General features: G+C 38.7%; 53 protein-coding genes (1 of these 53 running past the window's edge). 37 read left to right on the top strand and 16 right to left on the bottom strand.

What is annotated here, in order from left to right; all coding sequences use genetic code 11:
- On the top strand, nucleotides 1–906 hold the 3' portion of the coding sequence (gene galU, locus J3U37_RS10145; RefSeq protein WP_220218227.1) for a UTP--glucose-1-phosphate uridylyltransferase GalU. It extends 9 nt beyond the left edge of the window; the window shows 906 of its 915 coding nt (coding positions 10–915); its start codon lies off the left edge, out of view; the stop codon is at nucleotides 904–906.
- Nucleotides 907–987: 81 nt separating this feature from the next.
- Here galU and J3U37_RS10140 read toward each other — a convergent pair whose 3' ends face one another.
- The 5 genes from J3U37_RS10140 to orn form a co-directional block, all read right to left on the bottom strand.
- Nucleotides 988–2406, bottom strand: a complete 1419-nt coding sequence (locus J3U37_RS10140; RefSeq protein ID WP_267374713.1) for a cation:dicarboxylate symporter family transporter — start codon at nucleotides 2404–2406, stop codon at nucleotides 988–990.
- 186 nt (nucleotides 2407–2592) lie between these two features.
- Nucleotides 2593–3924, bottom strand: coding sequence for a CoA-disulfide reductase (locus J3U37_RS10135; RefSeq protein WP_267374711.1), 1332 nt, complete (start codon nucleotides 3922–3924; stop codon nucleotides 2593–2595).
- A 184-nt stretch (nucleotides 3925–4108) separates the two neighbouring features.
- On the bottom strand, nucleotides 4109–5095 hold the full coding sequence (gene hemH, locus J3U37_RS10130; RefSeq protein WP_267374709.1) for a ferrochelatase: 987 nt from the start codon (nucleotides 5093–5095) through the stop codon (nucleotides 4109–4111).
- Nucleotides 5096–5110: 15 nt separating this feature from the next.
- Nucleotides 5111–6376 carry a lipid IV(A) 3-deoxy-D-manno-octulosonic acid transferase gene (gene waaA, locus J3U37_RS10125; RefSeq protein ID WP_267374707.1) on the bottom strand — a complete coding sequence of 422 codons (1266 nt, stop codon included), beginning with the start codon at nucleotides 6374–6376 and terminating at the stop codon, nucleotides 5111–5113.
- A 5-nt stretch (nucleotides 6377–6381) separates the two neighbouring features.
- On the bottom strand, nucleotides 6382–6945 hold the full coding sequence (gene orn, locus J3U37_RS10120) for an oligoribonuclease (RefSeq protein ID WP_267374705.1): 564 nt from the start codon (nucleotides 6943–6945) through the stop codon (nucleotides 6382–6384).
- An 80-nt stretch (nucleotides 6946–7025) separates the two neighbouring features.
- Between orn and rsgA the strand changes: the two genes are divergently transcribed.
- Nucleotides 7026–8054: a small ribosomal subunit biogenesis GTPase RsgA gene (rsgA, locus tag J3U37_RS10115; RefSeq protein WP_416380007.1), complete on the top strand. Its 1029-nt coding sequence runs from the start codon at nucleotides 7026–7028 to the stop codon at nucleotides 8052–8054.
- 139 nt (nucleotides 8055–8193) lie between these two features.
- Here rsgA and J3U37_RS10110 read toward each other — a convergent pair whose 3' ends face one another.
- Together J3U37_RS10110 and dauA are read right to left on the bottom strand one after the other, a co-directional pair.
- Nucleotides 8194–8742: an HdeD family acid-resistance protein gene (locus tag J3U37_RS10110; RefSeq protein WP_220218220.1), complete on the bottom strand. Its 549-nt coding sequence runs from the start codon at nucleotides 8740–8742 to the stop codon at nucleotides 8194–8196.
- A 190-nt stretch (nucleotides 8743–8932) separates the two neighbouring features.
- Nucleotides 8933–10606, bottom strand: coding sequence for a C4-dicarboxylic acid transporter DauA (dauA, locus tag J3U37_RS10105; RefSeq protein WP_267336365.1), 1674 nt, complete (start codon nucleotides 10604–10606; stop codon nucleotides 8933–8935).
- A gap of 358 nt (nucleotides 10607–10964) precedes the next feature.
- Between dauA and J3U37_RS10100 the strand changes: the two genes are divergently transcribed.
- Nucleotides 10965–12344, top strand: a complete 1380-nt coding sequence (locus J3U37_RS10100; protein ID WP_267374702.1) for a histidine-type phosphatase — start codon at nucleotides 10965–10967, stop codon at nucleotides 12342–12344.
- Nucleotides 12345–12496: 152 nt separating this feature from the next.
- On the opposite strand, the gene dtd is transcribed toward J3U37_RS10100, so the two are convergent.
- The 4 genes from dtd to rpsT form a co-directional block, all read right to left on the bottom strand.
- Nucleotides 12497–12931 carry a D-aminoacyl-tRNA deacylase gene (gene dtd / locus J3U37_RS10095; RefSeq protein ID WP_220218217.1) on the bottom strand — a complete coding sequence of 145 codons (435 nt, stop codon included), beginning with the start codon at nucleotides 12929–12931 and terminating at the stop codon, nucleotides 12497–12499.
- 8 nt (nucleotides 12932–12939) lie between these two features.
- A complete protein-coding gene (locus tag J3U37_RS10090) occupies nucleotides 12940–13782 on the bottom strand; it encodes a virulence factor BrkB family protein (protein ID WP_220218216.1) in 843 nt (280 codons plus the stop codon).
- An 11-nt stretch (nucleotides 13783–13793) separates the two neighbouring features.
- Complete coding sequence (locus J3U37_RS10085; protein WP_267328795.1) at nucleotides 13794–14408, bottom strand: SPOR domain-containing protein; 615 nt, start codon at nucleotides 14406–14408, stop codon at nucleotides 13794–13796.
- A 122-nt stretch (nucleotides 14409–14530) separates the two neighbouring features.
- Complete coding sequence (rpsT, locus tag J3U37_RS10080; RefSeq protein ID WP_220218214.1) at nucleotides 14531–14794, bottom strand: 30S ribosomal protein S20; 264 nt, start codon at nucleotides 14792–14794, stop codon at nucleotides 14531–14533.
- Between the two features lie 227 nt (nucleotides 14795–15021).
- On the opposite strand from rpsT, the gene pgk reads away from it, so the two are divergent.
- From pgk to J3U37_RS09915, 33 genes are all read left to right on the top strand, one after another.
- Complete coding sequence (gene pgk / locus J3U37_RS10075) at nucleotides 15022–16185, top strand: phosphoglycerate kinase (RefSeq protein WP_267328796.1); 1164 nt, start codon at nucleotides 15022–15024, stop codon at nucleotides 16183–16185.
- A 73-nt stretch (nucleotides 16186–16258) separates the two neighbouring features.
- The gene (gene fbaA / locus J3U37_RS10070) at nucleotides 16259–17338 is read left to right on the top strand and encodes a class II fructose-bisphosphate aldolase (protein WP_220218212.1); all 1080 of its coding nucleotides are present in this window, start codon (nucleotides 16259–16261) and stop codon (nucleotides 17336–17338) included.
- A gap of 191 nt (nucleotides 17339–17529) precedes the next feature.
- Nucleotides 17530–17958 carry a 50S ribosomal protein L11 gene (gene rplK, locus J3U37_RS10065; protein WP_034884321.1) on the top strand — a complete coding sequence of 143 codons (429 nt, stop codon included), beginning with the start codon at nucleotides 17530–17532 and terminating at the stop codon, nucleotides 17956–17958.
- A gap of 3 nt (nucleotides 17959–17961) precedes the next feature.
- Entirely contained in the window at nucleotides 17962–18663 is a 702-nt protein-coding gene (rplA, locus tag J3U37_RS10060; protein WP_065635706.1) for a 50S ribosomal protein L1, read from the top strand.
- Nucleotides 18664–18894: 231 nt separating this feature from the next.
- Nucleotides 18895–19392, top strand: coding sequence for a 50S ribosomal protein L10 (gene rplJ, locus J3U37_RS10055; RefSeq protein ID WP_220218211.1), 498 nt, complete (start codon nucleotides 18895–18897; stop codon nucleotides 19390–19392).
- Nucleotides 19393–19450: 58 nt separating this feature from the next.
- Complete coding sequence (rplL, locus tag J3U37_RS10050) at nucleotides 19451–19819, top strand: 50S ribosomal protein L7/L12 (protein ID WP_034901671.1); 369 nt, start codon at nucleotides 19451–19453, stop codon at nucleotides 19817–19819.
- A gap of 248 nt (nucleotides 19820–20067) precedes the next feature.
- The gene (gene rpoB / locus J3U37_RS10045; RefSeq protein ID WP_220218210.1) at nucleotides 20068–24096 is read left to right on the top strand and encodes a DNA-directed RNA polymerase subunit beta; all 4029 of its coding nucleotides are present in this window, start codon (nucleotides 20068–20070) and stop codon (nucleotides 24094–24096) included.
- A 90-nt stretch (nucleotides 24097–24186) separates the two neighbouring features.
- Nucleotides 24187–28404 (top strand): DNA-directed RNA polymerase subunit beta', encoded by a 4218-nt coding sequence (rpoC, locus tag J3U37_RS10040; RefSeq protein WP_267374700.1) that lies wholly within the window; start codon nucleotides 24187–24189, stop codon nucleotides 28402–28404.
- Between the two features lie 81 nt (nucleotides 28405–28485).
- A complete protein-coding gene (locus J3U37_RS10035; protein WP_267374697.1) occupies nucleotides 28486–28797 on the top strand; it encodes an antibiotic biosynthesis monooxygenase family protein in 312 nt (103 codons plus the stop codon).
- A gap of 438 nt (nucleotides 28798–29235) precedes the next feature.
- Nucleotides 29236–29832 (top strand): LemA family protein, encoded by a 597-nt coding sequence (locus tag J3U37_RS10030; protein WP_267374695.1) that lies wholly within the window; start codon nucleotides 29236–29238, stop codon nucleotides 29830–29832.
- A 386-nt stretch (nucleotides 29833–30218) separates the two neighbouring features.
- A complete protein-coding gene (locus tag J3U37_RS10025; RefSeq protein ID WP_267336370.1) occupies nucleotides 30219–31211 on the top strand; it encodes a TPM domain-containing protein in 993 nt (330 codons plus the stop codon).
- Nucleotides 31212–31399: 188 nt separating this feature from the next.
- Nucleotides 31400–32302 carry a TPM domain-containing protein gene (locus J3U37_RS10020; protein ID WP_267374693.1) on the top strand — a complete coding sequence of 301 codons (903 nt, stop codon included), beginning with the start codon at nucleotides 31400–31402 and terminating at the stop codon, nucleotides 32300–32302.
- A gap of 412 nt (nucleotides 32303–32714) precedes the next feature.
- Nucleotides 32715–33062 carry a PRD domain-containing protein gene (locus J3U37_RS10015; protein WP_220218203.1) on the top strand — a complete coding sequence of 116 codons (348 nt, stop codon included), beginning with the start codon at nucleotides 32715–32717 and terminating at the stop codon, nucleotides 33060–33062.
- Between the two features lie 25 nt (nucleotides 33063–33087).
- Nucleotides 33088–33456: a glycine-rich SFCGS family protein gene (locus tag J3U37_RS10010; protein ID WP_220218202.1), complete on the top strand. Its 369-nt coding sequence runs from the start codon at nucleotides 33088–33090 to the stop codon at nucleotides 33454–33456.
- Nucleotides 33457–33470: 14 nt separating this feature from the next.
- The gene (locus J3U37_RS10005) at nucleotides 33471–33767 is read left to right on the top strand and encodes a DUF4312 family protein (protein WP_267374690.1); all 297 of its coding nucleotides are present in this window, start codon (nucleotides 33471–33473) and stop codon (nucleotides 33765–33767) included.
- A 16-nt stretch (nucleotides 33768–33783) separates the two neighbouring features.
- Complete coding sequence (locus J3U37_RS10000) at nucleotides 33784–34536, top strand: DUF4311 domain-containing protein (protein ID WP_267374688.1); 753 nt, start codon at nucleotides 33784–33786, stop codon at nucleotides 34534–34536.
- 14 nt (nucleotides 34537–34550) lie between these two features.
- On the top strand, nucleotides 34551–35204 hold the full coding sequence (locus J3U37_RS09995; RefSeq protein WP_267374686.1) for a DUF4310 family protein: 654 nt from the start codon (nucleotides 34551–34553) through the stop codon (nucleotides 35202–35204).
- A 51-nt stretch (nucleotides 35205–35255) separates the two neighbouring features.
- Entirely contained in the window at nucleotides 35256–36410 is a 1155-nt protein-coding gene (locus J3U37_RS09990) for an amidohydrolase/deacetylase family metallohydrolase (RefSeq protein ID WP_267374683.1), read from the top strand.
- Complete coding sequence (locus J3U37_RS09985; protein ID WP_267374681.1) at nucleotides 36388–37527, top strand: DgaE family pyridoxal phosphate-dependent ammonia lyase; 1140 nt, start codon at nucleotides 36388–36390, stop codon at nucleotides 37525–37527. The genes J3U37_RS09990 and J3U37_RS09985 overlap by 23 nt, the downstream gene beginning before the upstream one ends.
- Entirely contained in the window at nucleotides 37527–38267 is a 741-nt protein-coding gene (gene dagF / locus J3U37_RS09980) for a 2-dehydro-3-deoxy-phosphogluconate aldolase (RefSeq protein WP_267328804.1), read from the top strand. The genes J3U37_RS09985 and dagF overlap by 1 nt, the downstream gene beginning before the upstream one ends.
- A 15-nt stretch (nucleotides 38268–38282) precedes the next feature.
- The gene (locus tag J3U37_RS09975; protein WP_416380006.1) at nucleotides 38283–40190 is read left to right on the top strand and encodes a BglG family transcription antiterminator; all 1908 of its coding nucleotides are present in this window, start codon (nucleotides 38283–38285) and stop codon (nucleotides 40188–40190) included.
- Nucleotides 40191–40425: 235 nt separating this feature from the next.
- Nucleotides 40426–40935 carry a 23S rRNA accumulation protein YceD gene (yceD, locus tag J3U37_RS09970; RefSeq protein WP_220218194.1) on the top strand — a complete coding sequence of 170 codons (510 nt, stop codon included), beginning with the start codon at nucleotides 40426–40428 and terminating at the stop codon, nucleotides 40933–40935.
- A gap of 4 nt (nucleotides 40936–40939) precedes the next feature.
- The gene (gene rpmF / locus J3U37_RS09965) at nucleotides 40940–41107 is read left to right on the top strand and encodes a 50S ribosomal protein L32 (protein ID WP_025316508.1); all 168 of its coding nucleotides are present in this window, start codon (nucleotides 40940–40942) and stop codon (nucleotides 41105–41107) included.
- A 33-nt stretch (nucleotides 41108–41140) separates the two neighbouring features.
- On the top strand, nucleotides 41141–42187 hold the full coding sequence (gene plsX, locus J3U37_RS09960; protein ID WP_267328807.1) for a phosphate acyltransferase PlsX: 1047 nt from the start codon (nucleotides 41141–41143) through the stop codon (nucleotides 42185–42187).
- Nucleotides 42188–42191: 4 nt separating this feature from the next.
- Nucleotides 42192–43145 carry a beta-ketoacyl-ACP synthase III gene (locus J3U37_RS09955; protein WP_220218193.1) on the top strand — a complete coding sequence of 318 codons (954 nt, stop codon included), beginning with the start codon at nucleotides 42192–42194 and terminating at the stop codon, nucleotides 43143–43145.
- A 35-nt stretch (nucleotides 43146–43180) separates the two neighbouring features.
- The gene (gene fabD / locus J3U37_RS09950; RefSeq protein WP_267374675.1) at nucleotides 43181–44116 is read left to right on the top strand and encodes an ACP S-malonyltransferase; all 936 of its coding nucleotides are present in this window, start codon (nucleotides 43181–43183) and stop codon (nucleotides 44114–44116) included.
- Between the two features lie 18 nt (nucleotides 44117–44134).
- Nucleotides 44135–44869: a 3-oxoacyl-ACP reductase FabG gene (gene fabG, locus J3U37_RS09945; protein WP_220218191.1), complete on the top strand. Its 735-nt coding sequence runs from the start codon at nucleotides 44135–44137 to the stop codon at nucleotides 44867–44869.
- Between the two features lie 149 nt (nucleotides 44870–45018).
- A complete protein-coding gene (acpP, locus tag J3U37_RS09940) occupies nucleotides 45019–45252 on the top strand; it encodes an acyl carrier protein (protein ID WP_220218190.1) in 234 nt (77 codons plus the stop codon).
- A gap of 157 nt (nucleotides 45253–45409) precedes the next feature.
- A complete protein-coding gene (gene fabF, locus J3U37_RS09935; protein WP_255556148.1) occupies nucleotides 45410–46654 on the top strand; it encodes a beta-ketoacyl-ACP synthase II in 1245 nt (414 codons plus the stop codon).
- A 244-nt stretch (nucleotides 46655–46898) separates the two neighbouring features.
- Nucleotides 46899–47990, top strand: a complete 1092-nt coding sequence (locus J3U37_RS09930; protein ID WP_267374672.1) for a glycerol dehydrogenase — start codon at nucleotides 46899–46901, stop codon at nucleotides 47988–47990.
- 174 nt (nucleotides 47991–48164) lie between these two features.
- On the top strand, nucleotides 48165–51644 hold the full coding sequence (gene dnaE / locus J3U37_RS09925) for a DNA polymerase III subunit alpha (protein WP_267374670.1): 3480 nt from the start codon (nucleotides 48165–48167) through the stop codon (nucleotides 51642–51644).
- A 248-nt stretch (nucleotides 51645–51892) separates the two neighbouring features.
- Nucleotides 51893–52852 (top strand): acetyl-CoA carboxylase carboxyl transferase subunit alpha, encoded by a 960-nt coding sequence (accA, locus tag J3U37_RS09920; protein ID WP_267374668.1) that lies wholly within the window; start codon nucleotides 51893–51895, stop codon nucleotides 52850–52852.
- A gap of 21 nt (nucleotides 52853–52873) precedes the next feature.
- A complete protein-coding gene (locus J3U37_RS09915) occupies nucleotides 52874–53242 on the top strand; it encodes a diacylglycerol kinase (protein ID WP_255556147.1) in 369 nt (122 codons plus the stop codon).
- 132 nt (nucleotides 53243–53374) lie between these two features.
- On the opposite strand, the gene J3U37_RS09910 is transcribed toward J3U37_RS09915, so the two are convergent.
- The 4 genes from J3U37_RS09910 to metK are packed head-to-tail and all read right to left on the bottom strand — an operon-like array spanning nucleotide 53375 to nucleotide 56481.
- Nucleotides 53375–54217 (bottom strand): 23S rRNA (adenine(2030)-N(6))-methyltransferase RlmJ, encoded by an 843-nt coding sequence (locus tag J3U37_RS09910; protein ID WP_220218186.1) that lies wholly within the window; start codon nucleotides 54215–54217, stop codon nucleotides 53375–53377.
- Nucleotides 54211–54828, bottom strand: a complete 618-nt coding sequence (locus J3U37_RS09905) for a hypothetical protein (protein ID WP_220218185.1) — start codon at nucleotides 54826–54828, stop codon at nucleotides 54211–54213. The genes J3U37_RS09910 and J3U37_RS09905 overlap by 7 nt, the downstream gene beginning before the upstream one ends.
- Before the next feature lie 14 nt (nucleotides 54829–54842).
- The gene (locus J3U37_RS09900; RefSeq protein ID WP_267328813.1) at nucleotides 54843–55346 is read right to left on the bottom strand and encodes a SprT family zinc-dependent metalloprotease; all 504 of its coding nucleotides are present in this window, start codon (nucleotides 55344–55346) and stop codon (nucleotides 54843–54845) included.
- Nucleotides 55330–56481 carry a methionine adenosyltransferase gene (gene metK, locus J3U37_RS09895; protein WP_220218183.1) on the bottom strand — a complete coding sequence of 384 codons (1152 nt, stop codon included), beginning with the start codon at nucleotides 56479–56481 and terminating at the stop codon, nucleotides 55330–55332. The genes J3U37_RS09900 and metK overlap by 17 nt, the downstream gene beginning before the upstream one ends.
- A gap of 181 nt (nucleotides 56482–56662) precedes the next feature.
- On the opposite strand from metK, the gene murI reads away from it, so the two are divergent.
- Nucleotides 56663–57487 (top strand): glutamate racemase, encoded by an 825-nt coding sequence (gene murI, locus J3U37_RS09890; protein ID WP_267374666.1) that lies wholly within the window; start codon nucleotides 56663–56665, stop codon nucleotides 57485–57487.
- On the opposite strand, the gene J3U37_RS09885 is transcribed toward murI, so the two are convergent.
- A partial coding sequence (locus J3U37_RS09885; protein ID WP_267374664.1) for a hypothetical protein occupies nucleotides 57484–57671 on the bottom strand: 188 nt, incomplete at its 5' end. The two genes, murI and J3U37_RS09885, sit on opposite strands and share 4 nt — an antisense overlap.

The following is a 57671-nucleotide window of genomic DNA, read 5'->3' as shown; positions in this document are numbered from 1 at the left end:
AACTTTGAATCTTCTTTAAATGGAAAAGTGAAAAAAGCAGTTGTTCCGGTTGCCGGTTTAGGTACGCGAATGTTACCTGCAACCAAGGCAATTCCAAAAGAGATGTTGCCGGTGGTTGATAAGCCTCTTATTCAGTATGTCGTAAAAGAGTGTATTGCTGCTGGTATTACCGAAATTATTTTTGTTACCCACTCTTCTAAAAACTCGATTGAAAACCATTTTGATACCAGTTTTGAATTAGAAGCGATGCTAGAAGCTCGGGTTAAACGTCAATTATTGCAAGAGGTGCAAAGCATTCTACCTAAACATGTGACCATTGCCAGTGTTCGCCAAGGTTTAGCTAAAGGGCTGGGGCATGCGGTAATGTGTGCGTATCCTTTAGTTGGTAATGAGCCATTTGCCGTGGTTTTACCCGATGTGATTATTGATGAGTATGACAGTGATCTTGCCACCGATAATTTAGCGGCGATGATCAAAAACTATCATGAAACAAAGCACAGTCAAATTATGGTTGAGCCGGTACCTAAAGAGTTGGTTTCATCTTACGGTATTGTTGATTGTCGTGGTGAAGCGCTATCTGCCGGTAATGTTACCCAAATGTATAGTGTGGTTGAAAAACCTTCAATTGAAGAAGCGCCTTCCAATCAATCTGTTGTTGGACGCTATGTTTTATCTGAAAAAATTTGGCCGTTGCTTGCGAAAACGCCATTAGGTGCAGGCGGAGAAATTCAATTAACTGACGCTATCGCAATGTTACTTGAAGAAGAGCCGGTTGATGCTTATTGCATTAAAGGTCGTAGTCACGATTGTGGTAATAAATTAGGTTATGTCCAAACATTTGTGCAATACGCAATGCGTCATAAAAGTTTAGGCGATGATGTGAAAGCTTGGTTAAAAACGCTTTAATCCCCTAATACGACTGTTGTTACGATCGTAACAACCAAAAAAGGACGCAATGTGGCGTCCTTTTTTGTGGCTTACGTTTAATTAGGCGGAATTATCATTGTCCAGTATGACATTAGGATCGTTAAACACGTCCATATCCATTGTTCCCACCTCACGGTCGGTTGCCACAGCCGCTGTCATGGCGCCCGATACGTTGGCTAAAGTCCGTGCCATATCAATAATTGGATCAACAGCCAGTACCATACCGATAAGTGCAAAGTGCTGCGCCATACCCATGCCGGATAAAACCACTGTTGCAGCAACTGTTGCTGTGCCTGGAATGCCGGCAATACCAATTGAGCCAATGACAACGACAATCACTAACATGATGTAAAATTGAAAATTGGTGTCGATTCCTACCATATGCGCCACCATGACCGCCAGTAGCGCCGGGAAAAATCCGGCACAACCGTTCATCCCCATAGTACTGCCAAGCGAGCCAACTAAGTTAGCTGTACCGCTATTTACGCCCATTCGCACGGTTAACGTTGAGATTGTCATCGGTAAAGTGCCAACCGATGAGCGACTGGTAAAAGCTAACAGCCATGTGCCCAATGCCTTTTTAATAAACATAACAGGTGAGATACCGTGTAGCATCACAATGGCAATATGCACAATAAGCATAATGAGCATTGCAATATAGACCGCTGCGACAAAGCTTGAGACTTCAATAATGGCAGGAATACCATTTGAAATAATCGTACGTGCCAGCAATGCAACAACTGCATAAGGCATGTATTTGATGATTGTCATGGCAATTGACATGACGATTTTATATAGTGCCTCGATAAAGGTTTTAAATAGTGCAATAGGTTGAGGATTTTTCTTTTCCATGCGATTAGCTGCCAGCCCCATCAGTGCTGAAAAGATAACTAATCCAACAATATTTTCTTTAACCATTGATGCAATAATATTGCTAGGAATAAGATTAACAAAAGTATCAATGATGCTGGTATATTGTTTAGCTTCAGCATGATGTACCGATGTTGAGCTCATTTCACCCAGTTCAAATAAGTTGGCTAAAATAATGCCGACAATACAAGCGATAGCGGTGGTGAAGAGTAACCAAAAAATTCCACGGAAGGCAATTTGTGGCAGGTTTTTTTTGCCGGAAAAATCAATAATCACTTTGACAATTGAGACAAAAATGAGCGGAATAACCAACATGCGAATAAAGGCGATAAAAGCCCGCCCAAACAGACCGTACCAATTGGCGATTTCTTGCATCCATGTCTTCGGGGTTGTTGGGAATCCCGCCATAGCTTGAATGCCTAAGCCAAGCACAGCGCCAAGGATTAACCCCACTAACATGCGGATTGAAAAACTGACTTTTTTATTTTGTAATGGTTTTAACACCGCAAAAAAACAGATGAGTAGTAACCCTATACCAATTAACGTTTGATAGTAGGTAATCGATAGGAATTTTTCGAAAAAAACTCCATGAAAAATGGCTTCTGACATAATACCTCCGCCGTTTAGTGATAAATTTAATTATCTAATAATCCTATTTAATAATCAGTCTATTTGTTGGAATGACATGTAGACTAATTGAGCGAAACTATCTGGTTAAGATAGCGGCATGTTCATAACTTGTCTTAAAATCGAAAAGGGGGATAAACTCAATTTGCTGTTTATCGGTAACCTTCTCTATTTTGCGATCGAACCTGCAATATTTAAAATGTCCCATGGTCTGGAAAATGGGGGGGCATATAAAAAGTCCATCATGGATAATTCATCGATTTTCATTTTTGCCCAAATAGCGCAAGCCAGCACATTAACCCTTAATGCAGCGCCATGGCCGCCGGCAATTTGTCCGCCTAAAATCACTCGGGTATCGGCGTGATAAATCAATTTAGCCACAATCGTGGTTTGTCCGGCGACATAATTACTGTGGTTTTTATCTTTAACCATAACCGTTTTATAGGGAATTTTTGCTTTTATCGCTTCATTTTCGCTCAGACCTGTTCGCCCGGCTTCACTATCAAATACTCTGAGCGCTGAGGTGCCTAACGTGCCCGGGAATTGGGCATTTCCGCCGGCTAAGTTCTCCCCAACGACTTTGCCCAGTTTATTGGCGCTGGTTGCTAAAGGGATATAGACGGTTGATTGGCTGACTCGATGCTCGATTGCGGCGCAATCGCCTGCTGCATAAATATTGGCTATGTTTGTTCGCCCGAAACTGTCGGTAATAATGGCGCCATTGCCCAGCATATTCATGCCAAGGTGCTGATAAATGTGGCTATTTGGCTTAACTCCGGTGGCGATAATGACCAGATCAGCTCGATATTGTCCTTTATCGGTTATGACACCGGTGACAGCGTGTTCACCTTCAAAGCCTTGTACTCGCTCTTGCAAATGTAAATCGCAGTGCTGTTTGATATTGTCTTGAATAATTGCCGTCATTTCGCTATCAAATGCATCGACTAATACTCTGTCATCGAGTTGGATCAGTTTGACTTTTTTCTTTAAAGCGACCAACGATTCGGCAATCTCAAGCCCGATATAGCCAGCACCAACCACAATCACATTTGTAACGTTAGGGTTAGATAGCGCTTGTTTAATGGCTTGACCGTCGTGAAGATCACGTAGAGTAAAGATATTTTTTAGATGACCATTTGAAAAATTTGGCATAATTGGACTTGCGCCAACGGCAAGTAGTAGTTGATCGTAATTGTCATCAAAACTATGACCGGTGCTAAGATCTTTCACCGTCACTTTTTTAGCTTGGGCATCAATAGCAATCACTTCATGGCGAGTTTTGATTTCAATACCGTCTTTTTCGAACTGTTCAGGTGTGCGGGAAATCATTTCGTTGTCATCGTTAAAATGCTCGCCAATAAAGTAAGGCAATCCACAAGCTCCAAACGATACAATATCAGACTTTTCATAAATACGAATTGTTGCATTTTGAGCCATCCGTTTGGCTTTTGCCGCAGCACTTGCTCCGGCAGCTTGAGCGCCAATAATGATTATTTTCATCTATTATTCTCCTTAGTGCTCAGATAGAATCTTATCTATCATCCTATCATAGGTTATAACCTATGGTTAACTTTGATGAAGATTTGGTATCTTTATTAGTCAATTTAAGCTGTCTGTTTCACGCTAAGCTAATAATAACTGACTATTAAATAGTTTGAATTGATGTTGATAGTAACCGATTTTGTCAAGAAGTTTCAGAAACATTATATGTTTTAGTATAATTAATTAAATCTTTGATTAAATCTACCTGTAATTGTTCGTCATTAAGTGCCGGAATATAATGAAATTGCTTACCGCCGGCATCGAAAAACAGTTGCCGATTTTCTTGATCGATTTCATAAATCGTTTCAAGACAATCAACCGAAAATCCCGGGCTGATAACATGCACATTATGTATCTGTTTTTTTGCCATTTCTTGCAACATATCGCAGGTTTTAGGTTTGACCCATTTTCCTTTACCAAATTTCGATTGATAAGCCATATGTATCGGTACAGTGATACCCTTTGCTTGACATTTTTCAATAAGGAGTAACGTGGTCAGTTCACACCGCTCTATATAATCATCCTGACGTTGGCGGATATATCGCTCCGGAATGCCGTGATAAGAAAGTAAAAGCGCTTGTGGCTGACCATGCTCATTGAAAGCCTGTTTTATTTGTAGATATAGGGCTTGGATATAACTTGGATGATCGGCATAATCACGAATATAGTGGATTTTTTGTTTGCTTTTTTCGCTCGCCACAATCTGTCTTAATTTATCTAAAACCGCCAATGTGGTGGTTGTGGAATATTGTGGAAACAGCGGCAATACAGTAATTTTTTTACACGCCTTAAGTTTATTGAATGCGGATTGAATATCTGGTTGACCATACGTCATGGCAAGCTCGCACTGCACATCAGTTAATTGCGATTGTAGTTTGTCGCACAGTAAGCGGCTGTAATGCAGTAAAGGTGATGAGCCGTCGATCCAAATTTTTTGATAATGGTTGATGATATACGGCACTCGTTTAGGTAACACGATATATTTTAGTAGTGGATACCAAAAAAAGGCCGGTAGATCCACCACATGCCGATCCAATAAAAACTCAGTTAAATACTGTTTTATTGCATCCGGTGTTGCGGCGCTAGGGGTGCCTAAATTAACTAGTAATAAACCATGCTTTTTATTCACAAGCAATCCTTATATTTAGCTAAGATATCGGTTAATAATGGCAAGAAGCCGATCTAATGCTCCTTGATTTTGTTTTAAGACTTGATACGCATTTTCGCCAATCTGTTTACGTTTAGTTGGGTGATTTAACAGATCATCTACGGTTAAATAGAGTTCATCTACTGAGTTATGGCAAACAAGCAGTCCATTGGCTGCCTTTAGTTGTTCACAAATAACCTTAAAATTGAAAAAGTGCTCGCCAATAATAATCGGTATATGATGCAAAGCCGGCTCTAACGGATTATGACCGCCGTGCTCAATTAAACTGCCACCGATTAAGGCGATATCTGCAACACCATAAAGCTCCAGTAATTCACCCATGGTATCACCTAATATCACTTGCGTTTGATCGTTTGGCGTTTGATCAGCGCTACGCTTAATATAGCGCAATCGGTTATCGATAATCAATTTTTCTACTGTTTTAAAACGCTCCGGGTGGCGAGGCACTAAAATTAATAACAGATTCGGGTGGTTTTGGACTAAGCGTTTAAATGCCGATAAAATAATTTCATCTTCACCGCTGTGGGTGCTGGCTGCTATCAATACCGGCCGATTTAATTGCCATTGTTGTTTCAACTCAGCAATGCGCTGATGTTGTTTAGCGGTTAAATCAATATCAAATTTTATACTACCGGTAATGGCTAAGTGATCTGCCGGTAAACCTAACCGGATAAATCGTTCGCCGTCTTGCTGATTTTGTGCAGCAACCACACTGATTTTACGCAGTAGGTGGCTGATAGCTGAGCCAAGTTTACTGTACCGTTTTGCCGAACGCTCAGAGAGTCGGGCATTAGCGACAATTAAAGGAATATGCCGTTTATAACACTGGTTGATAAAATTTGGCCATAGTTCTGTCTCCATAATTATCACCAGCTTTGGTTGAACAGTGTTTAAAAAACGACGAAGCGCACAAGGTAGGTCATAAGGTAAATAAACATGATTAACGCTATCTTTGAGCAGTGATTTTACCCGTTCGGAGCCGGTTGGTGTCATTGTGGTGACAGTAATAGGTAAATGTGGATATTGCTGTTTTAACGCGTTAATTAGTGGCACAGCCGCAATGGTTTCGCCCACTGATACGGCATGCACTAAAATGCCACCGGCTTTGACTTTATTTTGACAAAAGCCATAGCGCTCAAGCCAACGTTGACGATAAGCCGGTGCTTTTCGGCTACGCCAAAGAAGCCTTAACCATACCAACGGCTGAATAAGATAGAGTAAAACAGTGTATAAAATTTGCATAGCAATTAATGAGATAAGTTAAAAAAATGTTGGCGATAATAAACTAGCTCAGCAATGGAATCACGAATATCATCGAGCGCTTGATGTGAACTCTTTTTGCTGATGCCTTTTAAAATTTCCGGTTTCCAACGTTTTGCTAATTCTTTCACCGTGCTGACATCTAAATAACGATAGTGAAAATAGCGCTCTAAATCGGGCATGTAGTTGAATAAAAATCGGCGGTCTTGACCAATGGTATTACCGCAAATCGGTGAGCAATTTTCCGGTACCCACTGTTTTAAAAATGCCAGTGTTTGAAGCTCAGCTTGTTGTTCATTAATTTTACTTTGACGCACTCGATCAATAAGTCCCGAGTTTCCATGCGTATTTTTATTCCAATCATCCATTAATGCTAATTGTTCATCTGATTGATGAACAGCAATTACCGGCCCTTCTGCAAGAATGTTGAGGTTTGTGTCGGTAACGATAGTGGCAATTTCGATAATGCGATCAACCGCCGGATTAAGTCCGGTCATTTCAAGGTCAATCCAGATAAGATTATTACTATTTGCTTGTGATGGTTTAGTCATAATTTGCGTCAGAAATTTTCTTTTTAGTGCTCATTAGTGTAGCATAACTGTCAATCTCTGTTTTAGCAAAATTAATGACTGTGGCAAAAATCCAACTATCAAAAAATCAGAAACGGCGAGTGGCAGCTAAGCACCAACAACGTTTAGCAACAAAGCAAGATGAGAACTTGTCCAACTTTTCATCGCCTTACGAAGGTGTGGTGGTGAGTCGATATGGTAAATCTGCTGACGTTGAAAACGATGCCGGGCTTATCTACCGTTGCAGTATTCGGCGTACATTACCTTCACTGGTGACCGGCGATAGAGTTTTGTGGCGTGAAAGCCTCGAGCCTAATACCAATGGCATCATCGAGGCGGTACATCCTCGCCATTCGGAGCTGGTTCGTCCGGATTTTTATGACGGCGTTAAACCGGTTGCCGCCAATGTCGATCAAATTGTTATTATTTCAGCAGTATTACCCGAGTTATCATTAAATATTATTGACAGATACTTAGTTGCTTGTGAAGCAACCGACATTCGCCCGATTATCGTGCTAAACAAGATCGACTTGCTCAATACCGATGAGCGAGCAGCTGTTGAAAAACAGTTAGCTATTTATAGTAAAATTGGCTATCAAGTGCTGTATGTATCTTGCCAAAATCAACAGGGTATTACACCTTTACAAGCCGCTTTGCAAGGTAAAATCTCAATTTTAGTTGGGCAATCAGGGGTGGGAAAATCGAGTATTATTAATCGATTGTTACCACATCAAACGCAATCGGCCATGACAGGTGATGTATCACAACTATCCGGACTAGGGCAACATACCACTACAGCAACCCGACTTTATCATCTACCTAATGGCGGTGATATTATTGATTCACCCGGTATACGTGAATTTGGTTTGTGGCATTTGGAGCCGGAACAAGTGATAGCCGGTTTTATTGAATTTGGTGACTATTTAGGGGGCTGTCAGTTCCGTGATTGTAATCACTTAAATACGCCCGGTTGTTTACTGCAACAAGCCGTCGCTGAAGGGAAAATTGCTTCATCAAGATTAGATAATTATCATCGCATTTTACAATCGATGAAAGAAGTCAAAGCAAAAACCAATAAAAGCTATAAATAGCTAGCTATAAATCAGCGATTGTTGCGCTAGCCAGAGTTTGACCGTCTGGTGATTAAAGCGGTGAGGGGGAATGGCTATCATGAACTGTTGCCCACAAACTACCAGTGATAAATGGTGGGCAACAAGTTAATCTACTCTCTTATGGGCGTTTTTTCAGAGCAATACCAATAGCCACATATGCCCAACCTTGAAATATTAAGTCTATCCCTAAGAACATGCCTAACACCCAAAGACTATCATATGGCCAACCGACGATAATCATCACGCCTAAAATTAGTGTAATGATACCTGAGGTTAATACCCAACCCCAACTTGGTAAGTGGCGGTTATTCATGGCAGCAAATATTTGGGTAAAACCACTCATAATTAATAAGATTGAGATAACTAACGTTAATGCAGAAGATACTGCCACCGGTTGGAAATAAGACATTACACCAATAAAGATGTATAAAATCCCCATTATTGCCCATAGCGCAGATTGTCCGAAACCTTTAACCGTAAAAGCATGGACTGCTTGGGCAATACCGGCAATTAAAATTAAAGTTCCAATAAAATAGACGGAAAAAACGGTTGCAATAAACTGGTAGCCTAAGGCTAAGGCACCTAATATCATTAAAATTATACCAATAACAATAAACCAGCCTGATTTTTGTTTAAGCTCTTCAATACTATTTGTGTTTGATATCATGTTAATTTCCTATTTTATAATTGATTTATGGTTGTTAATAACAGTATTTTTCATTTCATATTTAACGTTGTTACGCCTTGAATCTGAATTGAAAAATACTAATTGATAACGTAAAGACACGATAAATAGCAAGATTAAGTGCATTTAAATTGTACAAAAATCACTCAGCATAATAAAGCGAATTGTAAAATTAATTTTTATCTTTCAGTGCTTCATCTAGTGTTGAGTAAAACATTAATTTATTGGGAATAGGTAAAATTTTGGCACGTGCCAACGTTTTTAACGGTTGAAATTGTAATTCACAAATCGATAAATTTACCTGTTCGGGCAGTTCATCGATAAAATGTATTAATGCATTAAGTCCACCTGCATCGAGTATTGGCACCGCATCCCATTGTAATACGATATTTTCGTATCCATTTATTTTTTGGTACAGTTCCAAAAATGTTCGCTCAGCAGCCGCAAAAAATAGTGGACCACTAATACGAAGAACTAAGGTTTTATCATCACTTCGGTTAAGTTCAACTAAGCGAGTCATGCTGGCAATGCGACGCATAAAGAGAATTGAAGCAAGCACAATGCCTAATGTTATAGCAATGACCATATCAAACAATACCGTCAATGACATGCAGATAAGCATGATTAATATATCATCTTTAGGCGCACGTTTGATAATATAAATTACTCGCTGAACAGCGCTCATGTTCCATGCCACAATTAACAGTAAAGCCGCCATTGCCGAAAGGGGTATAAACGACAATACTGGCGCAAAACAGACCAGCGCCAGTAAGACAATGACTGAATGCAATACGGCCGCAATTGGTGATGTCGCACCCGCTTTTACATTTGCCGCTGAGCGTGCAATAGCAGCTGTTGCTGAAATGCCACCAAAAAATGGTGCAATAATGTTGCCCAAACCTTGACCAATTAGCTCACTGTTTGAGTGGTGTTTGGTGTGGGTCATCTCATCTAACACAACTGCGCAAAGTAGTGATTCGATCGCACAAAGCATTGCCATTGTTAAGGCGATTGGCGTAAGGGCAGAAATCGTTGACCAATCCCATTTAAAATCGGCATGTTGCCAAGGTAAGATTAATTCCGGTAACACAGACGGTATACCATGACCGATAGTGTTGTCCGGTAAAGTATAGCTAAATTTAGATCCTATTGTTTCAATATGACAATTAAATTGATTTAAAATAAACATCACTATCATGCCGGCAACCAATGCCGGTAAGTGACCGGAAATTTTTACCCTCAGTTTTGGCCATACAATTAACACAACTAATGTCACTAAACCGACTAAAGTATCAGCCAGATTAATTGTTGGAAAAGTTTTAACCAGTTCGATCACTTTGCCGACATAGCTTTCCGGCATATGCTCAAGGGTTAATCCAAAAAAATCTTTGATCTGCATGGTGGCAATGGTGATTGCAATTCCGGAAGTAAAACCTAATACCACTGGCAAAGGAATATATTCAATTAAGCGCCCTAAACGAATTATCCCCATTAAAATAAGAAAAAAACCGGAAAGCAGGGTGGCAACTAAGAGTCCGGATAAGCCATACTGCAACGAAACCGGATATAAAATAACCACAAATGCCGCAGTCGGGCCTGAAACACTAAAGCGTGAACCGCCAGTTATGGCAATAACAAATCCTGCAACAATTGCCGTATATAGACCGTGTTGAGGGGGAACACCACTAGCGATAGCTAACGCCATGGCGAGCGGTATAGCAATAATACCAACAGTAATGCCTGCAATTAAGTCTTTAAAAAAACGTGTTGTGGTATAAGGGGTTTTAATACATGATGATATTAATGCACTGCTAATTAGCGTTCCGGAAAAGCCATATAATTTCATTATCTTTTAATCAATTAGTGAGGTATAACTTGAATACTAATAAGATAATCTTTTTTAAAAAAATTAAAAGAGTGTTGTGAAAATAAAATCTATTTTGTAATTAAATAAAGTGAATAAATTTAGCTTTGGCGTGGAAAAATTTTAGGGTTAGCAAAATGGTATTTGATTAAAACTATTTGCCGTTTAATTTAATGAATCAATCAGCCGTGGTAAATAATATTGTTTTATTAAATCGCTTGTTTAGCGCCACTTTTCGCTTTAATCTATTACTGAGTACTTTCTTTACTCGCCACTATTAAAAAATAAAAACTACCCTCTCTTTTTATCACTTGTCTTGCATGATTTGTAGGAGCGATTTATGGTGTTTGCAAAGCAGCAATTTTTTAAACATTCATTTAAAGCGATAGGATTAATTATGTTACTTGCTTTATCTTCATCGGTGTTTGCGCTTGCGCAATTAGCTGGCTCAAAATCGGCTTATCAATATGATAATCAGCAAATGCTATCGCCGGCACCAAAAGGCTATAGTGCATTTTATATCGATCATGTTGGTCGGCATGGTTCACGCTATATCAGTAAAGCAAAATATGAAGATATTGCCTATAGTGTTTTAATATTGGCAGAAAAAAATAACCAGCTAACCCCAGCAGGTAAAGCGTTAATTACTCAAGTTGCTGCTATTAAACAGCTCAATAATAAGCACTATGGTGAGCTGACCGATCTTGGTCGCAACGATATTGCGTTAATTAGCAAGCGCATGCTAGCCAATAATCCAACCGTATTTAAAGGGCAGAAGATCGAGGTGCTCAGCTCAACGTCATCAAGAGCAAAACAGACCGCTCAAATTTTTATGCAAGCTTTTCAAGCCCTATATCCTGATATTGAAATAGCCACTCAGCCGGAAGATCAGCAATTTTTACTGCGCTTTTTTAACTATGCGCCGGCTTACGATGAATATAAAAAAAGCGGTCTTGTTAAACAGGCTTTAACATCACTTGAGCATGACCCAAAAACGATTGAAATTAGTCGAACGGTAGGCAAAAAAATCTTTACTGATGCGTTTTTATCACAGTTAAATGAAGATATCTCAATTAATGATAAATCGCCGATTAAGACGGAAGATTTTGTGATTGCGCTTTTCCAACTTTATCAAGAGTTGTTAGCATTACCTTCACAGGTATTAGTCGATAATCATCTTGATTTTGATGATTATTTTTCAGTAGATGATAACGCATGGCTAAATACCGTTGTCACAGCTAAAAACTATCTGCAAATTGGTCCGGCGTGGGATGCAAATGGTATTCAAATTAAAATCGCTGCGCCGCTATTATGGGATATGTTAACAAGTGCTGATAAAGCCATTGAAAATGGTCATATTGATGCCAATTTACGCTTTGCTCACGCTGAAACTGTCTCGCCGTTAGCCACATTACTAGAAATCGAAGGGGCGGCAACGGTGGCTGCATCAATTTTTGATTATCCAAACGTTTGGCGAGCCGATAAAATTGTGCCCATGGGCGCCAATATTCAATGGATTTTTTATCGTAGCGAGCAGGCTAATCAACCGATACTGGTGAAGGTATTATTAAATGAGCGAGAAGTTCATCTGCCAATTAGCACCGTCAATTATCCTTACTATCGTTGGGATGAGGTTAAACAGTTTTATACCGACAAGCTCAATAAATTGGGCTTAATGCAAAACCAAAATATGATGAAAATGTTACAAAATTTGCAGTGATTTGACCGCTGCCAAAGCGGTTTTGTCACCGTTTAGCTAAATTTTGTGACAGAAAGATAATGTTGCCTAACCAACACGTTATTCTATCAGTGTTGGTTTTAATGGGTGGATTTTAAACTATTGGTAAGATTTAAGGCGTTTTAATCAGATGATCACACTTGTAGCCAAAAAGTGACCGGGCCGTCGTTAATTAATGCCACTTGCATATCGGCGGCAAATTGACCGGTTTGGGTGTTTATCTGTTTTTGGCATTGTTCTACAAAAAATTGATAGAGTTGGTTGGCTAGTTGTGGGTTAGCACCTTTAGTAAAGCTCGGACGCATCCCTTTTTGGGTATCGGCCGCTAAAGTAAATTGGGAAACCACTAACACTTCGCCATTTACTTGACTGACATTCAAATTCATTTTACCGTCACTATCACTGAAAACCCGATATCCCAGCACTTTTTCACATAAACGTTTGGCTTTTTGTTCGTCATCGCCTTGTTCAACGCCAAGTAAAATAAGTAAGCCATGCTTAATCTGTCCAACAATGTGATCATCGATAGTAACAGAAGCTTGTTTAACACGTTGAATTAAGGCGATCATAATACGATTTACTCCGGTTGAGGCTGGTTTTCAAGGGGCTGCTTTTTTTGTCGATTAAATTCTGTCAATGTTGCGGCAAATTCTGCGCCAAAAAGTACAATGCACCAGGAGCAGTAAATCCAAACCAGCATGATAGGAATCGACGAAACAACACCGTAAATAAGTTGATAAGTTGGGAAGGAGGTCACATAAAGTGCAAATGCGCGCTTTCCTAATTCGAAAAGTATTGCTGCCACAATTGCGCCAATCATCGACTCTTTAAGTGGTACCGATTCGGTCGGAATAATGCTATAAAGTAACCAAAATCCAACCACAGAAATCAAAAACGGTAATATACTCAGTAAAATATTACCGGTGGCAGCGACAGATAACCATTTAAGTGAAAATATATAATAACTTACTGCCACACTTGATCCGACTAAAATCGGCCCCAATGTTAAAATCGTCCAGTACATGGTTAAGTTGTACATAAACGAGCGTTTACGCTTAGTTTTCCAAATATGGTTAAGAGCAGTATTAATAGTGTTGATTAATAATAACGAAGTGACTATTAAGCCAATGACCCCAGCAAAGGTCATCTTTTTGGTGTTGGCGATAAACTGTTCAAGATAATTTTGTATCGTATCACTGGCGGTAGGGACAAGGTTGCTGTAAATTAATTTTTTTAATGAAAGGCTTATTTCATCAAACATTGGGAAAGCAGAAAGCAAAGAAAAGATGACAGTGATAAGCGGAACTAAAGCCAAAATCGTAGTGTAAGCAAGCCCGGCTGCTGAAGTGGTCAAGCGGTCATGATTAAGGCGAGACCACAACATCATCGAAAAGGACTGTATTTGTTTGAGTATATTCATATAATTTCTTATTAGTTAGAAATAATACAATTATTGATCCCATTACCTTTTAATGAATTTAGTGCTTTCTCTGCGTTACTTTTACTGGTATATGGGCCGACGGTAACACGATACAACTGTCCAGAGGCAATATTACCACTTATTCCAATCATAGCAAGTTGTGCTTTTAACGTATCAGCATTCGCTTTTTCTTTAAAGGCTCCGCATTGCAATAACCATTTATTTGCATCTTTGCTATCTGTTGCCGATTGAGAAGACGTAGTCGGTGGTTTTGGCTGTGATGACGTTGTTGGAACATTACGGGAATTATTCACAAAACTGTCTAAGATCTGTTGTCTTTCGCTGGCAATTGCGTTAGTACCAGGATTAGCGTTTGGTGTCTCTAACTCTTTAAGATACGTCCAGCGTTCTTGCGGTTTTTCTGGCAAGGTTATCGCCGGTGGTTCCGTTTTTACTTTAGGTGGCTCAACGGGTTTGTTGGGATGATTATTCGAAACAAAATATAAAATAGCAGAAAATAGCGCAATAATAATGATTGCAAGAAAAATCATTAAACCGGAAAAGCTTTGTGATTTATTTTTTTTTGTTTGGCGCTTTTTTTTTCTCACATAATCACGCTGAACCACAATATACTCTCTTGTATTTTAGTTAATAATTATTAGATGAGTAGTTTACAAATAAAAAAAGTGGCTTACACCACTTTTTTTTAATTTTCTTTAACTTTAATAGTTAACAGATCAATAAAACATTACGCTAATGCTTTAATCTGTTTAACTAAATTCGCTTTATGACGTGCAGCTTTATTTTTGTGGATTAAGCCACGAGCTGCTTGACGGTCAACAACTGCTTGCATGTCTTTGAATGCTACTTCAGCTGTTTGTTTATCACCAGCTGCAACAGCTGCGTAAACTTTTTTAATATAAGTACGCATCATTGAACGGTTACTAGCATTATGTTTACGGCGTTTTTCAGATTGAACCGCACGTTTCTTAGCTGATTTGATATTAGCCAAAGTCAACTCCCAAGTTTAGAAAAAAATTACATATTAATAAGGCGGCAAAATATGCCTGATTTTCTGCCTATTGTCAATGGCGTTGTACAAAAAAAATTAAGAATTGCTATTTTTTATCATTATGATAAATGTTTACTATTCAGCCAATAATGGCTATAACCTAATTAGAAATTTTATGTTAGAATAGTGAAAATTTTATTATATCTATATTTATAAGAGGAAGTCTCATGTCTATTATTAGAATGCAAGATCTTGATCTAAAAGGAAAACGCTTATTTATTCGCTCAGATCTTAATGTGCCAGTCAAAAATGGTAAGGTAACCTCTGATGCACGTATTAAAGCATCATTACCAACTATTGAAGAAGCAATTAAAAAAGGCGCTAAAGTAATGGTTACTTCACACATTGGGCGTCCAACGGAAGGTGAATATAACCCAGAGTTTTCATTACAACCTGTAGTTGATTACTTAAAAGAGCATGTTTCTTTCCCTGTACGTTTAGTTAAAGATTACTTAAACGGTGTTGATGTTAAAGAAGGCGAACTTGTTGTGCTTGAAAACGTTCGTTTTAATGTGGGTGAAGGTAAAGATGACGAAGCTTTATCAAAAAAATATGCGGCACTTTGTGATATCTATGTCATGGATGCATTTGGTACTGCTCACCGTGCGCAAGCTTCAACTCATGGTGTTGGTAAATTTGCCCCGATCGCTTGTGCCGGTCCTTTATTAGCCGCTGAACTTGATGCATTAGGTAAAGCGCTAGATAATCCAGCTCGCCCAATGGTTGCAATTGTTGCCGGTTCAAAAGTATCAACTAAATTAACTGTACTTGATTCTTTATCAAAAATTGCCGATCAAATTATCGTTGGTGGTGGTATTGCTAATACTTTCATCGCAGCAGAAGGCTACAATGTTGGTAAATCACTTTATGAAGCTGATTTAATCCCTGAAGCGAAAAAATTAATGGCTAACTGCCATATTCCTGTCCCGACTGATGTGCGTGTTGCAACTGAATTTAGCGAAACAGCAACAGCGACTGAAAAATCAGTTGCCGATGTTAAAGAAAATGAACAAATTCTTGATTTAGGCGACAAATCAGCTGAAGCATTAGCCGACATTATCAAAAAAGCCAAAACGATCTTATGGAATGGCCCTGTAGGCGTATTTGAGTTCCCTAATTTCCGTCGTGGTACTGAGATTGTTGCTAAAGCAATTGCTGATAGCGATGGCTTCTCAATTGCTGGTGGTGGTGATACATTAGCTGCGATTGATTTATTTGGTATTGAAGATAAAATCTCTTATATTTCAACTGGTGGCGGTGCCTTCCTAGAGTTTGTAGAAGGTAAAAAACTTCCTGCTGTTGCAATGCTAGAAGAGAGAGCAAAAGCGTAATAGTTTTCTATATGAAGGATGAGTCAATCACTCATCCTTTAATTTTTATATAAATAAATTTATAGGTATTAAAATGGCTACAAAGATTTCTGATGTCGTTAAACCTGGTGTTGTAACCGGTGATGATGTTCAAAAAGTGTTTCAAGTTGCTCGTGAAAATAATTTTGCATTACCCGCTGTTAACTGTGTTGACACTAATACAATTAATGCAGTAATTGAAACTGCGGCTAAAGTTGGTTCTGCTGTTATCGTTCAATTCTCTAACGGTGGCGCTCAATTTATCGCAGGTAAAGGATTGAAATTAGATGGGCAAGAAGCTGCTGTTTTAGGTGCGATTTCTGGTGCTAAACATGTTCACCTTATGGCTGAAAAATATGGCGTGCCTGTTATTGTTCATACTGACCATTGTGCAAAAAAATTATTACCATGGGTTGATGGATTACTTGATGCTGGCGAAACGCATTTTGCTAAAACCGGTAAACCACTATTTTCTTCACATATGATCGATCTATCTGAAGAGACATTAAAAGATAATATTGATATTTGTTGTCAATATCTTGCTCGTATGTCTGCAATGAAAATGACATTAGAACTTGAATTAGGTTGTACTGGTGGTGAAGAAGACGGTGTTGACAATAGCCATATGGATAGTTCAGCACTTTATACTCAACCAGAAGACGTTGCTTACGCTTATGAACGTTTAAGCGCAATTAGCCCTCGTTTTACCATTGCGGCTGCATTCGGTAACGTACATGGTGTTTATAAACCAGGTAATGTTAAATTAACGCCAAAAATTCTTGATAACTCTCAAAAATTTATATCAGAAAAATTCAATTTACCTGAAAAATCACTAAACTTCGTATTCCATGGCGGTTCGGGCTCTACACCAGAAGAGATTGCTGAAGCAGTAAGTTACGGTGTTGTTAAAATGAACATTGATACTGATACTCAATGGGCTAACTGGGCAGGTATCTTAGAATATTATAAAGCGAACGAAGCTTACTTACAGGGTCAATTAGGTAACCCTGAAGGTGCCGATGCGCCAAATAAAAAATACTATGATCCACGCGTATGGTTACGTAAAGGTCAAGAGTCTTTAGTTTCACGTTTAGAACTTGCATTTAAAGAGCTTAATGCAGTAAACGTACTTTAACTTATTGTTTTTAAACATATTAACTTAAGGCAGGGTGATAGCCCTGCTTTTGGTTTATCCTTTAATAAATAAAACTTGCATTTTTTTATTTGTTGTAGGATAATTCTGCCCTCATTTAACTTAGGGGAGCTGTCTATTTATTAATATTGGTTATTAATAGAGGCGTTTGCACCCGAGAAAAGGAACCTAAAATGGCAAAGAAAGTACAAGCCTACATCAAGTTGCAAGTTGCAGCTGGTGCAGCAAATCCTAGTCCACCAGTTGGTCCAGCACTTGGTCAACATGGTGTTAACATCATGGAATTCTGTAAAGCATTTAACGCTAAAACAGAAAGCATGGAAAAAGGTCTACCTATTCCTGTTGTTATTACAGTATATTCTGACCGTTCATTTACTTTTGTTACTAAAACCCCACCAGCAGCTGTATTATTGAAAAAAGCTGCAAAAATCAAGTCTGGTTCTGGCGAACCTAACAAGAAAAAAGTTGGTAAAGTAACGAGTGCGCAAATTCGCGAAATCGCTGAATTAAAAGCTGCAGATATGAATGGTGCTACCATTGAAACGATGATGCGTTCTATCGAAGGAACTGCACGTTCAATGGGCTTGGAAGTGGAGGGTTAATTCATGGCTAAATTATCTAAGAAAGCTAAACTTATCCGCGAAAAAGTGAATGCGACTAAACAATATGAAATCAATGAAGCAATCGCTTTATTAAAAGAGCTTGCTACTGCTAAATTTACTGAAAGCGTTGACGTTGCTGTTAATTTAGGTATCGATTCACGTAAATCAGATCAAAACGTTCGTGGCGCAATCGTGCTTCCACATGGTACCGGACGTAGTGTTCGTGTTGCTGTGTTCACACAAGGCGCAAATGCTGAAGCCGCTAAAGAAGCTGGTGCTGAATTAGTTGGTATGGACGATCTTGCTGATCAAATCAAAAAAGGCGAAATGGATTTTGATGTTGTTATTGCATCTCCAGACGCTATGCGTGTTGTTGGTCAATTAGGTCAAATTTTAGGGCCACGTGGTTTAATGCCAAACCCTAAAGTCGGTACTGTAACACCTAACGTTGCTGAAGCAGTGAAAAACGCTAAAGCTGGTCAAATCCGTTACCGTAATGATAAAAATGGTATTATCCATACTACTATCGGTAAAGCTGATTTTGATGCAGATAAGCTTAAAGAGAATTTAGAAGCATTACTTGTTGCATTAAAACGTGCAAAACCAGCTTCATCAAAAGGCGTATTTATTAAGAAAGTAAGCCTTTCTACAACAATGGGCGCTGGTGTTGCTATCGATCAAGCAACATTAAATGCAACTGTTTAATTAGCTGTTAGCCAGTTAAACAAAAAATCGGTTGGTGTCTGGCCTTAACCAGACCCCGTCCAAGACCGTAGGTGTAATTGTTATTTGATTACTTAATTTTCCTACGTAGACGGTGACAGAACCTGATAAGATATAATACAGGAATTCTGCTCATCGTGGTTATGCTAGTTACGTGTGTAACTAGTTAAAATCAGTCTAGGCTTTGCCTAGTTTAATCCAGGAGCAATACCAATGGCACTAAATCTTCAAAATAAACAAGAAATTGTTGCTGAAGTTAACGAAATCGCCAAAGGTGCGCTATCTGCAGTTGTTGCTGACTCTCGTGGCGTAACTGTAGAAAAAATGACTGCATTACGTAAATCTGCTCGTGAAGCTGGTGTTTATATGCGTGTTGTTCGTAATACGCTATTACGCCGTGTTGTAGAGGACACTCAATATGAGTGTTTAAAAGATACGTTTGTTGGTCCTACTCTAATTGCATTTTCAAACGAGCACCCAGGTGCCGCAGCGCGTATTTTTAAAGCGTTCGCTAAAGAAAATGATAATTTTGAGATTAAAGCCGCAGCCTTTGAAGGTGAGTTGATTACCGCAGCGAACATTGATCGCTTAGCAACATTACCTACTTATGAAGAAGCATTAGCTCGCTTGATGTCAACCATGAAAGAAGCCGCAGCTGGCAAATTGGTTCGTACTCTTGCAGCGGTTCGCGATCAAAAACAAGCTGCTTAATAGCGCTGTGATTGTGAATTTTATCAATTAAAAAAATGTAAATTTGGGAAACTATATTATGTCTATCACTAAAGAACAAATTTTAGATGCAGTTGCTGAAATGTCTGTAATGGACGTTGTTGAACTTGTATCAATGATGGAAGAAAAATTTGGCGTTTCTGCAGCAGCAGCTGTAGCAGTTGCAGCAGCTGGTCCAGCTGAAGCAGCAGAAGAAAAATCTGAATTTGATGTAATCTTAAAAGATGTTGGCGCTAACAAAGTAGCGGTTATCAAAGCCGTTCGTGGTGCAACTGGTTTAGGCTTAAAAGAAGCTAAAGATCTTGTTGAATCAGCTCCAGCAACAGTTAAAGAAGGCGTTAGCAAAGCTGATGCAGATGAACTTAAAAAGGCACTTGAAGAATCTGGTGCAGTTGTCGAACTTAAATAAGTTTATCAAAAGCAAGCTAAATGGCTGGGGGTTTTTTACCTCCAGCCTTTTTGCGCTGTAATAAGTCAAAGAATTTTATTTTAAGATTATCAATAAGAAGTAATAAAGAAATAGTATATTTATTAAGCCTAATCAATTGATATTTATAGATATTTTCGATGAGGTGTCAGGCGTTATTATTTAAAGGTAGTACCCCCTGATGAATATTTAATCATGCTAAAATAGCAGATAAGCAAGTTGAGGAACTAATGGTTTACTCTTATACCGAGAAAAAACGAATTCGTAAGAATTTTGGTAAGCGTCCACAAGTCTTGGATATACCGTATCTTCTTTCTATTCAACTTGATTCGTTCCAGAAATTTATTGAGCAAGACCCGGAAGGTCAATATGGTCTAGAAGCCGCTTTTCGTTCAATATTTCCGATAAAAAGTTATAGTGGTAACGCTGAGTTACAATACGTGAGCTTTAAAATGGGCGAACCTGTGTTTGATGTTAAAGAATGTCAAATTAGAGGGATCACTTACTCAGCACCGTTGCGCGTAAAATTACGTTTAGTTATTTATGATAAAGATGCGCCAGAAGGAACAGTAAAAGATATTAAAGAGCAAGACGTCTACATGGGCGAAATTCCTTTAATGACGGACAACGGAACATTTGTGATCAACGGTACAGAACGTGTAATCGTATCACAATTACATCGTAGTCCTGGTGTGTTCTTTGATAGTGATAAAGGTAAAACACACTCTTCTGGTAAAGTTTTATATAATGCTCGGATTATTCCTTATCGTGGCTCTTGGCTTGATTTCGAATTTGATCCAAAAGATAATCTTTTTGCTCGTATTGACCGTCGTCGTAAACTACCAGCAACAATCATTCTACGTGCGTTAGGTTATGAAACTGAAGAAATTTTAGATATATTCTTTGAAAAGACCATTTTTGAAGTTGGCAAATCAAAATTAAAAATGGATCTTGTTCCGGAGCGTTTACGTGGTGAAACAGCGCTATTTGATATTGAATCTAAAGGCAAAGTTTATGCTGAAAAAGGTCGTCGAATCACTGCGCGCCATATCCGTGAACTGGAAAAAGACAAAGTTACTAAAATTGATGTACCTGTTGAATATATCGTTAATAAAGTTCTGGCAAAAAATTATGTCAATGAAGCAACGGGCGAAATTATTGCCGCTGCTAATACACCAATTTCATTAGAACTATTATTGGAATTAACCAACGCAGGTCATAAGAAAATTGAAACCTTATTCACTAATGACTTAGATCATGGTCCATTCATTTCTGAAACATTGAATGTCGATTCAACTCGTGATCGTTTAGGTGCATTAGTTGAAATCTATCGAATGATGCGTCCGGGCGAGCCACCAACAAAAGAGGCTGCCGAAGCGTTATTTGACAACTTATTCTTCTCTGACGAGCGTTATGATCTCTCTGCTGTTGGACGAATGAAGTTCAACCGTTCTTTAGGGCGTGACGATATTGAAGGCGAAAGCGTCTTAACGAAAGGCGATATCGTTGATGTTATGAAAAAACTTATCGCTATCCGTAATGGTCATGGCGAAGTGGATGATATCGACCATTTAGGTAATCGTCGTATTCGTAGCGTTGGGGAAATGGCAGAAAACCAATTCCGTATTGGTTTAGTTCGTGTAGAACGAGCTGTGAAAGAGCGTCTATCTTTAGGCGATCTTGATTCATTAATGCCACAAGATATGATTAATGCTAAACCAATCTCAGCGGCAATCCGTGAGTTCTTTGGTTCTAGCCAGTTATCACAGTTTATGGATCAAAACAATCCATTATCTGAAATAACACATAAACGTCGTATTTCGGCGTTAGGTCCGGGTGGTTTAACTCGTGAACGTGCAGGCTTTGAGGTGCGTGACGTACATCCAACTCATTATGGTCGTGTATGTCCGATTGAAACGCCGGAAGGTCCAAACATCGGTTTGATTAACTCATTAGCGGTTTATTCACGTACCAATGAATACGGATTCTTAGAAACGCCATACCGCCGAGTGATTGACGGTATTGTAACTGATGAAATTAACTATTTATCAGCAATTGACGAAAGTGAATTTGTTATTGCTCAGGCTAACTCAAACCTTGATGACAATGGTCGCTTTAAAGAAGATTTAGTGACTTGCCGTTTAAATGGTGAATCTGGTTTATACAGCCCGGAACAAGTTCATTATATGGACGTATCAACACAACAAATCGTTTCTGTTGGTGCTTCATTAATCCCATTCCTTGAGCACGATGATGCGAACCGTGCCTTGATGGGTGCGAACATGCAACGTCAAGCTGTGCCGACGTTAAAAGCAGAAAAACCATTTGTTGGTACGGGTATGGAACGTGCGGTTGCGGTTGACTCAGGTGTAACAGCGGTTGCTCGTCGTGGCGGTACAGTACAATATGTTGATGCTTCACGTATTGTTATTAACGTTAACGATGATGAAATGTATGCCGGTGAAACAGGTATTGATATTTACAACTTAACTAAATATACCCGTTCTAACCAAAATACTTGTATTAACCAAATTCCATGCGTGGAATTAGGCGAAAAAGTTGAACGTGGCGATGTACTTGCAGACGGTCCATCAACCGATTTAGGTGAGTTAGCACTTGGTCAAAATATGCGCGTGGCATTTATGCCATGGAATGGTTATAACTTCGAGGATTCTATTTTAGTTTCTGAAAAAGTGGTACAAGATGACCGTTTTACATCGATTCATATTCAAGAGCTATCTTGTGTATCTCGTGACACTAAATTAGGTGCGGAAGAGATTACTGCCGATATTCCTAATGTGGGTGAAGCAGCACTATCTAAATTAGATGAATCCGGTATTGTTTATATCGGTGCTGAAGTGAAAGGTGGTGATATTCTGGTTGGTAAAGTAACGCCTAAAGGCGAAACGCAATTAACACCAGAAGAGAAATTACTACGTGCTATTTTCGGTGAAAAAGCATCTGATGTTAAAGATACTTCATTACGTGTACCAAACGGTGTTTCTGGTACGGTTATTGATGTTCAAGTCTTCACTCGCGATGGTGTACAAAAAGATAAACGTGCACTTGAAATTGAAGATATGCAACTTAAACAAGCACGAAAAGATCTGACTGAAGAGCTTAAGATCTTAGAAGCAGCATTATTTGCTCGTATTCGTGATGTGTTAATTTCAGGTGGAATTAAGGCAGAAAAATTAGATGCACTACCACGTGAAAAATGGCTAACAATTGGTATCTCAAACGAAAGCAAGCAAGAGCAATTAGAGCAACTTGCTGAGCAGCACGAAGAGATCAAAGCTGAGTTTAACAAGAAACTTGAAGCTAAGCGCATGAAGATCACACAAGGTGATGATCTACAACCTGGTGTGCTTAAAATTGTTAAAGTTTACTTAGCGGTTAAACGCCAAATCCAACCGGGTGATAAAATGGCGGGTCGTCATGGTAACAAAGGGGTTATTTCGAAAATTAACCCAATTGAAGATATGCCATATGATGACAAAGGCCGTCCGGTTGATATCGTGTTAAACCCACTAGGTGTTCCGTCTCGTATGAATATTGGACAGATCCTGGAAACTCACTTAGGTATGGCTGCTAAAGGTATTGGTCAAAAAATTGATACCATGCTAAAAGAGCAACAAGAGTTAGCTAAGTTACGTGAATTTATCCAAAAAGCTTATGATCTTGGTCTAGGTGCGGCACAAAAAGTCAATGTAGCTGAATTTACCGATCAAGAAGTGATGACTTTAGCACAAAACTTACGTAATGGTATGCCACTTGCTACACCAGTGTTTGACGGTGCAAAAGAGCAAGAAATCAAGTCATTACTTGAGCTGGGTGATTTACCAACTTCAGGTCAAATTACATTGTATGATGGCCGAACTGGTGAACAATTTGAACGCCCGGTTACCGTTGGTTACATGTACATGCTTAAGTTAAATCACTTAGTTGATGACAAAATGCATGCTCGTTCTACTGGTTCATATAGTCTTGTTACTCAACAACCATTGGGCGGTAAAGCTCAATTTGGTGGACAACGTTTCGGTGAGATGGAAGTGTGGGCACTTGAAGCATATGGTGCAGCTTACACCTTACAAGAAATGTTAACTGTTAAGTCAGATGACGTGAACGGTCGTACTAAGATGTATAAAAATATTGTAGATGGTGATCATCGTATGGAACCTGCGATCCCAGAATCGTTTAATGTATTATTAAAAGAGATTCGTTCGTTAGGTATTAATATCGAGTTAGACGAAGAGTAATCTTCGCTAACTTAAATGATTTCTATTTATAGGGATAACTTATTAGCAATAATAAGTTATCTAATTGGTTTAACTCCATAGGAGTCAATTGTGAAAGACTTACTAAAGTTTCTAAAAGCACAAACAAAAACAGAAGATTTTGATGCTATCAAGATAGGCCTTGCCTCTCCTGATATGATCCGTTCATGGTCTTTTGGTGAAGTGAAAAAACCTGAAACAATCAACTATCGTACGTTCAAACCGGAACGTGACGGATTGTTTTGTGCACGTATTTTTGGACCAGTAAAAGATTATGAATGTTTATGTGGAAAATATAAACGTTTAAAACACCGTGGTGTGATCTGTGAAAAATGTGGTGTTGAAGTTACTCAAGCCAAAGTACGTCGTGAGCGTATGGGGCATATTGAACTTGCATCGCCAACTGCACATATTTGGTTTTTAAAATCATTACCATCACGTATTGGTCTTTTATTAGATATGCCACTTCGTGACATTGAACGTGTGCTTTATTTTGAATCATTTATGGTTCTTGACGGCGGAATGACAAACTTAGAACGCGGTCAAATTTTAACAGAAGAACAGTATTTAGATGCGTTAGAAGAGTTTGGTGATGAATTCGATGCTCGTATGGGTGCCGAAGCGATTCAAGAATTATTACGTAATATCGATGTGCAAGCTGAATGTGAAGCACTACGTGATGAGCTTGCAACTACCAATTCTGAAACTAAACGTAAAAAACTGACTAAACGTATTAAGATTATTGAAGCATTCATTCAATCAGAAAATAAACCGGAATGGATGATCTTAAACGTATTACCTGTGTTGCCACCTGATTTACGTCCATTAGTACCACTAGACGGCGGACGTTTTGCAACATCAGATTTGAACGATCTATATCGTCGTGTGATTAACCGTAATAACCGTTTAAAACGTTTATTAGATTTGGCGGCGCCGGATATTATCGTACGTAACGAAAAACGTATGTTACAAGAATCTGTTGACGCATTACTTGATAATGGTCGTCGTGGTCGTGCAATTACCGGTTCTAACAAACGTCCATTAAAATCACTTGCCGATATGATTAAAGGTAAGCAAGGTCGTTTCCGTCAAAACTTATTAGGTAAACGTGTTGACTACTCAGGTCGTTCAGTAATCACTGTAGGTCCATACTTACGATTACATCAATGTGGTTTACCGAAGAAAATGGCACTTGAATTATTCAAACCATTTATTTACGGTAAATTAGAGCGTCGTGGTTATGCAACCACCATTAAAGCAGCCAAGAAAATGGTTGAACGTGAAGATGCAATTGTTTGGGATATCTTAGATGAAGTTATCCGTGAACATCCGGTACTACTAAACCGTGCTCCAACACTTCACCGATTAGGTATTCAAGCGTTTGAACCTATCTTGATTGAAGGTAAAGCGATTCAGTTACATCCATTGGTTTGTGCGGCATTCAATGCTGACTTCGATGGTGACCAAATGGCGGTGCATGTTCCATTGACGTTAGAAGCGCAATTAGAAGCGCGTGCGTTGATGATGTCAACTAACAATATTCTTTCACCTGCGAGTGGTGAGCCTATCATCGTTCCTTCTCAGGACGTGGTATTAGGTCTTTACTATATGACTCGTGATAAAATTAATGCTAAAGGTGAAGGCATGGTATTAACCGGACCTAAAGAAGCAGAAAAACTGTATCGTTTAGGTTTAGTTGAATTACATGCAAAAGTTAAAGTACGTATCACTGAAAGTCATCGTAATAGCGTTGGCGAATGGGAAGATACAACATCAGTTATTGATACCACTGTTGGCCGTGCTATTTTATGGTTAATCATGCCTAAAGGTATGAGTTTTTCAGTTATCAATCAGCCATTAGGTAAAAAAGCGATTTCACGTATTTTAAATATCTGTTATCGCCAACTAGGCATGAAAGAAACCGTTATTTTAGCTGACCAAGTGATGTACACAGGATTTGCTTATGCAGCACGTTCAGGTGTATCGGTTGGTATTGATGATATGGAAATTCCGGCGAAGAAATTACAAATCATCAATGAAGCTGAAATCGAAGTTGCTGAAATTCAAGAGCAGTTCCAATCAGGTTTAGTTACCGCTGGCGAACGCTATAACAAAGTTATCGATATCTGGGCGGCAGCCAATGAACGTGTTGCTAAAGCCATGATGGATAACTTATCAACGGAAAAAGTGATTAACCGTGAAGGTAAAGAAGAAGTTCAATCTTCTTTCAACAGCATCTATATGATGGCCGACTCAGGTGCTCGGGGTTCTGCGGCGCAGATTCGTCAGTTAGCTGGTATGCGTGGCTTGATGGCAAAACCGGATGGTTCTATCATCGAAACACCAATTACAGCAAACTTCCGTGAAGGGTTAAACGTACTACAGTACTTTATTTCTACCCATGGTGCACGTAAAGGTCTTGCTGATACGGCGTTAAAAACTGCGAACTCAGGTTACTTAACTCGTCGTTTAGTTGATGTGGCACAAGATTTAGTTGTTATCGAAGATGACTGTGGCACATTAGAAGGCGTAGTAATGACACCAGTTATCGAAGGTGGAGATGTTAAAGAGCCACTTCGTGAACGTGTTTTAGGTCGTGTAGCAGCTGAAGATGTATTAAAACCGGGTAGTACAGATATCTTAATTCCACGTAACACATTACTTGATGAAAGTTATTGTGATTTACTGGAAGCAGAATCTGTTGATAGCGTAAAAGTTCGCTCTGTGGTTTCGTGTGATACTGATTTTGGTGTGTGTGCGAAATGTTATGGTCGTGACTTAGCCCGTGGTCACCTGGTAAATAAAGGTGAAGCAATCGGTGTTATCGCTGCTCAGTCAATCGGTGAGCCAGGTACACAGTTAACCATGCGTACGTTCCACATTGGTGGTGCGGCATCACGTGCGGCAGCAGAATCTAGTGTTCAGGTTAAAAATAAAGGTAGCATTAAATTAACCAATGCTAAATTTGTGACTAACCCGGATAAGAAACTGGTTATCACTTCTCGTAATGCTGAGTTAACCATTATTGATGATTTAGGTCGAATGAAAGAGACTTACAAAGTTCCTTATGGTTCGATTTTAACTAAAGGTAATGGCGCTGCGGTTGATGCTGGTGAAACAGTTGCAAACTGGGATCCGCATACAATGCCTGTTATCTCTGAAGCGAAAGGCTTTGTTAAATTTGTTGATATGGTTGATGGTCAAACTATTACCCGTCAAACCGACGAATTAACCGGGCTTTCATCTATTGTGATTTTAGATGTAGCAGAAAGAACAGGTGTCGGTAAAGATTTACGTCCAGCAATCAAAATTGTTGATGCTAAAGGTAAAGATATCTATGTCGCCGGCACTGAAATGCTTGCGCAATACTTCTTACCGGGTAAAGCATTAGTGCAGTTAGAAGACGGCGCTGAAATCAATGTCGGTGATACCCTTGCTCGTATTCCACAAGCATCGGTTGGTACTAAAGATATTACCGGTGGTTTACCACGTGTTGCTGACTTATTTGAAGCACGTAAACCAAAAGAACCGGCAATTCTTGCTGAAATCGACGGTATTATCTCGTTCGGTAAAGAGACCAAAGGTAAACGTCGCTTAATTATCACGCCATTAGATGGTAGTGAGCCGTATGAAGAGATGATTCCAAAATGGCGTCAACTTAACGTATTTGAAGGCGAACAAGTTGGCCGTGGTGATGTGATTTCTGACGGTCCTGAATCAGCGCATGATATTTTACGCTTACGTGGTGTAAATGCGGTGACACGTTACATCGTTAACGAAGTTCAAGAAGTTTATCGCCTACAAGGTGTAAAAATCAATGATAAACACATTGAAGTTATTGTTCGTCAGATGTTACGTAAAGCGACAGTTATTCATCCGGGCGGTTCTCGTCTACTTGACGGTGAACAACTTGAAGTTTCACGCTTGAAGATTATCAATCGTGAACTTGAAGCGCAAGGTAAAGAGCCTATTGTTTACTTACACGATCTGCTTGGTATTACTAAAGCATCGTTAACAACTGAATCGTTTATTTCTGCGGCATCATTCCAAGAAACGACTCGCGTATTAACCGAAGCAGCTGTTGCAGGTAAAAACGACGAATTACGTGGCTTGAAAGAAAACGTCATTGTTGGTCGATTGATTCCTGCTGGTACAGGTTATGCTTACCATAAAGAACGTTTACGTAAACGTGCAGTACCTGCAAGCGATGAAATTCAAACAACTGTTTCTGCTGAAGAAGCAAGCGCTAACTTAGCTGAATTACTTAATTCTGCAGAAGAAAACCAATAGTCAGTAAGACTAAGTTATTAAAATAGCACGTGTAAGCACGTGCTATTTTTTTATCTCTATAATAAAAAAAGGAGTTTTAATATGTATATTGTCATGAATCGCTTTAAAGTAAAACGAGGTAGCGAAGATACTTTTATTGAAATATGGCGTAACCGTGATAGCCATTTAAAAGAGATGAAAGGATTTAATCGTTTTTATTTTTTAAAAGGGAAAACTGACGAAAATTATACGTTATTTTCATCATTTGCCGAGTGGGAATCGAAAGCCGATTTCGAAGCTTGGGTGAATTCTGAACAATTCAAACATACACATCGTAATACTGGCAATAGACCAAACAATCATGATATCTATTATGAGCCAGCGCAATTAGAATGCTTTGAAAGTGTATTGTAATTAATTTCAAATAGAACGCCGCTTATTTTTGTGAATTTATAAAATCGACATTAATCATAATTAATCGTCATTTTGTGATCTACAATACAAAATAAGCGGCTTATTTTTATGAGTAAATTAGCAATATAAATAGCATGCAATGTAAAAATGGATATAATATGAAATAAATTATCCTAAACTAAATGGATTTAGCTGACATTAGCTTGCAACATAACCGATTACGTATTGGTTAGACTATCTATTATTAACATACATATTTTAATTTTATCGAGTTAATTCTTCTTTTTTTGAAATAGGGTAAATAAATTTGTTGATGAAATTTAAATTCAAGTGATAACTGAGTGTTTATTAATTACGTAGATAGCTTATTTTATTTCTATTTTTGATGTATTCATTTGTTAAGCTATCCATAAATTCAACTATTTATAGGAATCTACAATGAAATCAAAATTATTATTAGTTGTTTTGGTGTTAGTTATTATTGCGGCATTTTTCTGCTTTAGCCGTTACAACGGTATCCAAACCCGTGACGAAGGCGTGGCTGCTGCGTGGTCAGAAGTCGTTAACCAATATAAACGTCGGGCAGATTTAACCCCAAATTTAGTTAATGCGGTTAAAGGTTATACTACACACGAAAAAGAAGTGTTAACTCAAGTGACCGATGCAAGAAGTAAAGTTGGCTCAATTCAAATCAATGCTGATCAGCTAACCGATCCGGCTTTATTTGCCAAATTCCAACAAGCACAATCTGAATTAAGCACTGCTTTAAGCCACTTAATTGCTGTCAGTGAAAACTATCCTGATCTTAAAGCCAGTTCACTTTTTCAGGATCTGATGAGCCAGCTAGAAGGCACCGAAAATCGCATTGCTGTTGCCCGTGGACGATATATACAAGCAGTACAATCATTTAATATCTATATCCGCCAAATACCGAATAACTGGATAGCAGGCTTTTTAGGTACCGGGCCAAAACAACAATTTACGGTTGAAAATGAAAAGGAAATTTCAAATGCACCCGCAGTTAACTTTCAATAATCAAGATTGTCAAAAAATATTGAGCGTTGAGTTTGCTGTGAATCATCAGTTGGTTTAGCTATCAATCAACTGAAATTCTCTTCCTTTAAAATCGAGTTATCGTTATGACCATACGTTAACTCGATCACATAGATATACTTCACAATAATGCTCTATTGAGTTTCCCCAATACAAAATAAATCGTGCCAAATTTCCATGACGGCAAAACTTGATAAAAAAAGCAGATGTTAATAGCAAAATTGTTATCTGGCTATATAATAGTCATTTCTATCAATTGATGTCTTGTATAACTTAAACCTGAAATAAATAGAGTCGATTAGCTTTTGATATGCGCTTTTGAAAAGTCATAATATTATTCTATAGCAGGTCATTTTGGACAAAATGTAATGAAAAGATATGTTTTATTGAGTATGTTGTTAATGTTGAGTTGGTTTAGTTATGGTTTGACTGAAATTCCTGCGTTTAATAGCCATATTATCGATACAACCAATACCTTAAGTGCATCGCAAGTCAATTCTTTAGAATCGAGCCTAATTCAATTTGAACACTCTAGGACTGATGGCGCACAAATAGCCGTTTTGATGATCGCAAAACTCGACAATGAAACCATAGAACAGTATGCGCAGAGAGTTTTTAACCAATGGAAAATTGGTAAAAAAGATCTGGATAATGGCATTTTATTGTTAGTGGCAAAAGATGACCGACAGATGCGTATTGAAGTGGGGTATGGGCTTGAAGGCATTGTTACCGATTTAGTCGCTAGTCACATCATTCGGGAACAGTTAGCCCCACAATTTAAGCAAAATAACTATTATCAGGGCATTGATGATGCAGTGTCGGTATTAAAAAGTGCCATAATTGGTAATAATATTTATTTAGAGAATCAAACCCAGGATAATCAGACAATTGGCTTGAGTGAAATGTTAGATATGTTGTTTCACTGGATCGCTCAATTAAGTTGGAAAGTGTGTTCTTTTCTTGTGTGTTTAGCCTTAACGGTTAAATTCGAAAAAAATATATTTAAACGCATTATTATCACATCACTATCAAATAGCTTGTTTATCCTTTTTGTAACTTGGTGTGTTGACGGTTTTAGTGACTTAGATCTGACCGATGTCGTTTTTATTTTTGTTATAAACTATGTGTTTGCTAACTTGTTAATCATCGCTATATTTATCGCTATCAGTTGTAAAAACGGCACTATAAATTATGTGTTTGCTAACTTGTTATTTACCGCTATCAGTCGTAAAAACGGTACTATAGAAAGTCATAGCGAGAGTGACAGTAGCAGTCGATCTTCATCTGGTGATTCGAGTAGAAATTCCCAAGATGGAGGTGGCGGCCGCAGTGGCGGTGGCGGTGCATCCGGTCGTTGGTAATGAGATGAACAAAGATCATACTTATTAAGTTTTAATAGTAAGATTGTGATTTGGCTATATAATAGTTTTAGTTAACCAACGATATCTTGTCTCAACGCTTTATAAAATGGATCGCAATTAACTGTTTGTTGTAAAACAGAAAAAGTAAAATTTTATTTAGCGTTGTTAATCATAAGGCAAAAAATACCATGAAAAGATATTTTCTAAGTAGTTTATTGTTAATATTCAGTTGGTTTTGTTATGGGCTAACCGACATCCCGGAATTTGCACATCGTGTTATCGACACGACCCATACTTTAACCGATTCTCAAAAAGAGTCATTAGAATCAAGTCTAATTGACTTTGAAAAGCCTCGAACCGATGGTGCCCAAATAGCGGTTTTAATGATTGCCAAACTGGATAATGAAACGGTAGAACAATACGCAGATAGAGTCTTTATTCAATGGAAAATCGGTCGAAAAGGACAAGACAATGGTATTTTATTACTTATTGTAAAAGATGATAAACGTATGCGAATTGAAGTTGGCTATGGGCTTGAAGGAACTATTACCGACTTAGTGGCCAGTAAAATTATTCGTGAACAATTAGCGCCACAATTTCGACAAAATAACTATTATCAAGGAATTCATAATGCCTTATCTGTACTGAAACAAGAAATTGATAATCCTACCCCGAAAAGTGAAGATAACGAACAAGGCTCTAACTTGTTATCATCAGAAGATTTTACTTCCATGTTGAGTAATTATGCGCTGGTGTCATTTTTTATCTGCCTTACACTTGCTAACTTATTTTATCGTAAAGATAAAACTAAACGATGTTTATATACAGGTTTATTTAACGCACTATCTGTTGGTGGATTCACCCTTTGGCATATGCGCGATATATTTATGATAGTATTTATCATGTTTGTGGTATTTATTTTGAGTACCATTGCCAGCCGCATTGTGACTCCCGGAGCTGGTGGCGGAAGAGGAAATCATCGAGGAGGAGGCGGTTTTGGTGGTTCTAGCGGTGGCTTCGGCGGAGGTGGCGGCTTTAGCGGCGGCGGTGGTGGTCGCAGTGGTGGAGGTGGCGCTTCCGGTAGCTGGTAAATGGGATAAAAAATAAGGCGCTATATGCGCCTTAATCATATCGATTAATGGTAGTTTATTTTTTACCATCCTTCCCTATTTAAAAATTTAGCCACAACATATCTCGCTGCAATCAGCGATAACATTTTCTGATTTATGTAGCCTTTAATGTTGGTTAAAACAGTGTTGTTATGCCCATTGATTCATCGTCTTTTTTTAGAAAAATCGTGTTAATTTTTATGATCTAACTCACAAAATTAACAATCATTTATTTATCAAAATTGACCTATCAAGCAAGATTAAGTCTGCTTGTCCTACGATAAAACCCCCATAATAAAAAATTTCCTATTGTTGTAGGAAAAACTCTCTATCCACATTGCTTATGGTTTGATTTAGGCTTTATTCATTCTCAAAACAGACAATGCTAGTGATTATGACTCAAATAAAATTTCGCATGATCGAAGATGATCTGACGCTTGAAGAGGTGACAGAAAACACTATCAACATTATTAATACTTGGTTAGCTGAGCATCAAATTGTACAAAATGAGGTGCAAAAATTGATGCTCTATTCCCATATTAAATCCATGGTTCAACGGGCTAAAACTTTAGAACAATTACCTGAACTCGATCTCACTTTATTTGACCAACTATCTGAAGAGTCCTTAGCGTTAGCGCAAAAAACAGTAAATTTATTCGATAATTTACCAATAGAAGAAGCATATTTATTGGCTATTCACTATGACGTAGCCAAAGCAAATGAATCGATAAACAAAAATTAAAAAATAAATGGAAAGGAGAAACATTATGGCTCAAGTGATCATTGTAATAGGCGATCGAATGGGAAAAGGACAAAAAATTGCCCAAGGCATTAATTCGGTAGAAGGCTGCCAAGCAATTGTGATCCCCGGTATGGCAGCCGATATGAAATTGGGAGATGTGATGAATCAAGAAAATGCCGATTTAGGTCTTTCATTTTGTGGTAGTGGTGGGGCTGGCGCAATTACCGCCCAAAATAAATATGGTTATACCCAACGTCATGGAATGCGTTCGATTGAAGAAGGAGAAACGGCAATCAATGATGGCTGTAAAGTGCTGGGTTTTGGTTTTATGGATACCGAAGAATTAGGGCAACGTATCGCCAAAGCATTTTTGAAAAAAAATCCTCGTGAGTAAAAGGGCATATCAGCATGAAACAAAATCAACAGCAAATAGTAAGAGTAAGAGGTCAAGGTGATTCTAAGCAACGTGCATTTGCTAATGCATTAAGTCAGGTACAAAAACAGGTGCTTAAAAATTCATCCAATATGATGTTGCGTATAGAGCCGCTGAATATTCAAATCGTATCAGCAATAAAGAAGATCACCACTGAACGATTTTTATTTATCTTTTTACCCAGAAAAAAGGCCATTTATGACATTACACTCGATGTGGCTGTTGATGTTTGTTTTGTTGATTTAAGTCATATTGAATTTACTTCTCAATAACAAAAAAAGGAAAGTTATGGAAATTCTCATCATTGCATTTAAGTCAATCATTATTGGTGGACTTTGTGGTTTAGGGGTTGGAGCCGGGGCGGCAAGGATGTTTCACGCCCCAACTTATCAAGGTATGGGGGCATTTCGGACATTGGGTGAGCTCAACGCTTGTGAAGGCGATCCGGCTGCGCACTTTTCATTTGGTTTAGGGTTCTTTTTTAATGCCTGGGCATCATCCGTTGCCGCAGGTTCGTTTACCCAAGATGTTGATCATCGCATTATTCCAAACTGGGGCGGTGCTTTATTGATGATTAAAAATCGTAATCTTGGCGAAACGTTGCATGATCCTAAAAAAATGGCCATTGCCTGCGCAATCATCGGCATGATAGTGGTGCTGTTTTTAAATACAACAACATCGGTTATTCCCGATTCGTTAAAGATAACTGCCACAAAAGTTCTTGTGCCTGCTGCCAATTTGCTAGTCGCAACAGTGATGCCGGTTATTTTCTGGCTGGCAGCTTTAGATGCAGGGCGACGTAGTGGGTTTTGGGGAACATTATTTGGTGGTCTGGCACAGTTAATTATGGGCAATGCCGTTCCCGGTCTGGTGTTAGGCATACTTATCGGTAAAGGTGTCGATGATAGTGGTTGGAATCGAATGATGAAAATTATGTTAATTGCTGTCATTTTGCTATTTGTGATGAGTGGCTACTTCCGGGGCTTTGATATGAAGATGATAAACGCATTTAGCGACGGTTTATCTTATTGGTTTAAATAATATAGGAAATGATTATGAATACACAAACAGCACTAAATAAAAGTTTCTGGTATGCCGATTGGTCGTTTCCTATTCTTTGTGGATTATTATCCGCCGGAATTTTTGCCGGGACACATACCTTTTATGTTTATGGTATCGGCGCTTTTAACGAAATTGCCTTTGTTGCCATGCTCAAATCGGGTATGAGCACCGGGGATTATGGTGCAGTGGCCGCATTTGGGGCAAGTTTTTTATTTGCTCGTGTGATTGAAGGCTCTTTAGTTGGCATACTCGATATCGGTGGCGCTTTACAAACCGGTATTGGGCTTGGCGTACCCGCCTTATTATTGGCCGGTGGTTATACACTACCCATTGAAAACTTCTTTATCGCTTTAGTAACTGGCTTCGTGTTAGGCGCCTTAATTGGTTTAGTTATCATTTTGATCCGAAAATTCACCATTAACAGCACTGGTGGTTCAACTTTTGGCGCTGATGTCATGATGGGGGCGGGTAATGCTTCGGGGCGTTTTTTAGGACCAATGATTATTTTATCTGCAATGGCTGCTTCTATTCCAATTGGCATAGGGTCTTTACTAGGCGCACTCATTTTCTATATTTGGAAAAAGCCAATTACTGGTGGCGCAATTTTAGGTGCGATGATTTTTGGTGGAATATTTCCTATTGTCTAATGTTAACTCTCCGCTGTCGTTGGTTAAATTACAGCGGATTTGGAACAACGTATGTATGATTTAATAATAAAAAATGCCAAACTCATTGATGAGACGTGTGTCGATATCGCTATAGAACAAGGTCAAATTGCTGAGATTGCAAATTCGATTTTAGCTCGATCGAAACGGGTGTTGGATCTACGCAATAAACACTATATCAGTGCCGGTTGGATCGATTTACATACGCATTGCTTTGCGCATTCACCTATATATTATGACGAACCTGATGTAATTGGTATAAAAGCCGGCGTGACATCGGTCGTTGATGCCGGGAGTGTCGGTGCGCTTGATGTGGCTAAATTTTATCAATTAGCCAGACAAGCACATACCCATGTTTACTCATTTTTGAATATATCCAAAATCGGCTTAATAACGCAAAGTGAACTTGCCAATATGGATAATATTGATGCGCTTTTATTTGAACAAGCATTAATAAAATATCCTGATTTTGTGGTCGGAATCAAAGTAAGGATGAGCCGGAGTGTGGTGGGTGAAAATGGTATTGAGCCTTTAATTAAAGCCAAAAAGATCCAAAAAAAATGTGGTTTACCGTTGATGATTCATATTGGCAACAATCCACCGGATCTGGATGAGATCGCCGATTTATTGACGGAAGGTGACATTATTACTCACTGTTTTAATGGCAAGCCTAATCAAATCCTTGATAAGAACAATAATTTACGGGATTCGATGAAATCCGCTATTAAAAGTGGCGTGATTTTAGATATTGGTCATGGTGGTGAAAGTTTTAGTTTTTCCGTTGCTGAGCGGGCAAAATGTTTAGGTGTTTACCCTAATACCATAAGTTCAGATATCTATGCGAAAAATCGCTTACATGGCCCGGTATTGAGTTTGGCAAATATTATGACCAAATTTATCGCGCTAAATTACAGTAAAAAACGAATTATTGATAGTGTAACGGTAAATCCAGCGCAGATCTTACATCTCAAAAATAAAGGTCTTATCGCTGTGGGTTATGATGCTGATTTAACTATTTTTGATATTAAACAGCAACCAACCTCATTATCAGATGCACATGGTGAGGTACGACAAAGTCAAGAACAGTTTGTTCCGTTAGCTTCCATTGTTGCTGATGTTGCAAAAGATGATATACATATACAAATCACGCAAGAAGGTAGTAAAAATGAGCTTAGAATCTCCAGCTAAAAAAGATATTTATGGTCAATATCACTTAAAAAAAGTGATTAATGCTTCAGGACGTATGACAATATTGGGTGTTTCAACACCAAGGCCGGAAGTGGTCGAAACTGTCTCGCAAGGATTAAATGAATATTTTGAAATGAAAGATTTGATTGATAAAACAGGGCAATATATTGCACGTTTACTCAATGTTGAAAATGCAGTTGTGGTATCTTGTGCGTCTGCCGGTATTGCACAGGCTGTTGCCGGTTTGATTGTGAAAGATGATCGTGATCTGTTATTTAATTTACATTCATCGATTAAAAATGTTCCTCGTGAAATCATTGTAGCAAAAGGGCATAACGTTAATTTTGGTGCACCGATTGGCACCATGGTTGCATTAGGTGGGGGAGTGGTCGTTGAAGCCGGTTATGCTAATGAGTGTGATGCTGACCATATTGCCTCACTGATTAATGTTAATACTGCTGCTATTTTATATGTTAAATCACATCACTGCGTCCAAAAAAGTATGCTGTCAGTTGCGCAGGCGGCAGCTGTAGCCCAAAAATATCAGATCCCTTTAATTGTTGATGCCGCAGCTGAGGAAGATTTAGTGACCTATTATCAGCAAGGCGCTGATATTGTGATTTATAGCGGAGCTAAAGCAATTGAGGGGCCAACTAGTGGATTGGCCATTGGTCGGCATCAAGCTATCGAATGGTTAAAGCGTCAGTCAGAAGGCATCGGCCGACCAATGAAAGTGGGTAAAGAAGGTATTTTGGGCTTAACTCGAGCCATTGAGCTTTATATTAACGACCCCAAACATGAAACCGGCCAACAAATGGTTAGCAAAATGCAGCCTTTTATTGAAAAACTCAATGCGCTTAATGGAATATCGGCCAAAGTGGTTTGGGATAGTGCCGGCCGGGATATTGCCAGAGCCGAAATCGCTTTTGATGCTAAAGTGATAGGCAAAACAGCAATTGAAATGGTTGATTTAATGAAACAAGGTGATATTGCCGTCTATTTCAGACAATACAAAGCCAATGAAGGCAAAGTTGATGCTGATGTAAGAAGTGTAACATCCGCGCAACTCGATACGATTTACCACAAAATTAAAAATATTATTCAAGGAGTAGAATAATGAAGCTAATGCCGAATTATTATCATGACCGAGTTTGTTTGAATGTGTTGGCTAATTCAATTGACAATGCCAAAGCTATTTATGAAGCAGCACAAACGCATGTAGTAGTTGGTATCTTATCTAAAAACTATAAAGATAACCAATCAGCGATCGATGATATGAAACAATATGCCAAAGCTATCGATAACGCGATTTCTATCGGCCTTGGTGCCGGTGATCCTAACCAATCAACCATGGTTTCACAACTATCAGCGGCGCTACAGCCACAACATGTAAATCAAGTGTTTACAGGTGTGGCAACGAGTCGAGCATTATTAGGTCAACAGCAGACCGTGATTAATGGTTTAGTGTCGCCAACCGGTCAAGTCGGGCTGGTGAATATCGCAACCGGCCCATTAAGCTGCCACTCACCAGCGGCAATTGTGCCGGTTGAAACAGCGATTGCTTTATTAAAAGATATGGGCGGAAGTTCAATTAAATATTTTCCTATGGGAGGCTTAAAGCATCAGGATGAATTTGAATATGTGGCAAAATGTTGTGCTGAACACAATTTCTATCTTGAACCAACCGGCGGTATTGACTTAAACAATTATGAAGCGATCATGAAAATAGCATTAAATGCCGGCGTGAAAAAAATCATCCCGCATATTTATAGCGCAATTATCGACAAAACCACAGGTGCCACCCGTACCGATGATGTCAAACAACTGTTGGCGATGACGCAAAAATTAGTAGGATAGGTGATGACATCTAACATGATGTTTTCTTATCAACGATTAGTCTATTTGTTTGATACGATAAAAAATGAGACGCTACCTCAAAAAGAGTTAGCGAATCGTTTTTCGGTATCAACGCGTACTATTCGAACCGATATTGCAGCGCTTAATGATATATTAGCTAACTATGGTGCTCAAATTCAGTACACCAAAAATCTGGGTTATCAACTTGTTGTATCAGATCCTGTTTGTTATGCAACGCTGCCGATAGTGCCTTCAACAAAACAACTACCACGCACCAGTAAAGAAAGATTTTCAGCCCTGCTTATTGCCTTTTTAACTCAACCTCACTCAGTAAAATTGGATGATATTGCAGATAAATGGTTTTTAAGCCGCAGCACGTTACAAAATGATATTCTTGAAGTAAAACAGTATTTAGATAAGTATAATCTATCACTCGAAAATCGCCCGTATTACGGATTGCGTCTGGTTGGCGATGAGTCATCAATACGTGCATGTTTAACCGACATTATATGGCAACGCCATTTGGCGCAAGACCTCATCACTGTTGAAAGGCTTAAACAAATAATTTTAAATGATATTGATTTAAACTATCTGGAAAAAGTGTTACAAAATCAGTTTGAGCGTTTTGAATTAAAGTTAACGGCGGAAGGTCAGAGCTATTTACTCTATAGTTGTGCGGTATCGATAACTCGTATCACACAAATGCATGAGTTAATTGAATATCAGGTCGATAAGATTGATTCAACCGTGATTGGCGCAGCCAGAGAAATATCAGAAGAGTTCTCCCATTTTTTAGGCAACCCACTCGGTGAAGCGGAGTTTAATTATCTGTGTGTTCAAATTATTTCGCGCACCATGACCGAATCACCCAATCAAGCCAAAAGTTTAGCACTGGTTGAACATATCTTGTCTTATATCAATGATTGTTATCACTATAATTTACGGGAGGATAACAAGTTACGGCAAGATCTCCTTATTCATATCTCCTCAATGTTATCAAGGATACAGTATCAAATAAGAGCGACCAATCCCTTATTGGATGAAATTAAACAGTATTATCCTTTTGCTTATGATATTACGCTTTCAGCATTGGCAAATACTAAAAACTATACTCAAGCAAAAATGACCGAAGATGAAATAAGTTATCTAGCGGTACATATTGGCGTGGCTTTAGAGCGTAATTACAGTGCCGGGCATGCGCGATTTGCGCAAATTTTGCTGGTCAGCGAGCTTGGTAATGCCACTTTACGGATGATTGAATCAAAAATTAAGCGGGATTTTCCCCATATTCAAATTAGTCGCACGCTTTCATATCGTGCATATGAGCAACTGACAAAGGTAGAAGAAGACTTCGTTGTATCCACCGTTCGTTTGACCGAAAAAGATAAACCGATTGTTAAAATTGCGCCTTTCCCAACGGCTTACCAACTTGAACAGCTCGGGCGGTTGGCGATGATCGATCGCACTATGCCTTATATTATAGAGCGATTTTTCGATGAAAAATTCTTTTTTATTATCGATGAGCCAATGACACAAAAAACACTGTTTAACCAAGTCTGCGCAAAATTAGTTCAACAAGGGTATGTTGATAGCGATTTTTATCCGTCGGTTGTTGAACGTGAAAAAATTGTTTCAACTCTATTGGGAGAAAACATCGCCATACCTCACTCAGTAGGATTACTGGCCAGAAAAACCGTTGTCACAACGATTTTGGCGCCACAAGGCATTGTCTGGAATAAAAATGAGGTAGCGCATGTCATTTTTTTATTGGCGATCAGCAAAGATGAGTATGAAGATGCGATGCGCATTTATAATCTATTTGTTAACTTTGTAAAAGAGAAAGCGACTAAGCGCTTGCTAGATAGTCAAAACTTTGACGATTTTACGGCAATTGTAAAAGATAGTTTTGGGCGATTATCATAATAAATAGGCAAATTTAAAAAGTTTTATACTTAAACGTATATATTTTCTGAAAGTTCTTGGCAAGCGCAAAATAGTCGCAAAAAAGTAAATATTAAGGTAATAATCAACAACTAAAACAAATTATATTATCGATGCCCATTGACGAAATCTTGATTTAAAGGTAAGATGCGCGCCTTACGGCATTGTGCAGATTTTAGCTGCACTAAACAAAATTTTAAGGTAGTATGCATATCTTATGCAAAATAAATTACCATTAACAATTGACCCTATCAAAGCGGCACAAAAACGGCTTGATTACGTTGGATATTATCCAATGCAAGCTATAACGCGCTTGGAGAGTCCAAAAAGTGATATCGAATGTCGTTTATCTTTTGGTTATGATGAACAAAAACTTTGCGTTATCACAATTGATGCAAAAATAACGTTAGAACAGATTTGTCAACGTTGTTTTAAGCCTTTTATCACAGAAGTTCATGTGATGAATAAATTTAGTCCTGTTAAGAGCGATGCTCAAGCAGAGACATTACCGGAACATTATGAACCTGTTCTTATGAACGAGTTTGGTGAAGTAGATATATTAGCGTTACTTGAGGACGAAATTATTCTCTCATTACCTATTGCGCCGGTACATGATAGTAAACACTGCGAAGTGTCAGAGGCAGATATGGTATTTGGTGAAATTCCAGCTGAGAATGAAAAACCAAATCCATTTGCAATTTTAGTTAGTTTAAAGAATAAGGGGTAAATCCATGGCTGTTCAACAGAATCGTAAAACTCGTGCAAAACGTGGTATGCGTCGTTCTCATGATGCATTAACTGTTGCTAATATCTCAGTTGATGAATCAGGTAAAACACATTTACGTCATCACGTAACCGCTGATGGTTATTATCGTGGTCGTAAAGTGATTTCTAAATAATTACTCAGTAATTAGAAATCCTCAGGTGACATTTTGGATAATCTAACCATTGCGTTAGATGCTATGAGCGGGGACTTCGGTCCTCGTGTTGTTGTTCCTGCTGCAATACAAGCATTAAATCGTTATCCAAATCTTTCTCTATTTCTGGTAGGTGATCTAACAGAAATCGGTCTTCTTTTGTCCAAAGAAAATTCAAAATTAATTGCCCAATATCAAGATGAAGGACGATTAACTTTGGTTAAATCCACCGCAGTTATCGCTAATGATATGAAACCATCTTATGCTATTCGCCACAGTGAAGGCTCTTCAATGAGAATTGCACTTGAACTGGTGAAAGATAATCAAGCGCAAGCATGCGTGAGTGCTGGTAATACAGGGGCATTAATGGGGCTATCTAAACTCTTATTACACTCCTTAACCGGCATTGATCGCCCGGCATTGGTTGCTACCATTCCTGCCTTAAATAATCAAAATACGGTGGTACTGGATTTAGGTGCAAATGCTGAGTGTGATAGTGATATGTTGGTGCAATTTGCCATAATGGGCGAAATCTTAGCAAAAACAGTACTTAACATTGAAAATCCACGGGTAGCACTACTCAATATTGGTGAAGAAGACATTAAAGGTTTGGATAAAATCCGTGCAGCTGCGTCCATTTTAAAATCAAATAATCAAATTAACTATATCGGTTACTTGGAAGGTAACGAGCTTTTAACCGGTAAAACTGATGTTCTGGTTTGTGACGGCTTTGTGGGGAATGTGACGTTAAAAACGGTTGAAGGCTTAATTAAAATTTTTATGTCTTCTTGCAAATTATCATTTGGTCACAGCTCTTTTATCATGAAGTTATTAAGCAAGTGGTTACAAAGAAAGATCGCAAAAAATTTTGGTTATTTAGATCCCGGACGATATAATGGAGCCTGTTTGCTTGGTCTTCGAAGTATTGTGATTAAAAGTCACGGTAGTGCTAATCAAAAATCTTTTTTTGCAGCAATTGAACAAGCTATTTTGGCTATACAGACGAATATACCTGAGAAGATTGCAATCAGCCTTTCTTCTGCACTACCTAAGAGCGAATAATTAGATGTATACAAAGATATTAGGAACAGGAAGTTATCTTCCAAAACAGATTAGAACAAATGCCGATCTTGAAAAAATGGTTGATACCAGTGATGAATGGATTACAACCCGTACCGGCATCAAAGAAAGGCGTATTGCCGCACCCGATGAAACTGTCACCACCATGGCTTATCAAGCTGCAATCAATGCTATTGATATGGCTGATATCGATAAAAACGATATTGGTATGATTATTGTTGCAACAGCGACTTCAGTCAATGCTTTCCCTAGCGCCGCAACTGAATTGCAGGCTAAACTTGAAATTGGTGACGTGATTGCATTTGATGTATCAGCCGCTTGCTCGGGCTTTGTCTATGCACTTGATATTGCTGATAAATACATTAAAAGTGGCGCCATTAAATATGCATTAGTGGTGGGTTCAGATATGTTGACACGGGGTGTTGATCCAAAAGACCGTGGCACGATTATTATATTCGGTGACGGCGCCGGCGCAGTTGTGGTTGGTGCATCACAAGAACCCGGTATTATTGCTTCACATTTGCATGCCGACGGTCGTTATGGCGATTTGTTAAAATATCCGTATGTTGATCGCCGTGATATGAATGACCCTGTTTATATGACAATGCATGGTAATGAAGTGTTCAAAATTGCCGTTAAAGAGCTGTCTAACTTAGTTGATGAGCTATTGACTGAAAATGCCTTTAATAAAGCAGATTTAGATTGGCTGGTACCACACCAAGCTAACCTAAGAATTATTTCGGCAACCGCAAAACGTCTAGATATGGACATGAGCAAAGTGATTGTTACGCTTGATAAACAAGGCAATACTTCTGCTGCATCAGTACCTTGTGCTTTAGATGCCGGGGTGCGGGACGGACGTATTAAACGAGGTCAACTAATCTTATTAGAGGCTTTCGGTGGCGGCTTTGTTTGGGGCTCTGCGCTCGTTAGATTTTAAATACAAATTATTTTGAGTAATCAAGGATTTTAAAAATGACCAAATTTGCAATGGTATTTCCAGGACAAGGCTCACAATCTGTGGGTATGTTAAAAGATCTTGCGGACAATTACCCTATTGTAAAAGCAACTTTTGATGAAGCATCAGAAGTATTAGGCTATGATCTATGGGCACTTGTTCAAGACGGCCCGGCTGAAGAATTAAATAAGACATGGCAAACGCAACCTGCGTTACTTGCTTCGTCGGTTGCAATATATCGTGTATGGCAAAGCGTTAATGGCGCTCAACCGGAATTTATGGCCGGTCACAGTTTAGGTGAATATTCAGCCTTAGTTTGTGCTGGCGTGATTGATTTTAAAGATGCAATCGAATTAGTTGAGTTACGTGGAAAATTGATGCAAGAAGCTGTGCCAGCAGGTACAGGTGCTATGTATGCCATCATTGGTTTAGATAATGAATCAATCAGCAAAGCTTGTGAGCAAGCGGCTGAAGGTCAAATCGTTGCGCCAGTTAATTTTAATTCACCTGGGCAAGTGGTTATCGCTGGCAATAAAGAAGCGGTTGAACGGGCGGGCGCATTATGTAAACAAGCCGGTGCAAAACGAGCCTTACCTCTAGCGGTTAGCGTACCGTCACATTGTGCTTTAATGAAACCGGCAGCTGATAAATTAGCCACAGCATTGCAAAACATTACGTTTAATGCACCAAAATTTGCGGTAATTAACAATGTAGATGTTAAAGTGGGAAGTTCTGCAGAGCAGATTAAAGCAGCGTTAATTGCCCAACTTTACAGCCCGGTACGTTGGACGGAAACAGTTGAAATGATGGCAAAACAAGGCGTGACACTTTTAGTTGAAATGGGACCGGGTAAAGTATTAACTGGATTAACTAAACGTATTGTTGATTCACTATCAGCGTGTGCTGTTAATGATAAAGCATCATTAGATGCTGCAATTGAAAATACAAAATAGAAGATAAAAGAGGTAGCTATGAACCTATCAGGAAAAATTGCTTTAGTGACAGGTGCCAGTCGCGGAATTGGTAAAGCCATTGCAGAAAAGTTAGTCGCTTGTGGTGCAACAGTGATTGGTACAGCAACAACAGAAAAAGGTGCTGAGGCTATCAGCCAATATTTAGGCTCACATGGTAAAGGTTTTGCATTAAATGTGACTGATGAAGCATCAATTGAATCAGTTATCCAAGCAATTAAAACTGAATTTGGTGATATTGACATTTTAGTCAATAATGCAGGGATCACTCGTGATAATTTGTTAATGCGAATGAAACAAGACGAGTGGCAAGATATTTTAGATACTAATTTAACGTCTGTTTTCCGCTTATCTAAAGCATTAATGCGCACCATGATGAAAAAACGTTATGGCCGAATTATCACGATTGGATCTGTTGTCGGTACTATGGGTAATGCCGGTCAAGCCAATTATGCTGCTGCAAAAGCCGGTCTAATTGGTTTTAGTAAATCATTAGCTCGTGAAGTTGCTTCTCGTGGCATTACCGTTAATGTTGTTGCACCGGGCTTTATCGCAACGGATATGACTGAAGCATTAACTGATGAACAAAAAGCACAAACATTAGCTCAAGTTCCGGCTGGTCGTTTAGGTGAACCTGTTGAAATTGCTAATGCTGTGGCATTTTTAGCGTCAGACGAAGCTAGCTATATAACTGGCGAAACTTTACATGTCAATGGCGGCATGTATATGGTGTAATTGATTAGAATAGTGTAAAATAACCCCATATTTTGAGGTTTTGAACAAAAAACAAACAATTGGGTTGAAAAATGATTTGCATCTTTTTCAACATTTTATAAACTTACATTCACCGCCGCTTTTGGCGATATTTATAGGAAAAAAAGAGTATGAGCACTATCGAAGAGCGAGTTAAGAAAATTATTGTTGAGCAACTTGGTGTAAAAGAGGAAGAAGTAAGAAATGAATCTTCTTTTATTGAAGATCTTGGCGCTGACTCTCTTGATAACGTTGAACTAGTTATGGCTTTAGAAGAAGAATTTGATACTGAAATTCCTGATGAAGATGCTGAAAAAATCACAACTGTTCAATCAGCAATTGATTATATTACTGCAAATCAATAGGGTTAGCAGAATGTTCACAATAGGCGGTCACATGATCGCCTAGTTTATTTTATGCCTACATTTTTTCGCATAGCGAATTAGGCATAAAGTAAGCGTGAAACTTAACGTAAACTTTTAATGATTCAAATTTCATTTCAATCCTTTTCTGGAGGACAATGTGTCTAAACGCAGAGTTGTTGTTACTGGAATGGGCATGATATCTCCAGTAGGTAATACAGTTGAATCCACTTGGCAAGCGTTACTAGCAGGTCAAAGTGGAGTTGAGCTCATCGAACACTTTGATACAGCCCCATTTGCCACACGCTTCGCAGCGATGGTTAAAAACTTTAACGGCGAAGATTATAATATTACACGCAAAGATGCCCGTAAAATGGATTATTTTATCCAATATGGTATTGCTGCTGGTATGCAAGCAATGCAAGATGCCGGCATTGAAATAACGGAAGAAAATTCAGAACGTATTGGTTGTGCCATTGGTTCCGGTATTGGCGGTCTTGGGTTAATTGAAGAAAATCACAGTGCGCTAATTAATGGCGGTCCACGTAAGATTAGCCCGTTCTTTGTCCCTTCAACGATTGTTAATATGATCGCTGGTCACTTATCTATCATTTATGGATTAAAAGGACCAAGTATTACCATTGCAACAGCTTGTTCTTCCGGTGTTCATAATATTGGTCATGCTGCCCGAATGATAGCCTATGGTGATGCTGACGGAATGTTAGCCGGTGGCGGTGAAAAAGCCAGTACACCACTCGGTATTGGCGGTTTTGGTGCAGCTCGTGCATTATCGACTAATAATGACAATCCAAAAGGCGCAAGTCGCCCGTGGGATAAAGACCGTGACGGTTTTGTTCTTGGTGACGGTGCAGGGATCATGTTCTTAGAAGAGTATGAACATGCGAAAAAACGTGGTGCAAAAATTTATGCTGAAATTGTCGGTTTTGGTATGAGTGGCGATGCTTATCATATGACTTCACCTCCGGAAGATGGAAGTGGTGCAGCTTTAGCCATGAAATGTGCGATACGTGATGCAGGTATTACGCCGGAACAAGTCGGTTATATTAATGCGCACGGTACTTCAACACCTGCTGGTGATAAAGCTGAAACTCAAGCAGTAAAAAGTGTTTTCAAAGAAAACGCTAACAAAGTAATGGTGAGTTCAACTAAATCGATGATCGGGCATCTATTAGGTGCAGCCGGTGCCGTTGAATCAATCTTTACTGTACTTGCTTTACGTGATCAGGCTGTTCCACCGACAATTAATTTAGACAATCCTGATGAAGGATGCGATCTTGATTATGTACCGCACACAGCTCGCCAAGTTAAAAATCTTGAATATGCGCTTTGCAATTCATTTGGTTTTGGTGGCACTAACGGTTCAGTACTATTTAAAAAAGTTTAAGACAGCTACTATTTTCCCGTCCCAGCTAGGTGACGGGAATCCTTTCCTATTTTCTATCAATTCTGAAAAAATATACTTATAAAATGTGGCATATCCCTCATTTTTTTAAAAATCCTGTGGATTATCAATAATAAAAGCGTATGTTGTAATGAATCATAGAGCATTACTATCTTTCGCCATTACCTAAAGATAATTGCTTTATTGATAAACAGATATTTATTTACCTTTGTTGGGAGCTGTTATTATGATCACAACTGCACTTTTTCCGAATCGTTATATCCAAGGTGACAATGCAATTGAACATTGTTTAGGTCAAGAGTTAGCCAGATTAGGCAAAAAAGCATTATTACTGCAAAGCCCATCGGCACATAAAAATCTATCTACAACAATTGAAAAATCTTTAGACGGTAATATCAAATTTGTCATTGATATATTTAATCGTGAATGTTGTGATGAAGAGATAGCTCGAATTTCAGCTTTAGTTGAAGAAAATGGAATTGATGTGATTGTTGGCATCGGTGGCGGAAAAGCTATCGATACCGCAAAAGCGGTGGCTGCGGAGTTGAATTATCCTTGTGTTGTGGTGCCAACGCTTGCCTCTACTGATGCGCCATGTAGTGCATTATCTGTTATCTATACGCCGAACGGCGAATTTAAACGATATTTCATGTTGCCACGTAATCCTGATTTAGTCTTGGTTGATTCAAAGGTTATTGCTAAGGCGCCAGCTAGATTTTTAGTAGCCGGCATGGGAGATGCGCTGGCAACGTGGTTTGAAGCAGAGGATTGCCGGCAATCAAAAGCCCCAAATATGACCGGCAGGCCGGGGCCAATTTCGGCATTCCAACTCGCCAAATTCTGTTTTGATATACTCCTTCAATATGGTGTTCAAGCTAAAATAGCTTGCGAACAAAAAGTGGTTACCCCTGCACTTGAACATGTTATTGAAGCTAACACGCTCTTGTCTGGGCTGGGCTTTGAAAGTGGTGGGCTATCGGCTGCCCATGCTATTCATAACGGTTTTACCGCATTAGAAGCAACCCATGAGTATTGGCACGGTGAAAAAGTGGCGTTTGGGACACTTGCAATGTTGATGTTAATTGATAGTGAACCTGATATGATTGAGACAGTTTACGCATTTTGTCAATCTGTTGGATTACCTACCACACTGGCACAAATTGGTTTAGCCAACGTGACTGATGAAGATTTAATGAAAGTTGCTGAGCTGGCTTGCGCTGAAGATGAATCAATTCACAACTCATTGTCAGAAGTCACCCCTTATACGGTTTTCGCTGCAATAAAAGCGGCTAATGCGTATGGGCTGCGCCGTCAGTAAACGTTTTTTAAAATTTATGCTAATTTCGCTTAACTTCCGTAAGCCATATATTATGGGAGTTAAGTTTATCCCCTTTTGCCCCGTTCTTGGCAAAAGATAAAGAGAATAAGAATATTCATATTGCTTGTGTTATAATTCAAAACAATTTTTTAAGCATAATTATTTCTGGTAAATATGGCGGAACCTAAGTTTATTCATCTTCATTTACATAGCGATTTTTCAATGGTCGATGGCATTGCTAAAGTCGGTGCATTGGTAAATGAAGTGAGCAAGTTGCAAATGCCGGCTTTTGCAATTACTGACTTTACCAATCTTTGTGGGCTTGTAAAATTTTATGGCTCAGCAATGTCAAAAGGGATCAAACCAATTATTGGTGCTGATTTAGCTATTCGTAGCCCACAATTGTCAGATGATATTTATCGTTTAACGTTACTTGCAGCCAATAATGAGGGGTATCAAAATCTCACTTTGTTGATATCAAAAGCTTATCAACGAGGTTATATTGATGATATGCCTGTTGTGGATCAAGAATGGTTAACCACGCATAAAGAAGGTTTAATTATTCTGGCTGGACGAGAAAGTGATATTGGTATTGGCATTATCCGTGATAATCAAGCAATCATTGATAATGCCATGGATTATTATCAACAAAAATTCCGTGACCATTTCTATTTTGAATTAGTTCGAACGAATCGAGCTAACGAAGAGTTATTTATTCATACTGTCGTTGAACTAGCTGAGCAGCATGATTTGCCAGTTGTTGCGAGCAATGATGTGCGGTTTTTAAAATCAACTGACTTTGAAGCGCATGAAATTCGTGTCGCCATTCATGACGGTAATACACTTGAAGATCCTAATAGACCCAAAAACTATTCGCCTGAACAATATCTACGCTCTGAACAAGAGATGTGCGAACTGTTTTCAGATATTCCGGAAGCACTGGAAAACAGTGTTGAAATCGCCAAGCGCTGTAATGTCACCATTCGACTAGGTGAGTACTTCTTACCGCAATTTCCAACCGGTGATATGTCCACTGAAGATTTTCTGGTGCATAAGTCACGGGAAGGGTTAGAAGAGCGGCTTGAATTTTTGTTTCCTGATCCGCAAGTAAGAAAACAAAAACGACCTGAATACGATGAACGCTTAGAAACCGAATTAAATGTTATCAACCAAATGGGATTTCCGGGCTACTTTTTAATCGTCATGGAATTTATTCAGTGGTCAAAAGATAATGATATTCCGGTTGGCCCTGGTCGGGGATCCGGCGCTGGCTCATTGGTTGCTTATGCGCTAAAAATTACCGATTTAGATCCACTTGCATTCGATTTGCTTTTCGAACGATTTTTAAATCCGGAACGTGTTTCCATGCCTGACTTTGATGTCGACTTTTGTATGGAAAAACGTGATTTGGTTATCGATCATGTGGCCGATATGTATGGCCGTGAGGCGGTATCGCAAATTATTACTTTCGGTACCATGGCGGCTAAAGCGGTTATTCGTGATGTTGGGCGAGTACTAGGGCATCCGTACGGTTTTGTTGACCGCATATCGAAACTGATTCCTTTAGATCCGGGGATGACACTGGCAAAAGCGTTTGAGGTCGAACCACAACTACAAGAGTTATACGATAACAATGAAGAGATCAAATCATTAATCGATATTGCACGACAGTTAGAAGGGGTGACTCGCAATGCTGGTAAGCATGCCGGTGGGGTGGTGATTTCACCGACAAAAATTACTGATTTCTCACCAATTTATTGTGATCCGGAAGGTCATCATCCTGTTACCCAATTTGATAAAAATGATGTTGAATATGCTGGTTTAGTTAAATTTGACTTTTTAGGTTTGCGAACGTTAACCATTATTGATTGGGCAATTAAGATGATTAATCAGCGCCAATTAAGAGAAGGCAAACCACCGGTAGATATCACTCGTATAGCGTTAGACGATCAAGCCTCTTTTGATTTATTGTTAAAAGCAGAAACAACGGCAGTCTTCCAACTTGAATCGCGAGGGATGAAAGATTTAATCAGACGTCTTAAACCCGACTGTTTCGAAGATATGATAGCGTTAGTTGCGTTATTTCGTCCCGGTCCTTTGCAGTCCGGTATGGTTGATAACTTTATTGACCGTAAACATGGACGGGAAGAGGTCTCATATCCGGATATAAATCATCAACACGAATCACTAAAACCTATTTTAGAGCCGACCTATGGCATTATTTTATACCAAGAACAGGTTATGCAAATTGCTCAAACCCTTTCCGGTTATACATTAGGTGGCGCTGATTTATTACGTCGTGCAATGGGTAAGAAAAAGCCCGAGGAGATGGCGAAACAGCGATCGGTATTTAAAGAAGGGGCAGAAAAACAAGGTGTGAATGGTGAACTTTCCATGCGCATCTTTGACTTAGTAGAAAAATTTGCCGGTTATGGTTTTAATAAATCCCACTCAGCGGCATATGCGCTGGTTTCTTACCAAACACTATGGCTAAAAACCCATTTCCCGGCGGAGTTTATGGCAGCAGTAATGACTGCTGATATGGATAACACCGATAAAATTGTTGGTTTAGTCGATGAATGTTTACGAATGGGGCTAAAAGTCAATCCACCGGATATCAACAGTGGGCTTTATCATTTTCATGTTAATGATAAAGGTGAGATTGTTTATGGTATCGGCGCGATAAAAGGGGTGGGTGAAGGACCGATTGAAGCCATTGTCGAAGCACGCAACAGTGGTGGTTATTTCAAAAATATTTTTGAACTTTGTGCACGAACAGATATGAAAAAGATTAATCGTCGTGTACTTGAAAAACTGACAATGGCGGGGGCGTTTGATAAATTAGGACCGCATCGTGCCGCAATACTGCACAGTATTAACGATGCAATGCAAGCGGCTGATCAATATAGCAAAGCCCAAGATATTGGTCAGGAAGATATGTTTGGCGTTCTGGCTGAAGAGCCAGAACAAGTCGAACATGCTTATGCCGCTGTGCCGGAATTACCCGCCCAAGTATTACTTGATGGTGAGCGTGAGGCATTAGGTCTGTATTTGACTGGCCATCCGGTTACCCAATATTTGAAAGAGCTTAATCGTTATGCTGGTGGCGTGCGTATTAGCGAAGCTTCGCCAACCGGTTGGGGCAAAATGGCAACTTTTGCCGGTATTGTGGCTGATGCTCGAATTAGGATCACCAAAAAAGGGAATAAAATTGGTCTGTTTACCTTAGATGATCGCTCAGGCCGTATTGACGGCATGCTTTTTGCCGACTCTTTAGAAAAATTTGGACATCTGTTAGTCAAAGATAAAATCATCATTGTCACCGGACAAGTCAGTCATGATGATTTCAATGGCGGACTTAAAATGTCGGTCAGAGATATGGTTGATTTAAAAGATGCCAGAGCGAAATACGTTAAAGGTCTCGCTGTGACTTTAACCGAAAGTGAAGCAAACCGCCCGATGTTACAACGAATCCAACAAACGTTTGAACCATATCGCCATGGTAGTGTACCTGTAAACTTATATTATCATCGTGACGATTGTGTTGTGCGTATTCAATTTGGCACCACATGGCGAGTTGTACCGGAAGATGCGCTCATTGTAGAACTTAAAACTTTATTGGGTAATGATCGTATCGAATTTGAGTTTGAATAAATCGCCTTAAAAGAGTGTTTTAAAGAGCCTGTTTTATGGTCCAGGTATTGAAAAAATGAAGCAACAACCACCATTTAAATATGGTGTAATGTTGAGTAAATTGAAGAGCTGACAGTTAAATGTTGATGACTTCAATGAGTATTACATAGTAGAATTGGCTTAATTTTATTTTAAGAAATAGTCAGTATACTTTATTAGAAAATGTATTTTTAAAAAATACAAATAAACGAGAGGCAATCATAATCGTTATGAACAATTTTTTGGAATTTGAAAAGCCGATAGCGGAATTAGAAGCAAAAATTAATTCCTTAAAGAACATTGATTCACAACAAGTTGAATTAGATATCAATTTAGATAGAGAGATCAAACAATTAAATCAAAAAAGCCGAGAGTTAACCAAAAAAATATTTGCAAGCTTATCGCCTTGGGATGTTGCTCAATTAGCAAGACATCCAAATAGACCTTATACCTTAGATTATATTCAAGAGATATTTACCGATTTTGATGAGTTAGCCGGTGATCGTGCTTATGCCGATGATAAAGCCATTGTTGGGGGTATTGCCCGTATAGATGAGCGCCCGGTAATGGTTATTGGTCATCAAAAAGGTCGTGAAACTAAACAAAAAATCTACCGTAATTTTGGTATGCCAGCGCCAGAAGGCTATCGTAAAGCATTAAGATTAATGCAATTAGCTGAAAGATTTAAACTACCTATTATTACTTTTATTGATACTCCGGGCGCTTATCCCGGTATCGGTGCAGAAGAGCGTGGACAGGCAGAAGCTATTGCACGTAATTTACGTGAAATGTCACGGTTAAATGTACCGACCATTTGTACCGTTATCGGTGAAGGTGGCTCAGGCGGGGCGCTAGCTATCGGGGTAGCGGATAAAGTCAATATGCTACAATATAGTACTTATTCTGTTATTTCACCGGAAGGGTGTGCGTCAATTTTATGGAAAAGTGCTGATAAAGCACCGGTTGCAGCTGAAGCCATGAATATGACAGCTGATAAGTTAATTAAGTTAAATCTTATCGATTCAATCATTCCAGAACCGCTAGGCGGAGCGCATCGAGATTATCCTGCCGTTGCTGCATCACTTAAAGCACAACTGCTTAATGATTTAGATGAGCTCGAAGGTATGGAGTTACCGGCACTACTTGAAAGAAGATTTCAACGCCTTATGAATTATGGTTATGCAAGATAATTTTAAATTTGGACAGTTATTGTGAAAAAATCAACAGGACTACAACGCATTATCAATGCGACAAAATACTCATTAAAAGGATTTAAATCAGCTATTAAAAATGAAGCAGCGTTCCGACAAGAACTCATCTTGTTGGTTGTTGCTTACATTATAGTAATGCTTATTGATTTTTCCATTTACGAACGAATCTTACTAGTTGGGTCAATAGGCTTTGTGATGATAGTTGAGCTCATTAACAGTGCTATTGAATGTGTGGTTGATAGAATTGGAAGTGAGCGACATGAATTATCCGGACGAGCGAAGGACTACGGTTCAGCGGCGGTCTGCTTATCCTTATTGCTAACAATCATCTTATGGATCTATCTGTTTGCTTGTCACTATTTTCCCTAAATTCTACTGAAACGTAGGTATTTTCTGAAAGTTTTTGACAAAAATTGCGCATCAGTTAAGCAAAATAGTTGCGATAGCGAATATAAAAAATGCGAGATTGTTCTCGCATTTTTAATGGATACGATCTTAATCTCACTCAGAAACTAACTCTTTAATAACAAAGTTTCCGGTTTTTTCTGTATCGAGAACGGAAAGTAACCATGGCATAATTGTTTCCATTTGATTATGTAATTTCCAAGGCGGATTGATCACTATCATCCCTGACGCGGTCATGCCTTTTTGATTATTATCTGGTTTTAACGCCAGCTCAAATTGAGACACTCGTTTAATACCTAGCTTAATAATTCCGTCGATCATTCGTTGCGTTTGAGTGCGTGAAACAACCGGATACCAAATTAAGTAAATCCCTGTTGCAAAACGTTTATAAGCTTCATAAAGCGCGGCCGGAATTTTTTGATAATCCTCTTTTATCTCATAAGACGGGTCGATCAAAATAATCCCTCGGCGGGACGGAGGCGGTAACTTTGATTTAAGTTGTGCAAACCCGTCTTCTCGTAAAACTTTAGCTCGTTTATCTTTACTAAATTCCTGTTTTAACAGCGGGTAATCTGTTGGATGCAACTCAGTTAAATTAAGCTTATCTTGCTCTCTTAATAGTTGTTTGGCAATCAAAGGTGAACCTGGATAATATTTTAACGTGTCAAACGGATTATAGCGCTTTAAAACCTGCAAATACGTGGTGAGCGGTTGTGGAACAGTTGCTTGTTGCCATAATAAATTTATACCGGAAAGATATTCACCGGTTTTTTCGGCATGCTCACTTTGTAGCAAATAACGGCCAGCTCCGCTATGGGTATCTAAGTATAAAAATGGTTTTTCTTTCTCTTTTAATGATTCAATACATAGTGTTAACACAATGTGTTTTAACACATCGGCATGATTACCTGCATGATAACTATGACGATAACTTAACATGGTGAATTTAACCTCTTTTGCTCATTTTTTTGCATATAAAATGTTGTTAGTGCTAAACAAAGCAAACAAGGGATTTCCATTAACTCTTCAATAAGATCTTTTCTTTCGTGACTTAAAACTAACAATTGATGACCAATTCGATGATGTTCAGCAATATCGGCAATCCCTAAAAAGAGAAACGCAAATAAGATATGCCAAACTGGAACTTGCTCATATTGATAACGGCGAGCTATCTCTTGACGTATTGTTGGTAAAAAGAGAGTTAAAAATGGTATTCCCATTACGATACCAGCAATGATTTTATAGTAGAAACGGGGCACCTCGGGGAAAAAGTCACGACCCCAGCTAATACCTCGACCAAAAAGCATAAACCACCAAAAAATAGTCCAGATCCAAAATTCATAAAGCGATTTATGGTTTTTCACACTTTTTGCATAATGATAGGTATAACCACACATAAATAATAAAAAAAGTGATTGGATATGCTCAACAATAGTGACACTAAGCCCGTTATAAAGAGGAATAAGAAAATTACCTAAAATATATAAAATAGCACTAAGTGCAACAATGAAAATAGAGCTTTTATAAAAATGGAAATCAAACTTAGGCATCGAATGTTTCAATATTAAATGGTGTTTTTGAGTTTAAGTATAGTACCGCATTTACGACAAACATAACTAGTCTTATTGTGATTAATTTTATTATGTCTGATTTTCGATAAACGATGTTCCTGACATTGGCAATGATATAAGTAATCTTCACGTTTAATGGCAAAATTATGTGTGGTTTTCGGTGCTTTTCCCATTATCTCAGACATAACCGATTGCCACTGCACTCCGTGAGGCTTCACTTTACCATACTGTTTAAATACAATCAGATGTGCTAATTCGTGGGGAACGACTTCTTCGATAAAGGCGGCGCCATTATCGATAAGCATTCTTGAATTAAGTTGAATTTCCCAACGCGCCAAATAGGCGCAGCCCGCAATACTTCCTTTAGGTTTATAAGTAATTTTAGGCTCGCCATATTGGGTATTTAATACTTGATTGGCTTGTTTTAAGTGCATTCTTAAACAAGCCATTACCTGATTGTGTAAGTGAATGGGTATTCGCTTATAATCCTGCTGCATCGCGTAGTAGTGCTGCTTTATCGGTTTTTTCCCAAGGGAAAATATCTCGTCCAAAATGGCCGTAGGATGCGGTTTGTTGGTAAATCGGCTTAATAAGATCAAGCATTTGAATTAATCCATAAGGTCTTAAATCAAAAAACTCTTCAATTAAAGCAACGATCTTATCGTGGGCAACTTTTTCTGTACCAAAAGTGTTGACATAAATCGATGTTGGATGTGCGATACCAATAGCATAAGAAATTTGTAATTCACATCTATCAGCAAGTCCCGCCGCAACAATATTTTTAGCCACATAACGGGCAGCATAAGCAGCAGAACGGTCAACTTTTGACGGATCTTTACCAGAAAACGCACCGCCGCCATGGCGTGCTGCTCCACCATAAGTATCGACAATAATTTTACGTCCGGTTAAACCACAATCACCCATTGGACCACCAATCACAAAGCGTCCGGTAGGATTGATAAAATATTTTGTTCTGGCTGTTAACCACTCGGCTGGTAAGGTTGGTTTAATAATTTCTTCCATTACCGCTTCATGTAATGTGTTTTGTTCGATATCTTCTGAATGCTGAGTTGATAATACAATTGTATCAACACCTTTAATTTTACCGTCTTGATAAATAAGGGTAACTTGACTTTTGGCATCTGGTCTTAACCAAGGAAGTGTGCCGTTTTTCCGTACTTGAGCTTGACGACGCATCAAATCGTGAGCATAACTAATGGCTGCCGGCATTAAATTTGGCATCTCATTAGTAGCATAGCCAAACATAATACCCTGATCACCGGCACCTTGTTCTAATGGATTTTGACGATCAACCCCTTGATTGATATCCGGTGACTGCTTACCAATTGCATTTAACACCGCACAAGAATTTGCATCAAACCCCATATCTGAACTGGTATAACCAATATCGTAAATCGTTTTTCGGGTCAATTCTTCAATATCTACCCATGCTGAAGTAGTAATTTCACCGCCAACTAAAGCCATACCGGTTTTGACGTAAGTTTCACACGCAACACGCGCTTTAGGGTCTTGTTTTAAAATAGCATCAAGCACAGCATCAGATATTTGATCGGCGATTTTATCTGGGTGACCTTCTGAAACGGATTCTGAAGTAAATAGAAATTCTGACATATATACCTTCTTTAACTTTTTTAATGCAATGCTTAAATTTAGCAGTTTTACCATCTAGACGTCTATTTTAATAATTTATTAGCCAAAAAGCCAGTATTACCTTAAACAAAATTACTTGCATAAATTTCTAATCAATTTACGATAGTGCTCGTTTAACTTTTCCAATCATTGCTAGCGAAATATGAATATTGTAAGAAAACTTCCCACAGTATTGGTGTTTGATTCCGGTGTTGGCGGATTATCTGTCTATAACGAAATCCATAATAAAATGCCTAATGTGCATTATATTTATGCATTTGATAATGAAATGTTTCCTTATGGGGATAAATCCTCAAGCTTTCTTATTGATAGAGTCATTGCGGTGATTGATACAATTAGCAAATCACATACTATCGATTTAGCCGTTATTGCCTGCAACACAGCCAGCACAATCTGTTTACCAAGCTTGCGGGAAAAATTCAGCTTTCCTATTGTTGGTGTTGTGCCGGCGATCAAACCGGCAAGTCAAATAACTCAAAATAAATGTATTGGACTGTTAGCAACCAAAGCCACAATACAGCGAGCCTACACCAACAATCTAATACAACAGTTTGCACCCGATTGCACTGTTGAGTTATTGGGATTATCTGAGTTGGCGCATATTGCAGAAAATAAATTGCAAGGCATTGCTGTCGATATGCAACAACTGAAAGAATTGTTACAGCCATGGTTATGCTTGCCAGTGATCCCGGACACCATTGTCCTAGGTTGTACCCATTACCCTTTTATAAAAGAAGAATTAAAACACCTTTTCCCTAATGCCACATTTATTGATTCGGGTAATGCTATTGCCTCACGAGTTTATAATTTGCTAAAAGATCAATATGAAGTTCATCAAGCAAAAACACCTGCTAAAGAAAACTTAATATTAAGTACAGCGCATAACCAATATGTTGAAAAGTTAGCTCAAAAATTATCTGAATATAATCTTAATAAATATCAATGCATTAAAGCTGTCGGTGTTTAAACCTTATTCGAACAGTTAAAGAATTTGTTATTTTTACTTGCTAAAAAAAATGAAGTGCCTATAATGCGCATCCACTGACACGGCGTCAGCGAAAGCAGACGGGAAAAGTGGTTAGTGAGCAAGATCAAATTTTTTAAAAAAAGATCTTGACGAATAAAAAGGTGTAGCGTAGTATACGCAGCCC

Origin of the sequence: Gilliamella sp. B3172 (assembly GCF_026536465.1) — a bacterium.
Lineage (GTDB): Bacteria > Pseudomonadota > Gammaproteobacteria > Enterobacterales > Orbaceae > Gilliamella.
Note: the sequence above shows the minus strand (reverse complement) of the source record. Positions and strands in the feature narration are given on the sequence as shown.

Coding starts and splice junctions, on each gene's coding strand:
- acpP (WP_220218190.1), top strand. CDS start 45,019: ATGAGCACTATCGAAGAGCGAGTTAAGAAAATTATTGTTGAGCAACTT.
- J3U37_RS10025 (WP_267336370.1), top strand. CDS start 30,219: ATGAAAAGATATGTTTTATTGAGTATGTTGTTAATGTTGAGTTGGTTT.
- J3U37_RS10015 (WP_220218203.1), top strand. CDS start 32,715: ATGACTCAAATAAAATTTCGCATGATCGAAGATGATCTGACGCTTGAA.
- J3U37_RS09930 (WP_267374672.1), top strand. CDS start 46,899: ATGATCACAACTGCACTTTTTCCGAATCGTTATATCCAAGGTGACAAT.
- J3U37_RS10020 (WP_267374693.1), top strand. CDS start 31,400: ATGAAAAGATATTTTCTAAGTAGTTTATTGTTAATATTCAGTTGGTTT.
- yceD (WP_220218194.1), top strand. CDS start 40,426: ATGCAAAATAAATTACCATTAACAATTGACCCTATCAAAGCGGCACAA.
- J3U37_RS09955 (WP_220218193.1), top strand. CDS start 42,192: ATGTATACAAAGATATTAGGAACAGGAAGTTATCTTCCAAAACAGATT.
- rplL (WP_034901671.1), top strand. CDS start 19,451: ATGTCTATCACTAAAGAACAAATTTTAGATGCAGTTGCTGAAATGTCT.
- fabG (WP_220218191.1), top strand. CDS start 44,135: ATGAACCTATCAGGAAAAATTGCTTTAGTGACAGGTGCCAGTCGCGGA.
- dagF (WP_267328804.1), top strand. CDS start 37,527: ATGAAGCTAATGCCGAATTATTATCATGACCGAGTTTGTTTGAATGTG.
- rplJ (WP_220218211.1), top strand. CDS start 18,895: ATGGCACTAAATCTTCAAAATAAACAAGAAATTGTTGCTGAAGTTAAC.
- fabD (WP_267374675.1), top strand. CDS start 43,181: ATGACCAAATTTGCAATGGTATTTCCAGGACAAGGCTCACAATCTGTG.
- J3U37_RS09985 (WP_267374681.1), top strand. CDS start 36,388: ATGAGCTTAGAATCTCCAGCTAAAAAAGATATTTATGGTCAATATCAC.
- J3U37_RS10000 (WP_267374688.1), top strand. CDS start 33,784: ATGGAAATTCTCATCATTGCATTTAAGTCAATCATTATTGGTGGACTT.
- J3U37_RS10010 (WP_220218202.1), top strand. CDS start 33,088: ATGGCTCAAGTGATCATTGTAATAGGCGATCGAATGGGAAAAGGACAA.
- J3U37_RS09900 (WP_267328813.1), bottom strand. CDS start 55,346: ATGCAGCAGGATTATAAGCGAATACCCATTCACTTACACAATCAGGTA.
- rpmF (WP_025316508.1), top strand. CDS start 40,940: ATGGCTGTTCAACAGAATCGTAAAACTCGTGCAAAACGTGGTATGCGT.
- waaA (WP_267374707.1), bottom strand. CDS start 6,376: ATGCAAATTTTATACACTGTTTTACTCTATCTTATTCAGCCGTTGGTA.
- pgk (WP_267328796.1), top strand. CDS start 15,022: ATGTCTATTATTAGAATGCAAGATCTTGATCTAAAAGGAAAACGCTTA.
- J3U37_RS10035 (WP_267374697.1), top strand. CDS start 28,486: ATGTATATTGTCATGAATCGCTTTAAAGTAAAACGAGGTAGCGAAGAT.
- J3U37_RS10140 (WP_267374713.1), bottom strand. CDS start 2,406: ATGTCAGAAGCCATTTTTCATGGAGTTTTTTTCGAAAAATTCCTATCG.
- J3U37_RS09975 (WP_416380006.1), top strand. CDS start 38,283: ATGATGTTTTCTTATCAACGATTAGTCTATTTGTTTGATACGATAAAA.
- J3U37_RS09910 (WP_220218186.1), bottom strand. CDS start 54,217: ATGTTAAGTTATCGTCATAGTTATCATGCAGGTAATCATGCCGATGTG.
- J3U37_RS10005 (WP_267374690.1), top strand. CDS start 33,471: ATGAAACAAAATCAACAGCAAATAGTAAGAGTAAGAGGTCAAGGTGAT.
- murI (WP_267374666.1), top strand. CDS start 56,663: ATGAATATTGTAAGAAAACTTCCCACAGTATTGGTGTTTGATTCCGGT.
- dnaE (WP_267374670.1), top strand. CDS start 48,165: ATGGCGGAACCTAAGTTTATTCATCTTCATTTACATAGCGATTTTTCA.
- rpoB (WP_220218210.1), top strand. CDS start 20,068: ATGGTTTACTCTTATACCGAGAAAAAACGAATTCGTAAGAATTTTGGT.
- rplK (WP_034884321.1), top strand. CDS start 17,530: ATGGCAAAGAAAGTACAAGCCTACATCAAGTTGCAAGTTGCAGCTGGT.
- J3U37_RS10030 (WP_267374695.1), top strand. CDS start 29,236: ATGAAATCAAAATTATTATTAGTTGTTTTGGTGTTAGTTATTATTGCG.
- J3U37_RS10090 (WP_220218216.1), bottom strand. CDS start 13,782: ATGAATATACTCAAACAAATACAGTCCTTTTCGATGATGTTGTGGTCT.
- fbaA (WP_220218212.1), top strand. CDS start 16,259: ATGGCTACAAAGATTTCTGATGTCGTTAAACCTGGTGTTGTAACCGGT.
- metK (WP_220218183.1), bottom strand. CDS start 56,481: ATGTCAGAATTTCTATTTACTTCAGAATCCGTTTCAGAAGGTCACCCA.
- rplA (WP_065635706.1), top strand. CDS start 17,962: ATGGCTAAATTATCTAAGAAAGCTAAACTTATCCGCGAAAAAGTGAAT.
- accA (WP_267374668.1), top strand. CDS start 51,893: ATGAACAATTTTTTGGAATTTGAAAAGCCGATAGCGGAATTAGAAGCA.
- J3U37_RS09995 (WP_267374686.1), top strand. CDS start 34,551: ATGAATACACAAACAGCACTAAATAAAAGTTTCTGGTATGCCGATTGG.
- dtd (WP_220218217.1), bottom strand. CDS start 12,931: ATGATCGCCTTAATTCAACGTGTTAAACAAGCTTCTGTTACTATCGAT.
- orn (WP_267374705.1), bottom strand. CDS start 6,945: ATGACTAAACCATCACAAGCAAATAGTAATAATCTTATCTGGATTGAC.
- dauA (WP_267336365.1), bottom strand. CDS start 10,606: ATGAAATTATATGGCTTTTCCGGAACGCTAATTAGCAGTGCATTAATA.
- J3U37_RS09990 (WP_267374683.1), top strand. CDS start 35,256: ATGTATGATTTAATAATAAAAAATGCCAAACTCATTGATGAGACGTGT.
- J3U37_RS10135 (WP_267374711.1), bottom strand. CDS start 3,924: ATGAAAATAATCATTATTGGCGCTCAAGCTGCCGGAGCAAGTGCTGCG.
- J3U37_RS09905 (WP_220218185.1), bottom strand. CDS start 54,828: ATGCCTAAGTTTGATTTCCATTTTTATAAAAGCTCTATTTTCATTGTT.
- J3U37_RS10110 (WP_220218220.1), bottom strand. CDS start 8,742: ATGATATCAAACACAAATAGTATTGAAGAGCTTAAACAAAAATCAGGC.
- J3U37_RS10100 (WP_267374702.1), top strand. CDS start 10,965: ATGGTGTTTGCAAAGCAGCAATTTTTTAAACATTCATTTAAAGCGATA.